The organism is Methylobacterium sp. CM6244 (genome assembly GCF_054817885.1).
This window is the reverse complement of sequence record NZ_CM139247.1, coordinates 428,977-484,258: the sequence shown is the minus strand read 5'-3', so window position 1 is coordinate 484,258 and position 55,282 is coordinate 428,977. Positions and strand designations below refer to the sequence as shown.

Sequence of the window (55,282 nt, the reverse complement as noted above, 5' to 3'; positions counted from 1 at the left end):
GCCCGCCTACATCGCTGTGCGAGGTCGCCTATACCGCGGTGTGAGCCCGACCGCGTCGGTACAGGACCCAGCCGGCGACGAGCATCGCCGCGCCCCATAGCAGGAAGCCGACGTCCCAATAGACCCACTGCGCCCGTGGCACGGTCTCGTTGACGTGGTGAAGGCCGAGGAGATGGTGATTGATCGTCCCCTCCACGAGATTGAAGATCCCGAAGCCCATCAGGATGCCGCCCGGAAGCAGCCAGCCAGACCATCGGAGATGGTTCTGCCGCGAGTAACGCCACAGCACGAACAGCCCGGCGAGGGTGAAGAGATAGGTGCAGGCGTGAAACAGACCGTCCCAGAGCGTGTTGATCTGCAGGTTCTCGACGCTGTCCGCGGGATATCCGGCGCTGCTGAGCATGTGATGCCATTGCAGGATCTGGTGGAGCACGATTCCATCGAAGAACCCGCCGATACCGAGGCCGAAGAGAATGGCCGCCGAGAGCGGGAAGCCGGTCGGACGCGCATCGTCGCTTGTCATGGGATGTCCGGGTGATCTGGGGGAAATCAGGCGGCGAACAGGTGAAGGCTGAAGAGGCCCGCTCGGTCGAGCCAGACCCGCTCCGGCCGCCACCCGGCGCGCTCGGCAAGTGTCCGGAACGTATCGGGCGCGTATTTGTGCGAGTTGTCGGTGTGGATGCTCTCGCCGGCCCGGAACCGGATCTCCGTCCCCGCGAGTAGGTAGCGGCCCGGCTCCTGCGCCACCAGATGCGCTTCCACCCGGAAAGGATCGGGCAGGATGCGGGGTTCGTGCCGGAAGTTGTCCAGGTCGAAATCGGCGTCGAACTCCCGGTTCAGCCTTTTGAGGAGGTTGCGGTGCAGGGCCGGCATCAGCCCGTCGGCATCGCCATAGGCGCGGCGCAGGCGGTCCGCGTCCCGGTTGGGGTCGGCCCCGATGAGAAAACGGCTCGGCCCCAGGGTGGCGCGTGCCCGCCCCAGGAACAGTTCGGCCTCGGCGGGCGTGAAATTGCCGATGCTGGTGCCGGGAAAGAACCCGAGCACCGGCCCTCCCGACAGGTCGACCGGTAGCCGGACCGGTTCGGAGTAATCGGCGCAGACCGGGATCATCTCGATCTGCGGATAATCGCGAGCGAGCCGCCGGATCGCGGCGTCGAGATAATCCCCCGAAATGTCGATGGCGATGAAGCGCGCCGGCCGGTCGAGGGCGTCGAGCAGGGTGCGGATCTTGCGGCTCGCTCCGCTGCCGAATTCGACGATGGTGGCGCCGGGTCCGATCAGGGGGGCGATTTCGGCCGATACGGACGGCAACAGCGCCATCTCGGTTCGCGTGGGATAGTAATCGCCGCTGCTGCAGATGCGGTCGAACAGGTCGGAGCCGGTCTCGTCCCACAGGAGCTTGCCGGGAAGACGCTTCTGCGGCTGCGCCAGTCCCGCCAGAACCTCCCGCAGCAGGTCGGCCTGGTTCGGGGACAGGGCGGCGTCACCATCGATCATGGAAGGGCCTTCCTCGGTTCAGGCTGGGCGCGTCGCCGTCAACACCACCAGGGCGATGCGATCGGCCTCGGCATAGGCCGGGTCCTCGAGTTCCTCTCCGTAAGCATCCGGATCGAACTCGCGATACTGCGTGCGCAGCCCGTGTCGTTCACAGGTCGCCAACGCGGCGTCGCGGAAGGGATCGGCGCCATCGACGATGACGGAGCCGGTGAACAGAACGAGGCTGCCCCCCGGTGCCAGGCGTTCGGCCGCCGCCTCGACCACGGCCTGTGACAGCCCTTCGCCGAAGGCGCCCCCACCATGGCGGTAGGTGCGGCCGCTCCGGTCGATCATGAAGGGCGGGTTGGAGACGATGAGGTCGAAATCGCCCTCGACGTCGTCGAGGAGGTTGCTCCGTCTCGGCTCGATGCCGGCGACCCCGGCGGCCCGGGCATTGATCCGGCCGGCCTGCAGGGCGGCCGGATTGATGTCGACGAGGAGTACTTCGGCGCCCGCGGCGCGCTTGGCGATGGCGATCCCGGCCGCTCCCGATCCCGAGCCGATATCGACGGCCCGGTGAACCGGTTTCTCGCGTTGGGCGAGATGAGCGATGACGGCGGAGACGAAGCGCATCGTATCGGGGCCGAAGAAGACCGCGTCCGTCGAATCGGGCGGATAGGCCGAGTGCAGGAAGAGTTCGTCGTCTAGGCTCGAGAGGCGGATCGTGGCGCGCCGGAACTCACCCTCGCTGTCGACGACGCCCGCCCGTTGCAGGGCGGCGAGAACGTCCGACGGCACGGCGTCGTCCGAGAACGGGCGGCTCCAGCCGAGGACGTCGCGCAGGTGGCGGGCGCGCGCCGCGTCCGGGCGTGCATTGACGCGGGCATGGCTCGCCGGCGTCACGGTCGTGAACGTGTAGCCCGTGTCCCGCACCGTGCGGATGAGATCGACGAGGGCGTCCTCCGTTTCAGGTCCCACACTCTGCACTCCGGTCATCTCCCATGGTCTGTTTGCCGGGTTCGGCCCATCTTTTCGCGTCGGAGCCGGATCGCGCATCCGCCCGTGTCGGGTTCCTCATTCGCTGGCCGTCGGGCTCGTCGCGCGGGTGGACGCGCTGGCCCCCTCTTGGGCGGCGTAGATCTCGGTTCACCAGCGGGCGGCGTCCGAAAGGAAAGGCGATCCGTGTTCGGCCAATGTTGCGTCGATGGGGCTTGATCCAGGCTGGATATACGCGACCACAACCGGGCTTGACTGTGGTTGTTCCTGGTTATAGCGGCGTTGCATTGGTAACCTCGGTTAAAACTAACTTCGATCAAGCATTATGCAGATGTTAATCGAGGCGCCTTGCCTGATACTGGATGGGGTTCTGACGAGGCCGATGCCCCGAAGAGCGCCATCCCGGACGTATCGCGCGCCGCCGCTTCACTCACCGATGACGAGCCCGATGGGCCGATGAGGCATGATCGATGGACGCGCGGACCGGCCGACAGCTTCACGGAGAAGAGCGGCGTTTCCGGGAATTGACCCTCCGAGGCCTGGTGCTCGGAGCGGCCATCACAATCGTGTTCATGGCCGCCAACGTCTATATGGGCCTGAAGACCGGCATGACGTTCTCGTCATCGATTCCCGCCGCGATGCTGTCGATGGGCCTGCTGCGGTTGTTCGGCGAGACCTCGATTCTCGAGAACAACATCGTGCAGACGCAGGCCTCGGCCGCCGGCACGCTCTGCAACGTCATCCTGGTCCTGCCCGGCCTCGTGCTGATCGGCCATTGGCAGGGATTTCCCTTCTGGCAAACCGGAGGGGTCTGCCTCGTTGGCGGCTTGCTCGGCGTCGCCTTTTCGATCCCGCTGCGGCGGGCGCTCGTGGCCGAGGCCGGGCTGCCGTTTCCCGAAGGCGTGGCCGCCGCCGAGGTGCTGAAGGCCGGTGCCGGAACCGAGGACGGAGACGGCAGCCGGCACGGTCTGCGCGATCTGCTCCGCGCCGGAGGGGCGGCGGCTCTGATCGCAGTCGCGACGAGCGGCTTGCGCGTCCTCGGCGAGGGCCTCCACACCACCCTGCAGGCCGGTGGGGCCGTGTTCCGGCTCGGGACCGGCTTTTCCCTTGCCCTCGTCGGCGTCGGCTACCTCGTCGGCATCGGTGCCTGCCTCGCGTTGCTGACCGGCGTGATCATCGCCTGGGGTGTGGCGGTCCCGGTCCTGACGGCCCTCGGGCAGGGGGAGGGGATGGACCCGGGCGCGGCCGCCGAGGCGGTGTGGTCGGGCCGCGTCCGCCTGATCGGAGCCGGGATCATCGCGGTCGGCGGGGCCTGGACCGTGGCGACGCTGGCGCGGCCGCTCCTGGCGAGCATCCGCGCCGCCCTGACATCGGCTCGCGGCAGCCATGGGGGCCTGCGCGACCTGCCGCGCCAGGAGCGGGACATTCCGATCACCTGGGTCGGCGGAGCGGCCGTGACCCTCATGCTGCCGATGGCGCTCCTGCTCGGCCAGTTTTCGGCCGGGGCCGAACTCGGCGCGCTCTATCCCGTGCTGATCGTGGTGGCGACGCTGTTCGCCGCGGGGTTCGGCTTCCTCATGGCTGCGGCCTGCGGCTATCTCGCGGGCCTCCTCGGCTCGTCGTCGAGCCCGATCTCGGGGATCGGCATTCTCACCACCATGCTGGTGGCTCTCCTGCTGCCCCTCCTCATCGGACGGAGCGCGGGACCCGAAGGCGACCGTTTCGTCATCGGCCTGGCACTTCTGGTCGCCTCGGTCATCGTCACCATGGCGTCGATCGCCAACGACAACCTGCAGGATCTGAAGACCGGCCAACTCGTGGACGCCACGCCCTGGCGGCAGGAGGCGGTGCTGGTCGCGGGCGTCGGCGTCGGCTCCCTGGTGATCGGTCCCCTGCTGGCGCTCCTCTACAACGCTTACGGGTTCGTCGGCGCCCTGCCGCGAGACGGCATGGATGCGAGCATGGCCCTGCCGGCGCCTCAGGCGGCGCTGATGACGCAGATCGCCAGCGGCATCGTTCACGGCGAGCTGCCCTGGAACATGGTGCTGACGGGTATGGGGCTTGGCGCCGCCCTCGTCGCCGTGGAGGCGCGGCTGCGCCGAAGCGGGCGCGTGTTCCCGGCCCTCACGGTGGGAATCGGCATCTATCTTCCGCTGAACGTGGTGGTGACGATTGCGATCGGAGGCGTGATCGCGTGGCTGAGCGAGCGGTCGTTCCGGAAGCGCTTCGAGGGGGAGGGGGCCGAGCCCGCCTATGAGGCCGTGCGTCGCCGTGGAATCCTGCTCGCATCGGGCTTTCTCGTGGGCGAGAGTTTCGTCGGCGTCCTGCTCGCCGCCGCCGATACCGTCACCGGACGCAGCGCCTCCCTGACGATCGCCGGTCCCGAGTTGTCCACCGTCACCGAAACGGCGGGCCTCGCCGTGTTTCTGATCGCGATCGGGATCTTCTACGGGGTCGTATCCCGCTCTCCGCGCTGACCGGCGCGCTCTCGTCATCGGGCTCCCGTGCCGCACCGGGCCCCTTTTCGAAACCTCGCCGCCGGACTTGCGGATCGACCATTATCCGGGGCGGTGCGGCGCAGTTTTACTTGAGTGTCATGTTTTCCACTTCACCGCGCGATCAAGGCTATCATTTCAATCGCATTGTAATTCAATATGCATTCTGGCGATTTGCTTTTGTGTCGTGAGAGAATTGAAAAATGTGGAAAAGTCTTTTCCGGTAAAAGTCAGTATTATGCGATAGGCACTGATTATATGAGGCGAAAATAAGACATTCGTTAATAAATGTTTGTGTGCGATGACTGAAAAACAGCGTTCTGTCCGGTTTTATACCAACGGTTCCTGCCCAAGGAATTATAGCTCTTGAAAGATTGTCATTCTCGCCGAAGTCAATCTATAGCCGTTGATGGATTGGCAGGAGTACCTACCACATGAGCGATGATGCCCAAGAATTTCAGGCCGATTATATCGAACTCACGGCCGACCTCGTATCCGCCTACGTCTCCAACAACTCGATACCTGCAAGCGCGCTGCCTGATCTGCTAAACAACGTTCACGCCGCGATCAGTGGTCTGGCTTCCGGAGGATCGGAGGCAACCGAGACCGACAAGATCGAAAAGGCGACACCGGCGCAGATCAAGAAATCGATTTCCCCGGACGCTCTGATCAGCTTCGAAGACGGCAAGCCCTACAAGACGCTGCGCCGCCATCTGACCCTCCGTGGTCTCAGCCCCGAAGCCTACCGGGCGAAATACGGCCTGCCGCCGGATTACCCGATGACCTCCGCGAGCTACTCGGCGCAACGCTCGGAACTCGCCCGGTCGCTCGGCCTCGGGCAGCCGCGCCGGGCCCCTGCGCCCGAACCGGAGGAGACGGTCGTTCAGGACGACGCTCCGGTATCCGAGAAGCCGAAGCGGGCGGGCCGTCCGCGCAAGGCCGCGACCGCCTGAGGGACACGTTCGGCCTGAGCCGAGGCCCGGTCGAAGCCGATCCGCACGCGACAGGCCCGAGCCGGTTGCGCGATCGGCTTCGAGTGACGCCGATCCGAAGGTGAGCGCGCTCGCCTTCGGCAGGCCTTGCGCACGGGGAAAATCAAAGGCCCAGGAAAATCAAAGGCCCGGGAAGATCAGAGGCGCGGAATGCCCGTTCGGGATCATGGAGACACCTTGATCGGTGCCGGCCTGGCCTTCACCGCGGGGTTCGTGGACGCCGCCGCCTTCATCGCCCTCACCGGCCTCTTCACGGCGCATGTCACCGGCAATTTCGTGCTCATCGGTGCGGAGCTGATGTCCACATCGAGCGGCGTCATCGCCAAACTGCTGGCGCTGCCGGTTTTCATCCTGGCCGTCGCCCTGACACGACTGGTCACCCTGGTCCTGGAGCGGAGAGGGGTGGCGCCGCTTCGGCCTTTGCTGGCCCTCGAGGCTGCCGTTCTCATCGCCTTCGCGGTTGCGGGCATCGCCCTGTCGCCCCTCGGATCGCCGGACGGCATCGCGGCGATCACCGTGGGCATGCTGGGCGTCGCCGCCATGGGCATTCAGAACGGGATCGGCCGTCTCGTCATCGGTCATCTGGCGGCGACGACCGTGATGACCGTGAATGTCACGCACGCCGTGATCGATCTGACCGATCGCTTTTGCGGCGCGCGGGCCACTGCTCAGACCAATACCCGCCTGAAGCGGACGCTCTCGGCCGTGCTGGCTTTCGCCGTGGGGGCGTTGGCCGGGGCTTTCGGCGTGGCGGCCCTGTCTTTCTGGTCGATCTTCGTGCCGGCCCTCATCCTGACCGGATTGATGATGATCCCCGTGCGAAGCCCGAACGCGTGACGGGACGCGGCGGCTGCGTGGTCAGGGGCGAGGTCGACGGTCGTTTTATCCTGAAGCAGCCCCGCCGCCCCGATCTGCTCACGGGGTCGGCGGGGTGCATCGTGTCGTGTCCACACGACGGGAGCCGATACGCAACTTGGCTCGACATCAGGATGCACCGCTTCGGTTAGCAGAAGGCAAACTCCCCGTCGGGCGACTGGCCCGGATCGGGAATGCGGGATCGTCTCCTCTCGAACCCCCTCGGGTCCGGCCTTCGCGACTTTTCGCAATCCCGAATCCTCGCGGAAACAATCCAGGCGACGGCGCAAGCATGCCGTGCCTGCCCGTGGAAACCGTCTGTCCGCCACCATGCATCCCCGCGGCGTCTGAAGAGTTTGATGGAGGCACGACCGCGTGAATCGAGGGCGCTCGACGAGTCACATCTCGTGAGATCACACTGGGATCGCAGGGAAAGCCTTGGCTGTTTGAGGCCGCGGCCCTGCTGGGAAGAAAGCCGGACATGACGGCAGATCGATCGACGCCTCCGGGGGTGCCCATGGAGCAGGGAGGCGGGGCCGCGGAGCAGCTGGCCTACCGGCTTCGCCAGCAGGAACTCACCGCCGAGTTCGGGTTGTTCGCGCTCAGGACGCGATTCATCGATACGCTCCTGCAGGAGGCGACGCGGGTCTGCGCGCAGGGGCTCCGGAGCCGGTATTGCAAGATCATGGAATACTTGCCCGCCGAGCATCAATTCGTGGTGCAGGCGGGGATCGGCTGGAAGCCCGGAATCGTCGGTATCGCAAGGACGGGGGCCGATGCGGCGAGCCCATCCGGTTACGCCTTTCAGACCGGGCAACCGGTCATCTCGAACCATCTCGCGGTCGAAGAGCCTCGGCATGACGGTGATCACCGGGCTCGGTCGCCAACTCGGCGGTCAACCGGAATGGCAGGATCTGCAGCCCGGCACGCGGTTCGTGCTCGCATTTCCGTACCGGGAGGCCAATTTACGAGAGGAGGCCGAGGATCCGGACACCCTCTCTTCCTGAAGCCTCACAATCCTCAGAGATCAGGGATGAGGAGCCAAGATCTTTTGGTCGGCAAGGTCTCTTGGTCGGTATGTCCCGATCCCGCATCGCGTCATGCTGCCGATCGTCGGGTGACGGTCCGACACGCCATGCTCTGGCTGGGTCGCTGCGTGACGTCCACTCGGGTGGACGATCCTTCTTCCGGGGTCGCTCCGGTCATCAGACTTTTCTATCCCACCCGGGGCATCTCAGGTGGACCCGTGACACCCGAATGCGCAGGTCGTACCCGCAGCTAGGGCAAGGTCATCGATCGTAGAGCCGGATCCCGTGGCCAAGCCGCTATCCCCCCAGCGTGCGCGCCAGATCCCCGACCCGTTTCAGGTCGGCCACGAAGGCCGCGTAGGCGTCTTCCTTGGCTTCGTCGGGGAGGCGCAGGAGGTAGGAGGGGTGCACGGTGATGAAGCCCTCATAGGGCTTGCCGAAGGAGGCCGGGCCGCGGGCGCGGGTGATGGGGATCGCCTTGCCCGTCAGTGCCAGAACGGCGGTGGCGCCCAGGGCCACGACGAGTCTGGGGGCCACGAAATCCAGCTCCCGGTCGAGCCACCAGCGGTAATGGCTCACCTCGCCGGCGGTGGGCTTCTGGTGGATGCGGCGCTTGCCGCGCTCCTCGAACTTGAAATGCTTGACCGCATTGGTGAGGTAGGCCGCGTTCCGCTGGATGCCCGCATCCGCCATGGCGCGGGACAGGAGCTGCCCGGCCGGTCCCACGAAGGGGCGGCCCTGCCGATCCTCCTGGTCGCCCGGCTGCTCGCCGACGAAGGCGATGGCGGCATGGGCAGGGCCTTCGCCGAGGACGGCCTGGGTCGCGCCCGGCACCAGGGGCTCCGAGCGCCGGATGATGGCGTTGAGCTCCTCCAGGGAGGTGGGATCCTGGTCGGACATGGCGGCGACGGCCTTGGCGGGGTTACGCTTGGTCGGCATCTGCGGCTCCCGTTCGATCATGGCTTCCGTGCGGGCTGAGGCGGCGCGGACGAGGCCGGGGATCGCCGCTGTTTCCGGCATGTTGCGCCAATACTTCTTCGGCATCTCCGCCCGCATGGCGGCGAGGTTGGTACGGGCGGGGTTGAACGTGCTCTCATAATAATCGCGCCAGCCGGCCTCGAATCCATCCGCCTCGGGCGCATCCTCGCGTCGTCCCGGCGGGCCGAAGGTCAGGGTCTCCCCATCCCAATGGGCGGAGCCGTCCGGCGTGAGGATCGTCCAGTGCAACGACCGGAAACGCGAGACGAAGAACGTAGTTGCTGCCTCCAGGATGTGATGGTCCGGCTCGAACCAGGCGACGAAGCGCTCGACACCGTCGGCCTCAATCCGCCGGAACCGCAGGAAGGCGTGCATCTTGTGCAGGTCGCGGGCGATGGCCTTGCGCATCCGGTCGAGCCGATGGACCAGCGGGTCGCTTCCCACCTCCAGCAGGCCGCGTTCGCCGTGCGTGATGCGCCAGATCAGGGTGTAGAGCAGGGCGTAGCGCTCGGGGTCGCGGTGCGGGACGACCATGCGGATCAGGTCGGCCACCGCGCGCGGCAGGCTTAGTGGCGCATCGGAGCCGAATTCTGGCTGGGAGACCTGTCCGAACAGGCCGGGGGCCTGCCCGATGGACCAGACTACTCTATCGGGCGGGACCGATGCAGCGGCGAGCCGGCGCGCTGCGGTGCGGAACCCGTCGAGATCGGCGCCCTCGCGGAGGGTGATCGTTTGGAGTGATCCACCCGACCCTCCCCCCTCTACGGGGGAGGGTGGCCCTCGCGTGAGCGAGGGTCGGGAGAGGGGAGCGCCACGTCCGGAGAGGTCGTCCCCTCTCCCGCCTGCTCCGCAGGCACCCTCCCCCGCAGAGGGGGGAGGGTGGTGCTCACCATCGCGGTCCATCAGAACAGGCTCAGCTGCCGCGCCGGCTCGACGAGCTTGGCGCGCAGGTCCAGCCGGTCGGTACCGCCGGGGCCCGGGTGATAATCGGCGGCGATCAGGAACGGGCGGGCCCGTTTCAGGCCGGAGGTGAGACGGGCGACGTCGTCCAGGCGCAGCCGTGTATGACGGCGCGCCTTCACGATCTTGTCGACGGCACGCGCACCGAGGCCCGGCACCCGCAGCAGCATCTCGCGGTCGGCGGCGTTCACGTCCACGGGGAAACGCCCCCGGTGCTTCAGGGCCCAGGCCAGTTTCGGGTCGATGTCGAGAGAAAACATCCCGTCTTCGGCGGCATCCGCCACGTCGTCGGCGGAGAAATCGTAATACCGGATCAGCCAATCGGCTTGGTAAAGCCGGTGCTCGCGCTGAAGCGGCGGGGATTTCAGCGGCAGGATGGCGGAGCCGTCGGGGATCGGGCTGAAGGCCGAGTAATAGACCCGCTTCAGGTTGAACGAACCGTAGAGAAGGGCGCTCTTGCGGATCAGCGCCTCGTCGGTGGTGGTGTCCGCGCCGACGATGACCTGCGTCGACTGGCCGGCGGGCGAGAACCGGCGCTTCTCCGCCTTCGCCTCGGTGATCCGCGCGCCGATCTGCTTCATCGCGTTCTGGATGACCGGGCCGTTCTTCTCCGGCGCCAGCCGGTGCAGGCTGGCATCGGTGGGGAGTTCGAGGTTGATCGAGAGCCGGTCGGCATAGAGCCCCGCCTCCTCCACCAGCCACGGGCTCGCCTCCGGGATCGATTTCAGGTGGATATAGCCGCGAAAGCCGTGGTCGCGCCTAAGGGACTTGGCCACCCGCGTCAGCAATTCCATCGTGTGGTCGGGCGACTTGATGATGCCCGAGGAGAGGAACAGACCCTCGATATAGTTGCGCTTGTAGAACTCCACCGTGAGGGTCACGACCTCCTCGACGGTGAATTTGGCGCGAGCGACGTTAGAGGAGCGCCGGTTCACGCAATACGCGCAATCGAACAGGCAGTAATTGGTCAGCAGGATCTTCAGGAGCGAGATGCAGCGTCCGTCCGGCGTGTAGGCGTGGCAGATGCCGGCCCCGGTGGTCGAGCCGAGTTCGCCCTTGCCCGCCACCCGTTTGGGTGCCCCCGACGAGGAGCAGGACGCATCGTATTTCGCGGCATCGGCCAGGATGCGCAGCTTCTTGGCGAGGGTCTCGTCCATGACAGGGACATGCGCGTCGTTCGTGTTTCGTTCAAGTTTTTGTCGGGCTGGGTCGGAAATGCCGCAGGGTGCTGTCCCCTCTCCCCGCCGGGCGGGGAGAGGGCCGCATGGACCTTGTCGTCCATGCGGCGAGCGGAGGCGAAAGCCGAAGCGGGGGTGAGGGGGTGAATCCGGATGAGGCTTGTACGGCTCGGCCCCTCACCTTCGGCTGCCGCCTCGCTTCATGCCCCGACGAGGGGGCATGAAGCCCTCTCCCCGCACGCGAGGAGAGGGGAAGAACGGCTCGGCTGACGGAGATACCTCCATCACCGGTCGAGCCCGTCCTCCGCATTCACCTCCTCGTCGACGATCGTCTTCGCCAATCCGTACGAGAACCCGGCCCGCGCCATCGAGGCGAGATCCTTGTCGCGGTGGGCGGCACGGAGGTCGGGGCGGCGGAACGGGCCGAGGCGGCGGCGCTTGGCATAGGCGCGGGCCGCCACCTCTTCCGCATTGGTGCCTTCCTCCTCGCCCCGGTCGCGCTCGGTCTCCAGGGTTTCGGCGATCAGCGTCCGGTCGACCCCCTTGGCGGCGAGCTTGGCCGCGAGGCCGCGGGCGGAGGTCCCGCGCCGGCGCAGGGTCGCGGCCCGCGCGGCGGTGAACCGGGCATCGTCCACGAGGCCGGAGGAACGGGCGCGCTCCACGATGGCGGCAATGGTTTCGGCGAAGGCGGCCGGGTCTTCGTCCCGGAGCCGGCACCTCTTGGCGACCCGGCGCTCCAAGGTCTGGCGCAGCATCGCCACGGAGGCGCTGTAGCGCTCCAGATAGTGCAGGGCGACGCGCTCCAGATACGCCGCCGTGACCGGCGGCGTAGGTTTTGCCCCGCGGGGCGTAGCTTTTGCCTCACGAGAGGGCCCAGGCCGTCCCGCTGCAACGTTTCGAGCGTTCATCGGTTCATCACGCTTCGGACAGGTTTCAGGATCATGTCGCGCATCGTCTCGACCGTGAACCGGTTTCCTGTCTTACCCCGAGAGGACGCATGCATGTCATGCCGGCATTCCTCCTGAAGCGCGAGTGGCTCCTGGTCGCGCTCGGCCTCGGCTTCGCCGTCCTGGCGGCCGCCGTGGTCTACCTGTCGCGCCCGACCGTTCTCACGGTGGCGGTCGGTCCTCGCGATGGGGCCGAGGCGCAATTGCTCGAAACCTACGCCCAGGCCTTGAGCCGGGCACGGGAGGACGTGCGCCTCAACGTGCGGACCTATGACGACGTGCGCGACAGCGCCGCGGCGCTCCAGGCGGGTCGCGCCGACCTCGCCGTGGTCCGACCCGACGTGTTCCTGCCCGATAACGGCCTGACCTTGGCCCTCCTGCATGAGGAGACGCTGCTCATCGCCACGCCAGAAGCGAGCGAGATCGAGAGCTTCCCCGACCTTGCGAAGAAGCGCCTCGGCATCGTCGAGCGCCACGCCGCCGACCGGCCCTTCGTCACCAATCTCCTCGCCTTCTACGATTTCACGGCCGTGCCGGCGCCCGAACCCGGTCAGACGCTCGCCGCCAGCCATATCGCCCTCGTGCCGCTCAAGCCCGGCGAGGTCACGGCCGCTCTGCAGGCCGGCACCGTGGACGCCGTCGCCGTCATCGCGGCCCCGACCTCGAAGGCCGCGATTTCCACGGTGCGGGCGGTGGAGATGGCCTCCCACGAGAAGAAGATCACCATCGTCTCCGTGCCCGATGGCGACGCGATCGTGCAGCGCATGCCGGAACTGCAATCGGCGACGATCCCAGCGGGTACGTTCGGCGGCCGGCCCAAGCGCCCGGATGAGGACGTGAAGACGGTGGGCGCCTCCTACCGGCTGATGGCGCGGGGCGCGGTGAGCCGCTACTCGGTGGCGTCCGTGACCCAGCACCTGTTCGAATGGCGCTCGAAACTCGCGCCCAACGCCCCCATCGCCAACCTGATGAAGGCTCCGGATTTCGAGACGTCGGTGGCCGCCACCAGCGCCCGCCTGCCCAACCATCCGGGGGCGGTCGATTATTTCGAGCGTGAGCAGCAGACCCTGTTCGAACGCTACGAGGATTACGTCTACCTCCTCGCCTTCTTCGGCGGCACGATCGGCTCCGGCATCGCCTGGCTCGGCCAGCGCCTCGCCCGCCAGCGCCGCGAGCGGGTGGACGTGGTCCTCGACCGGCTGCTCGACATCCTCAGGGACATCCGCTCGGCGACCACGAGGGAGCAGCTCGACGGCCTCGTTCGCGAGACCGACGATCTCGTCACCGACGTCGTTCAGCATGCCCGCGAGCGCAATGTCGACACCCGCGCGATGAACGCCCTGATCCTGGCCATCGATGCGGTGCACGGCGCCATCGCGGATGCCCGCCGTTCCCTCGTCACCGGCGCCGAGCCCGAGCGCCGGCCCCTGCGGACGCGGTCCGCGCGTCTCCTCAGGCTGGATCGGCCGGCGGCGGAATAGCGGCGGTGACGATGTGGTTGCTCCGCTGCCGGCGGAACACGGGGAACGAGCGCTAGCGGCTGCCGTTCGTGAGCAATCTTCGTTTTAATCCATCCAATGCGTAGAATTCATCTCATTCTCTCGTGGGAGTAAACTGCCACGCTTAACAAGAGATAAGATCAGGGGTCGCCGGATATTATTTTCGAATTCTGAAACCTTCGTGGTTAGCCATCCGTACCAGCCCGACCGCAAGCCTGCGAGCCGCACACGCATCTCAGGCAGCGCGTAAGGGAGACGACGCAATGGCTACGATCAATGGCGATAACGGCGACAACGTCCTGAACGGCACCGAAGACGAAGACACCATCAATGGCCTCGGCGGCAACGATACGATCGACTCGGTCGATCGCCCCGCAAACATCTTCGCAGGTTCGATCAATCCTGTGCGTGATGTCGTTCGCGCCGGATCGGGCGACGACACGGTGACCGGCGGCAAGCTCGATCGGTTGGTCGGCGGCGAGGGCAATGATTCCCTGTCGGTGAATTTCAATTTCAACGGACCGGTCGTCGGCTCGGGAACCCCGATCAGCTTGACGCTCGATGAGAATGGCACGGGCAGGGCATCCGACGGTACCGTGATCTATGGCTTCGAGTCGGTGAACTTCAACCTGTCCGACACCGGCGACAATGTCGTCGATACCGGCAATGTCCGGGCGCAGCTGACGGGTGGAAACGGAAACGACACGCTCACCACCGGATCGGCCGACGATGTCGTCTATGGCGGCGGCGGCGACAACGTCATCTCGACGGGCGGCGGCAACGACACGATCGGTGGCGGCTCCGGGATCGACACCGTCTTCGGCGGCGACGGCGACGATACTTTCGGCGTCAGCATCGCCACCGACGGCAGTGACCAGGTGAATCTCGGCGACGGCAACGACACCGTCCGGTTCGATCGCGCCGACGGCGGTGCCGGCAACGTGCGCCTGACCTTCACCTCGGCCGAGGTGGGCAACGGCAACACCAACGATGCCGGCAGCCTGACCAACCAGGATGGCGGGCTCGCGGTCCGCGTCCAGGCGGAGGATGCCGACGGCAATCTGACGGGGCCCATCTCCCGCTACGACGATGAGGGCATCACCTTCGTCGGCGGAACGCAGGGCATCACCTTCGACGTCCGCGACCTCGTTTCGGGCACACAGCGCGGTAACACGTTCGAGGGCGTCGTGCTCGGGACCAACGGTGACGACGCGCTGACGTTCTTCCCGCCCTTCCGCGCCGGGCAGGACTTCTATTACAACGCAGGCCAGGGCAACGACACGATCACGGCCGGCACCGGTAACGACTTCCTCGTCGGCGGTGCCGGTAACGACACCATGATCGGCGGTCTCGGCAACGACAGCTACATCGTCGATTCCCTCGGCGACACGGTGGTCGAAGGCGCCGATGAAGGAACCGACACCGTTCTGTCCTCCATCACCTACACCCTGCCCGACACGATCGAAAACCTCGTCCTCACCGGGATGGGCGCCGTCGACGGCACCGGTAACGCGCTGGACAACAGCATCACCGGCAATATCGCCGACAACCGGCTGGATGGGGGAGCCGGGAACGATCGTCTCACCGGTGGCGCTGGCAACGATCTTCTCATCGGTGGCGCAGGCGGCGACGTCATGGACGGTGGCGTTGGTGATGACATGTTCCTCGTGGACGACACGGGCGATCAGGTCATCGAGCTGGCGGGCGGTGGTAACGACACGGTTCGCTCTTCTCTGAGCTATACTTTGTCCGCTGATGTCGAAAACCTCGTCCTAAAAGAGAATGGCGAGCTGAGCGGCAGCGGCAACGATCTGAACAATCGTCTCACCGGCAACGACGCAGACAACCGTTTGAGCGGCGGCGGCGGGGACGATACCCTCGTGGGTCGTGATGGCGACGATACGCTGCTGGGCGGTACCGGAGCCGATACGATGCTGGGCGGCATCGGGAACGACACGTACGTGATCGACAGCGAGGGCGATCGCGTCATCGAGGAGTCGTTCGAAGGCTTCGACACGATCCGCTCGTCTGTCAGCAAGACGATGGACGCCAATACCGAAAAGCTCGTGCTCACCGGGACCGACGATCTGACTGCCAACGGAAACGAGATCCGGAATCAGATCTTCGGCAACTCCGGCGACAACGTGATCGACGGCGACGATGGCCGTGATCTCCTCTACGGCCGTGACGGCGCCGATACCTTCGTGTTCAATGCCATCACCGACAGTGACGTCGCGGTTTCCGGACGCGACATCATCAAGGACTTCGATTTCGCCGAAGGCGATCGTATCGACCTCAGCGGGATCGATGCGGACTTCGGACAGGCAGGAGATCAGGGCTTCCAGTTCGTCGGAACGGATGCCTTCTCGGGTCAGGCAGGCGAACTGCGCACGAAGTTCGGTGGCGGCAACACCCTCATCCAGGGTGACACGAACGGAGATGGAGCGGCGGACTTCGCCGTTCTGCTGCAGGGCCAGCAGACCCTGGACAACGGATCGTTCGTGGTCTGATCCGCTCTCGATCCAGGCTACTGGATTCACCCATCCGCTTTTTCGGGCGGACCGCGTCCCTCTCCCCCTTGTGGGGAGAGGTTAGGAGTGGGGGTGGCTCCGCCAGCCTCGGCGGCAGAAGGGGCACCCAACTACACCCACCTCCAGTCTCCTCTCACAAGCTCGACGGATTTCGGGCAGGCCCGAGATCCGCCGGGGAGGAGGGCACAGCTGTGCAGCCCGCGAAATGTGTGAATGCCGTAGCTCGATCCAAGGAAGGGGCTGCTGTCGAGGCAGCCCCTTCTCATGTCCGAAGGCTACTTTGTCGGCACTGGTGCCGGCGGCTTGCCACCCGATCCGGGCGCTCGGGGCGGGTGCCCGACGATGGAGTCCCGCCACGACGACCGTGCGGCCAATACCGGGCTGGTTCTCAATAATGCGGCGGGGGCGGTTCCGGGGCGCCGGTGCCGGTGCGGGCGCCGGCCTCCTCGACCTGCTCCACGAGCTTGGCCAGATGCCGCGTCAGGGCATCGATCTGGCGCCATTGCGCGGTGATCGTCGCGTTGAGGTCGTCGATGACCACGTCCTGCTCGGTCAGCCGCATCTCCAGGGCGTCGATGCGGGCGGAGAGCGTGTCGTCGTCGGTCATGGCTGGCCCCGCCTCATCGCAATGTCTCGGGATCGTGGTCGGGCCGCTCGACGAGGCCGGGTCCGAGCGCGATGCGGTGGTCGAAGACGAAGCAGTCGCCGCGCCAGCGGCTCTCGGCCTCCGGGATCGTCTCGAGATAGCGCAGGATGCCGCCCTCGAGATGGTGGACGGTGCAGAACCCCTTCGCGCGCATATAGGCCCCGGCCTTCTCGCAGCGGATGCCGCCGGTGCAGAACATCGCCACCGCCGGATGCTCGGCAGGGTCGAGGCCGTCGACATAGGCCCGGAAATCCGAGAACCGCGACAGATGCGGGTCGGTGGCGCCTTCGAACGTGCCGAGATTGACCTCGAAGGCGTTGCGGGTGTCGAGGAGGAGGAGGCCCGGCGTATCGAGCAGCGCGTTCCACGCCTCGGGCGGCACGGGAATCCCGGCCTCGCCCGCATCGGTGGCGCCGTCGTCGAAGGTCACGATCTCCCGCTTCACCCGCACCTTGAGATGAGCGAAAGGCGCGGCCTCCGCGCGCGAAAGCTTTACGTCCAGATCCCTCAGGCGCTCGCCGAAGAGCGGGCCGTCGCGTAGCTCCGACAGGAGCGTGGCCATGCCGGCCGCGCTTCCCGCGATGGTGCCGTTGATCCCCTCGCGCGCCAGGAGGAGCGTGCCGAGGATGCCGAGTTCCACGCAGCGCCTCTCCAACGCGTCACGCAGGTTTGCGGCGTCGGGCAGGGGAACGAAGCGGTAGAGGGCGGCGACGGTGTAGGGCATCGGCGGCAGGGTCTATCAGGCGTGGTCGTCAGGGGGAACCGCTCGGCGCGGCGCTCTCGATCCGGCGCAGGATGAAGGTGGTGCCGACTTCCGGCTCGCGCCGCCAATGGTTCTCCCCCGCCGGCACCAGCCCCACCACATGGCCGCGCCGTGCCACCAGGGTGAGCCGGCCGGGAGCCGCCAGCCACGCGGCCGGATCGAAGGTCGTCAGCCCGCTATCGCGGCAGCCCTCGAGCAGGCGGACCGTGGCGGTCCCGCCTCCCTCCGCGGGTTTCAGTTCGAGGCGGCAGACGTCCTGCTCGCGGTAGCGGTCGAGGGCGTAGATGCCGGCCGTCGGCCGCGGGCCGGCAGGCGTCGCTGCGCTCGTCTGCGCCCCAATATTCTGGCCGCCTGCCGCAGTCGGATCGTCCCGCTCGAGCTTGTACCCGGAGCCGCCATCCGGCGCCGGCGCGGGAGGCGGCGACATCGCCACGATCTGGAGAGGAACGAGGCTGTAGACCTCGCCTCCCTCGGTCTTGGCCATGAGGCTGCGCCGGTCGTCCCGCGCATTGAAGATCAGGACCGGCCGGACGTTCTTGTCCACGAGGCGGACGACGCCGTCCACGAACAGCCAAGCGGCGACCTCGTTCAGGATCGGCAGGGCACGGCGGCACCCGGCGGGAAACGATAGGCGCCGCCCGCTCTCGAAGCTCTGCGACGCGAGGGTCATGACGCAGCGCCGCGTGCTGCCGTCCCGCGACAGGTCCCAGGTGCCGGGAACGCCTTCGATGGTGGGCGGCAGGGTCTCCACGAAGCCGGTTGGTGGGCTCACCGCGGCGGGCGTCTCCGAGGGGCCGGAGGCGGCGGGGGGCTCCGCCGGTGTCGGGGCGGGCGTCACGGCCGGGGGCGCGGTCGGCGTCGAGGGCGCGGTCGGTGTCGAGGGCGCCTGGGGAGCGCCCTGAACCATCCCCTGGCCCCCATTCTGGGTCATAGTCTGGGCCTGCGCCGGACCGGCCAGGGCCGCTGCCGTCAACAGACCGGCGAGGGAGCGCGCGAGACGGATCATCGGGCCGCTCCGGTGCGGGGCGCGTTCGCCGGCGTTTCCGGCACCGGCGTCAGCGGGCCCTTGCCGGAGAACCAGGAGAGCAGGTTGTCGACCACGAGCCGGCCCATGACCTCCCGGGTCTGGACGGAGCCGGAGCCCACATGCGGCAGCAGGACCACCCGTTCCAGGCCGAGGAAGGCCTCCGGCACCTCGGGCTCGGCGGCGAAGACATCGAGCCCCGCGCCGTGGATCGCGCCCGATCGCAGGGCCTCGATCAGCGCCGGCTCGTCGATGAGGCTGCCGCGGGCGACGTTGACGACGATCCCGTCGGGGCCGAGGGCTCCCAGGATCTCGGCATTGACGATCCCGTTCGTCTCCGGGCCGCCGGGCGCCACGATCATGAGGACATCCACGGCCCGCGCCATCTCCAGCAGGGTCGGGTGGAAGGCATAGGCCACGTCGTCCTGCCGGCGGCGGCCGTGATAGGAGAGGGCCACGCCGAACCCTTCGAGGCGGCGCGCGATGGCCCGCCCGATCCGGCCGAGGCCGAGGATGCCCACATGCCGGCCGCGCAGGGTCGCGGTGAGGGGGTAGGTCCGCGTCGGCCAGTGCCCGGCGCGCAGGTAGCGGTCCGCCTGCGGGATCTCGCGCACGGTCGCCAGGAGCAGCCCGAGGGCGAGGTCGGCCACCTCGTCGGAGAGCACGTCGGGCGTGTTCGTGACCACCACACCCCGCTCCGCCGCGGCGCCGACATCGATCGTATCGTAGCCGACGCCGAAACTCGCCACGATCTCGAGTTGGGGCAGTTTCTCGATGAGGGTGCGGTCGACGGGGGCCTGCGCCCCGGTCGCCATGGCACGGATGCGCGGTCCGATCTCGCGATAGAACGCGTCGGGATCGGGCGCGGTGTCGGCGCGGTGGAGGGTGAAGGCGCCAGCCAGCGCCTCCATCACGCTCGGCTGCATCGGCTTCAGGAGCAACAGGTCGGCAGGCTGCATGTCGCGCTCGTCATCCGTCCCCGGAACCGGCCATGGAAGGAGAGGCCATGAGAGGATACGGCTGTAATCCGCCGTCCGGGCAGGGTCCAGCCGTCGCGGCGGGTCCGCATCGGCCAAGGTCGCCATGCGGCGCGCGGGCGGCAGTCATGACCGCGATGCGCCGTGTGCGCCGGCCTACTTCCAAGCGGGCCTTTCGAACATTACTAAAGAGGGCGAGAGTCACATATCCGCCCGTGATCCGATCAACGACGAAAACCGAAACAGCCACGCCATGACTGCCCCGCGCACGCTCTACGACAAGATCTGGGACGACCACGTGGTCGATGTCGAGCCGGACGGCACCAGCCTCCTCTACATCGACCGCCACCTCGTCCACGAGGTGACGAGCCCACAGGCCTTCGAGGGGCTGCGCGTGGCCGGACGGCGCGTGCGCCACCCGGAGAAGACCCTGGCCGTGGTGGACCACAACGTCCAGACCTCGGACCGCCGCTTCGGCATCGAGGATCCGGAGAGCCGCCTCCAGCTGGAGACGCTGGCCGAGAACGTGCGCGACTTCGGCATCGAGTTCTACGATGCCCTCGACCGCCGCCAGGGCATCGTCCACGTCATCGGCCCCGAACAGGGCTTCACCCTGCCGGGCCAGACCATCGTCTGCGGCGACAGCCACACCTCGACCCACGGCGCGTTCGGCGCGCTGGCGCATGGCATCGGCACCTCGGAGGTGGAGCACGTGCTCGCCACCCAGACGCTGCTGCAGCGCAAGGCCAAGAACATGCGCGTGACCGTGGACGGCACCCTGCCGCCGGGCGTCACCGCCAAGGACATCATCCTCGCCATCATCGGCGAGATCGGCACCGCCGGCGGCACCGGCTACGTCATCGAATATGCTGGCGAGGCGATCCGCGCCCTCTCGATGGAGGGGCGCATGACGATCTGCAACATGTCGATCGAGGGCGGCGCCCGCGCCGGCCTGGTGGCGCCGGACGCCATCACCTACGCCTACGTCAAGGATCGCCCCAAGGCTCCCAAGGGCGAGGCGTTCGAGCGGGCCCGCGCCTATTGGGACAGCCTCGCCACCGACGAGGGCGCCTTCTTCGACCGCGAAGTCCGCCTCGACGCGGCGAGCCTGCCGCCCCTGGTGAGCTGGGGCACCAGCCCCGAGGACGTGGTCTCGATCTCCGGTCTCGTGCCCGACCCGGCCGCCATCGCCGACGAGAACAAGCGCCAATCGAAGGCCAAGGCCCTCGATTACATGGGCCTCACGCCCGGCACCAAGATCACGGACATCACCCTCGACCGGGTCTTCATCGGCTCCTGCACCAACGGCCGCATCGAGGACCTGCGCGCCGTGGCCAAGATGGTGGAGGGCCGCAAGGTTCACCCGTCGGTCTCGGCCATGGTGGTGCCGGGCTCCGGCGTGGTGAAGGCCCAGGCGGAAGCGGAGGGCATCGACCTCATCCTCAAGGAGGCCGGGTTCGATTGGCGCGAGCCGGGCTGCTCCATGTGCCTCGGCATGAATGCCGACCGCCTCAGCCCCAACGAGCGCTGCGCCTCCACCTCGAACCGCAATTTCGAGGGCCGCCAGGGCCATCGCGGGCGCACCCACCTCGTCTCCCCCGCCATGGCCGCCGCGGCCGCCGTGGCCGGCCGCTTCGTCGACATCCGCGAGTGGCGCGGCGAGGCCTAAGCGCCGAGCTCGAGCGGAATCCGCGAAACGGGCCGGAATCGCGATTGACGCGGCCGGCCCGTCCGCCTAAACGAACCTCCGCGTCGGCAAACATCTGCCGACCGGCCCAGGTGGCGGAATTGGTAGACGCGCTGGTTTCAGGTACCAGTCTTGCAAGAGGTGAAGGTTCGAGTCCTTTCCTGGGCACCAATCAAAAACTAAGTGACTGATGTTGACTTAGTTTTTGGCCCCGCTTTCCGCACTTCGTCGATCGGTGCGGGATAAATCGGAGCCTCGCGGGCCAGTCGGGCATTATCCGCGGTTCTGGTATAGGTCGCATTCTCCCGGCTTCCCGGCGCCTATCCATAGAGGGCATTAAGCGGTCGACCGCCCAGCCGAAGAGGCCGCGCATCGCTTTGAGGAAGTTGTTCGCGGCGTGCGGTCGATCTCGGCGCCGGTCTCGGCCGGCAAGGATGGCCCTTGGTTCAATTCCCTTCAGGGGCGTTTCGCCGGCCGTTGCTTCCACGGTGAGATAAACTGTGTGCCTTTGCTTGCGTGTGGCCGGGCTGATATCGGACCATGCTGCGCTCGCGAGATACTTTCCAATGAGCCACGAAAGTGAGCCTGTGGCCGGCCCCTTCGCCTCGACGGGCGCTCCGTCTAGCGCGAGTCTGTAGTCTCGCCAGAAGGCTTCTGAACCATACGGCTCAGTCAGGCGGATTCGCTTGCCCTGCTCTTTCCTCGCGTACCAGACGACGCGAACGTGGTGGGGTTCTTTGCGAACGAGGTGGGGCGGGCGGGGAGCGAGGCATGTTGAGGGTCATAGGAGCGGCACCCGCTCATCGTTTGCAACCTCAGTGGCATCATTCGCCTGGCATGCCTGCTCCGCCGAAGGGATTGTCTCCACGGCGACGCCATCGGGGCGCACGACGCTGCGATGCACAGACAGGCCAGCCGCCTGCACAATCTGAATCGCGCGTGCGATATTAGCCTGTGTAACCATGGTGGCCCTACGCGGCACGCAGATGTTCCTCATCAATTTTCAGAACGCGGGGGAATAGGGCGCTATTCCCGAATAGGGCGCAGCGCAGATGTTTTACAGGGGGCACAACCGGCCGTAGAATGGGCGGGCAACAGCTTGGTACACAGGAGGGGCTTTTTGTCCGCGTTTGGCGCTCTACTAAGACGGATCTTTTATGCAGAGCCGCCAAGCGAGAACCATCAGCACAGACTGCTCGATAGCATTGGACAAGACGCTCCTTCCAATCGTCGCTTCGCCGCCCTTCGTATGTGGAACTATTTCTTGGCTGCGTTAAATGTGGCATTTATAATTATTCTATTCGTTATAGTTTTACGAAGCGATTGGCTGGCCCCAGCGCCGCCCCCAAAGCGACCGTTAGAGTTATTGATGGGTATTCTCAACCACAGCCATCAACCCGCGCCACAATCTACATCAATAGAGTACAAAGACTTCGTAGCGATCCTTTTGAGCGCCCTTAGTGTTATGATCGCAATTCTTGGTCTGCTACTTGCGGGTGGTGCGATTTTGGGGCTATCAGGAACTAAAGGGGGCGGCATTGAGGGTTGCCCTGGAACATTTGGACAGAACCGTTCCTTCGATTGCGTCGCGTGCCGCTGAGAATGTCGCACGACAGCAGTTGGCGGGCGGGGGAGCAGACTCTACCTCAGACTACGGTGAAGCAGCAGGAAGGGAGGATGGCCATGAGAAACAGACAGACCGACAGCCGCCTTCCAACGGAGATCATAGAGCCGTTCCTGAGGACGGTACCAGTTGACGTTTATGGGATGGCTCGAGCTCTGGGAGTCGCTGTAAGCAAAACCCCCATGGCGAGCGACGTCTCAGGAAAGATCGAATGTGAAATAAATGGTCCTTGCAGGATCACTATAAATTCCACTCATTCTGAGACCCGGCAACGCTTTACCCTCGCTCATGAGATAGCGCATTTCGTGTTGCAGCGCGATTTGATTGGTGACGGGATTGTCGATAACGGTCTTTATCGTAGCTTGCAGCCTCTCCTGATCGAGAGTCAGGCTAATCGATACGCCGCGTCCTTGTTGATGCCTGTACCGTTGGTGAGGCAGGCTTGGGAGAACGGGGCACACGACGAGTACGCTTTGGCATCAGTTTTTGATGTATCCCCGGCGGTTGCAAAGATCAGGATGAAAGAGCTCGGGTGTGTGCTCTGGCCTCTCAACGGCCCAGTTGGTTTTGGGCGTAAGGCTTTCGCTTAAGGTCAGATCAGTCGCCCGCTGCACTTAAACGACTAAATTCTGACTGATCTCTACCAGCTTTTTGCCGTCGCACCACGCCTTCCGCGATCAGGGCAAGCCCTATCAACGTGTAAGAGCCCGCTTCCGCCGAATTTGCTGAATTTGATGAGGCAGGCGGCGACGTCGTTCCCTTTCACGGAACAGCTTTTGCTGCGGGTCTGCAGCCACGATCTTTGTCCCTCCAGCAAAGCTTTGGCGCTCACGCTATCGAAGGTATGCCGGAGGTCATTGTAGGCTTTCACCATTTCGTCATCGGCTGACCTTGCCGATGCGCTGGTGCAGATGGCCTTGTCGATGGCGTCTTTCGCCGTGTCGCAATGTCTTACCGGTTCCGCGCTTCCGAATGTCGGTAACGTCAGGGCTATTGTCATCATCCCGGCTGAGGACGCGATGATGAAGATGTTCGTTGCCATGATGTCTCGACCGGGTAATGAAAAAAGCAATGCGACGACTGACGTCCCGTTCGTTCTGGCTGGCATACGATTGTTTGAGATGCCGTTACGACTTCAGCACACTTCGACACGACGGCTGTGATGCCTTCTGAAAGGTGAATCGCTGACGGGGAGCAGGGCCGATACTCGCGGGGCGCGTCTCCGCGCCGGGAACGGGGAGGGGCCGGTCCAACCGAGATTGCTCTGGAATGGGCGTTGGCGGGTTGACGCCCCGAGCCTTCGACAGCCAAGCTGCCGGCAACCGAGATACCGCACAGGCCGAACCAGGCAGCACGGCAAGCTCCGCCGACGCCGATGTCCCACTCTCGAGAGACCCTTCCGGAATGCGTCTTCCCCGTTTCCGCCGCGCCACCGGCCGGCTGCTGGCCCTCCTCGGCCTTGTCGTGTCCTTGCTCGTCTCGACTCCGCTCCTGCCGGCCCGTGCCGCCGAGGCGGTCTTTCCGCCTGCCGGCGGGATCGGTCTGGTGCCGCCCGCCGGCATGACGCCCGCCAAGAGCTTCGCCGGTTTCGAGCATCCCTCCGGCGCCTCCATCGTCATCGTCGCGATGCCGGCCGAGGCCTATGGGCAGCTCGCCGAGAAATTCACCCCCGATTCCCTGCGTTCGACGGGCTTTGCCGCCGTGGGAGCGGCCGAGCCGCTGTCCGTCGCCGGCGGCGAGGGGCGGGTCCTGCGCGGCAGCCAGTCGGCCAGGGGGATCGCCTATACCAAGTGGGTCGCGGTGGTGCGGGGCGGGGATGGCACCGGCCTCGTCACCGTGCAGGTTCCGGAAGCGGCCCGTGGGCAGGTGCCGAACCAGGCGGTGGAGGCGGCGCTGGGCACGATCGCCTTCCGCTCGCCCGGCAGCGTCGCCGACCAGATCGCGGCCATGCCCTATTCGGTGGGGGACCTGGCCGGGTTCCGCCCGGTGCGGACGCTGATGGGAAACACCCTCCTGCTCACCGATGGCCCCAATGACGTCGATCCCGAAGGCACCCAGCCGCTCGTCATCGTGGCGCCCTCCCTGGGGAAGGCTCCGGTCGCGACCGACCAGCAGAGCGCCTTCGCCCGCAAGGCGCTGGGCACCATCCGCGAGGTGAAGGACATCGCGGTCACCGACGAGAGCCGCACCACCGAGGGCGGCGCGGTCGTCATCCGCCTGCGGGCCACCGGCAAGGACGTCCGGTCCGGCCGTAAGGTCGGGGTGACCCAGACGATCCGCTTCGAGGGCAAGACCTACCTGCGGGTCATCGGTCTCGCCGGCGCGGACCAGCCGGACGCCCTCGCGCGGGCCGAGCGCGTCGCCGCCTCGGTGGTTCCGCGCTGATCAGGCGGGGCGGTATGGGGGACGCGCCCATCACGGTCCGCCCCGGCCCGCCAGGGTTGCCCCCGCGATCGCGGGGAGGCTAGACATCCCTGCGACCGGAACGCCGCACGTCACCGGGCCGGTCGCCGCCTCTTCCCCGTCTCGCGAGGAGCCACGATGCAGAGACCCAAGGATCGCAGTGTCGCCCTCTCCGGGTCCGCTGCATGAGGGTCGTCCGCGCGGCACGCCTCCACCTGAAGGAGGGGGCCTCCGACAAGGTCTACGAGGTGGACCTCGTGGAGAACGACGCGGTCGCCGCGCCTGAGCGGTTCCTCGTCAACATCCGCTACGGACGACGCGGCGCGATCCTGCGTGAGGGATCGAAGACGGCGCAGCCGATCTCGGCCGATGCCGCCGCGAAAGTGTTCGACAGTGTCGTCGTCGCGAAGATCAACGGCGGCTACCGCCGGATGGACCAGCCCGTAGCGTCATCCGTGACAGGCACGGCCGGAGCCCCGGCCGAGGGCCGCGACGGCATCCTTCTCGCGCGGCTGGCATCCTGCCGGCGCGGGCCGTGGCCGGAGAAGGATCGCGAGCGCCTGCTCTGGCGCATCGGCCAGCTTCGGATCGCGCAAGCGGAGCCGGCCCTCGTGGCCATGGTGCGGGACGTCGGGCCGGCGGGGGCGAGCTACGCCCTGGTCTGGGCGCTGGCCCGCGCCGTGGGGGGCAAGGCGGCACCGATCCTCGAGGCCGTGGCGGCCGAGACGAGCAGCGTCGTGATTCGCGACCTCGCCCGCTTCGCCCTGGTCTCGCCGCTGATGGGCGCGCAACGACGCCCCTCGGGCGAGGAGGCGGACCTGCCGCAGGCGGTCGCCCGCCCGGCCTGCGCCGGCGACGCGGACGGCCTCGTCGCCGCGCTGACTGCCCTCGCCAGGGCCAAGCCCCTCGCCGTCGGGCCGGCGCTGGTGGCGCTCGGCCGCCGCGCGCAGGACGATGCCGTGCTGCATGCCTGCCTCTGCGCCGCGCTCCCGCGCTTGGCCCCCCGGCCGCCCTACCTCATCGGCCTGCGCCGCCTCTTCAAACATGCCGAGATGGCCGACGATGCCGGCCTCTTCGGCGCCACCGCGCTGCGGCTCGAGACCGCGAAGGCGATGTACAAATCCGGCGACCCCATGGTCTACTCGGCCGAGTTGCGGCGGCAATTCGTGGTGCGCGATGAACGGGGCGGCCCGGACGCGCGGATCGGCCTGTCCTCGGCCACCTCGCTCTACCTCAAGCGCCGGATCTGGCGGGCCCTGCGCAAGCGCGGCGAGGTCGGCGATCCGGCCTTCGCCGAGATGGCCGCCGGGCTGCTGCTGAGGGTGCGGCCGGAGGATCTGGGTCCGCGCACGGTCTCGACCCTGTGGCGGCGTCAGGCGAACGGCACCTGGGGCCGCGAGCCCCGCCTGCGCGGCCCCCTCGCGACCCAATGGGCGGCGAGCCATCTCCTGTTCCGCCATGCCCCGCAGGCACGGCCGCGCTCGGGCTCGGCCACGTTCTTCCTCGATGCCGATACCGACCTCGACTCGCGGGACGAGGCCTTCCCCGACCTCTGGAGCGCCCGGCCCGACCTTGCCCTCCGTCTCGCCACGGAGGGGCGGATCGACCCCGTGGCGATGCTGGGACTGCGCGTCCTGAGGGCCGACGCCGCCGCCTGCGCCGCCCTCGATGCCGCCGCGATCGGCCGCCTGCTCGGCCCGACTCTGCCCGCCGTCGCCGCCTTCGGCCTGGAGATCGCGCGGGAGCGTCTCGCCCGCGGCGGGGCCGATCCCGAACTCCTCGCCGTCCTCGTCCAGGCCCGGTTTCCAGAGGCGCGGATGCTCGCCCTGCGGCGGATCGAGGCCGAGGCGGATTTGCCCTGGTCGAACGTGGCGCTGGCCTTCGCGCTGCTCACGAGTGCCGCGCCGGAGGTCGAGGCGGCGCTCCTCCCCCTCGCCCGCGAGCGCGGGCTTTCGGCCGGCGTCGCCGGGCCTTTGGCCGAGCGGCTGGTGGCATGGCTGCGGGCGATGCCGCCGGTCCTCGACGCGGAGGCGGCGGCATCGATCCGGGCCATGCGCGCGGGCCTGCCGCTGCTCTGGCCGGACCACGACATGCCGGTGGACGGGCAGGACATCGCCGCGCTGATGGCGCATCCGGCCCCGGAGATGATGGCTGCGGGCGTCGCGCTGCTGGCCTTGTCCGGCACCGATGCCGATGGCCTGCCCGCCGAGCAATGGTACGCCCTGATCGGCTCGGACTCCCTGGACGTGCGGGACGCCGCCATCGGCCTCCTGTCGCGCCTCGACGATGAGCGGCTCCGCCGGCACGCCGACCCCATCCTCGCCTTCGCCTCCGGTCCTTCGCCCGTCCTGCGAAAGGCGGCGCGGCCCCTGGTGAGGCGCCTGGTCGATGCCGATCCGGCCAGCGCCGGCCCGCTGGCGCAAGCCCTCATCGCAAGCCTGTTCCGCACCGCGCCGGACGACCGGTTCGTCGCCGACATCGTCGCGCTCCTGGGCGAGGCGATGCCGGGGGAACTCGCCGCTCTCGACGCCGGCACCCTGTGGCGCCTCCTGCAGGCGCAGGCCAAGGGCGCGCAGCGCCTCGGGGCCATCGTGCTGGCCGAGCGGGAGCCCGGCCTCTTCAGCGTGCGCCAGATCGCGCGGCTCGGGGGCCATTCGCACCTCTCCGTGCGGCAATGGGCGATGGCCGCTTATCTCGCCGAGCCTTCCCGCTTCCAGGCCGAGGCGGCCGAGGCCGTCCTTCTCGTCGAAAGCGACTGGCCGGAGACCTTCGCCTTCGCGGAGAGCCATTTCGCGACCTGGCCGGAGGAGGCCTGGACGCCGGAGGCGCTTTCCGTCGTCACCGACAGCGTCAAGCCGGAGGTCCTGGCCTTCGCCCGCAGGCTCCTGCGCAGCCATCTGCGGCCGGGGGAGGCGGATGCCCAGATCCTGCGCCTCCTCGAACATCCCTCGCCCTCCATGCACCTCTTGGTGACGGAACTCCTGACGGCGCAGGCGGTGGAAAGCGAGGAGGCCTTCGCCCGTCTCGTGCCGCTCGCCCGCATCGTCATGCTGCAGGTGCTGACGGGGCGGACCGCCAAGGACAGGATGGCCGCCTTCCTGAAGGGGGAGGCCCTGCGCAGCCGCGAGCGGGCGCAAGGTTTGCTGCTTTTCTTCGCCGACCTGTCGCTCAGCGGCACGGCGCGCGACCGGAACGCCGCGATCCTGGCGCTCCGCGACATCGCCGACGCCTATCCGGACCTCGAGACGCCCCTCGTCCGGCGCCCCTCCGTGGTACGGCCCTCCCCCGGATCCCTGTCGGAGGGTGCCCGATGAACGTCGTCCACCGCTATCTCGGCGAGAGCCGCGCCGTCACGGAAGGGGGTACGACGCGGCTCGGCTTCGCGCCTGATACCTTGCGCGCGCCGACCTTCTTCAACGGAAGGGTCGCCCGCCACCTGCCGTTCCGCGAGGCGATCTCGGCCCTGCACCACGTCGTGGTGTCGGACCTGCGCTTCAAGCCGAAGGACCGCAGCGCCTATTTCGCCTGGCTGCAGGCCAACGAGCAGCAGCTTCTCGCCGAGGCGCTGGCTGGGCGGGACGAGCTGGAGGCCGAGATCGAGTCCCTGCGCCGCGAACTCACGGACATCGGCATCCAGTCACAGACGGTGATGCGGCCGTTCTACAAGGCGCGGCAGCTTTATTTTGACCGCCTCTACAAGGAGGATCTCGACGCCTGGATCGTCCTCGACCCGGTCATCACCGTGCATCCGGACGAGATTTTCTTCGAGTGTTTCAGCCTCGACGAATCCACCTACGGGCGCCTCTCCTGCGACCACGACGTGTTCGAACGCATGGGCGAGATGGCCTTCGGCACCACCAACATCGATTACAGCCACGCTCTGTACGACGAGTTCCAGAAGATCCGCAGCGACCGGGACACCGAACTCGCCATCGACCCCTCCGGCTTCTCGGTGCAGACCAGCGGCACGGAGGAGTATCGCGAGGACAAGATCGAGCTGCCCGATTCCTGGATGCGGGGCTTCCTGCAGGTCTCGAGCGCCATGACGCAGCCCGCCTGCGTGGTCGATCTGCACCCCGTCGACATGCACGCGATCCTCACCCGGCTCGCCGCCCGCCGGGAGCGGCACGGCCCGCGCTCCCTGCGCTTCCTGCTCGAACCGGACCGGCCGGTGAGCGTGCTGATCGAACCCTGGAACGAGCGCCTGACCTTCCGGCGCTCGATCTACCGGGGGCCGGCGAGCGCCGAGCTCCGGCTCTGGGGCCGTCGCCGGCTGGCGATTCTCGCCCGCGCCCTGCCGCTCGCCAGATCGGTGCGCCTCCATCTCCTCGGCACCGGTCTGCCCTCCTTCGCGGTGGTCGATTACGGCGGCCTGCGCTTCACCCTCGGCCTGTCCGGCTGGACCGCCAACGACTGGTCCCGCGCCGGCCAGTTCGACCTTCTCACCCCGCGTACGGATGTCGATGCGGGCACCGCCGCGCGGGTCTTCGCGGCGCTCGGCCGCCATCTCTTCGCCGATGCCGGGACCCTCGCAGCCGAGACCGGCCTCGACCGGGCGACGGTGGAGGCCGCGCTCGGCGGCTACGTCCAGGCCGGCCGCGTCATGTTCGATCTCGACAAGCGGGTGTTTCGCCTGCGCGAACTCACCCGCGAACCCCTCGACGCGGGCGCCCTGCGCTTCGCCTCGGAGCAGGAGGCCAAGGCCGACCGTTTCGTCGCCGCCGGGCTGGTGACCCTCGGCCCCATCACCCGCGCCGAGGGCCGGCGCAGCCTCACCGGCTCCGTGTTGGACGACGGCCGGGCCATGGCGACCGCCGTCGAGATCGACGCGGATGACCGCATGGTCGGAGGCCACTGCACCTGCGGCTTCTACATCCGCAACAAACTGATGCGCGGCCCCTGCGAGCACATGCTGGCCCTGCGCCGCATCGTCCACGCGCAGGTCGAGGGCAAGCCGATGAGGAGTCAGGCGTGAGGAACCGCGTCGGCAAGCGATTGATGCCCTCCCCGGCATGCTTTAAGCTTCTTCCCCTGAGGGACGTCGGGCGGAGCGGACCTTGCATTCTGGGCGGCGTTTCGCCGTCCCTGCACCCTGCCCGGCAAAGCGTCACTGGCCCGCTCTTCACTGGGCCGGCACAGACCCCTACCGCGCGCTTTCTGTTTGGGTTCCTTGAACCCAAACGCGCGGTAGGGGTCGTGCCGGCATCGAGTGGACCGGACCAGTCCCGAGACTTGACGAAGGCTTTCCGCCCGGCGTCCCTCACTCGTCCTCCCGTCCGGGCGCGCCGCCCATGAGCGTCCAGCCCGGCTCGCTCACCCGGCAGCAACTCTACGACCGCATCCGCGAGAGCTCGAAGGACGAGGTCGTCCTCGAAGAGATGATCCGGCTCGGCTACTGGCCGGCCGGGACGGATCAGCCGAACCTCCCCGAGGACGTCATCCGCCGAAGGGGCGAGCTCACCCGCGAACTGACGGACCTGCATCGGAGCGGGGCGCTTTGGAAGAATCCAGACGCCGCCCTCAAGGCGATGCACAAGCGCCGGAAGAAGGCGGCCCTGGAACGGCGGCGCGAAACCAAGCTCAACGGCGCGCGCGGGCGGCACGAACGCGCGCTCGCCTGGCACGGGCGCCGGAACCGGGAGATCCTCTATCTCGGCGAGGGCGTCTCGGCGGGTCTCTCGGCGCGGGCAGACGCCGGAGCGTCGCGAGCCGACGGCCTGCCGGAACTGGCGAGTCCTGGCGCGGTGGCCGAGGCCATGGGGATCGGCCTCGGCGAGCTGCGCTTCCTCGCCTATGACCGGGCGCTCGCCACGGTGAGCCATTACCAGCGTTTCACCATCCCGAAGAAGATCGGTGGGCTGCGTGCCATCTCGGCGCCGATGCCCCGGCTCAAGCGGGCGCAATACTGGATTCTCGATGCCGTGCTGGCTCATGCGGGCATCCACGACGCGGCCCACGGCTTCGTTCCGGGCCGCTCGATCCTGACGAACGCCGCCCTTCATGTGGGGCGGGACGTGGTGGTCAATCTCGATCTCAAGGACTTCTTCCCGACGCTGGATTACCGCCGGATCAAGGGCAAGTTCCGGGGCCTCGGCTATGCCGAGCCGGTGGCTACGGTGCTCGCCCTGCTCTGCACCGAGCCGGATGTGGACGAGGTCGAGATCGACGGGCAGCGTCTCTACGCGGCGCGCGGACCGCGCCGCCTGCCCCAGGGGGCGCCCACGAGCCCGGCGCTCACCAACCTCGTCTGCACCCGCCTCGATGCGCGGCTCACCGGCCTCGCCGCGTCGCTCGGCTTCACCTACTCGCGCTACGCCGACGACATGACCTTCTCCGCTTCGGGCGAGGCCGCGGGCAAGACCGGCGCGCTCCTGAAATACGTGCACGAGATCGTCGCCGGGGAAGGCTTCACAATCCATCCCGACAAGACGCGGGTGATGCGGCGGGGGCGGCACCAGGAGGTCACCGGGCTCACGGTGAACGAGCGGGTCGCGGTGCCGCGCGAGACCCTGCGGCGGTTCCGCGCCCTGCTGCACGGCATCGAGGGGCACGGACCCGCCGGCCGCCGCTGGGGCCGGAGCGAGGGGCAGGCGGTGCTCGCGGCGGCTTTGGGCTTTGCCCGCTTCGTCCGGATGGTCACGCCCGAAGCCGGTGCTCCCCTGGTCGCGCAGGCGCGGCGGCTCGCCGAGAAACACGGGGCGCCGCAGCAATCGGCCCAGCCCCGGATCACCCCCTTCCGCGCGCAATCCGCCCGGGGTGTGCCGCCGCGCGAGGGCTGGTGGAGCCCGGCCGAACGCCCGCCGCCGCAGCCCGATCCCATCCTGCTCGAGGCCGAGCGGCCCGCCAGAAGCGTTCCCGGACGAAGCGGCCTGCCCTCCATCGGCCGTCGCCCCGAGCCGGCCTCCGATCAGCCGCGTCCCGGATCGCCGCCCGGCGGCGATGTCGAAGAGGAGACTCCGCTGAAGCCCTGGATGGTGGTGCTCGGCGTGTTCGTTCTGTTCCAGGCCGGCGCCATCGTGCACCCGGTCCTGGGATTGCTGGTGCTCGCCGCTTCACTGGTGATCGCAATCCGGCGCTGGCTCCGCCGCCGACGCCGGAGATAGGGATCTCGGAAGCGGTCCGGCTTCCGGCCGCATTCCGGCGGCTTCTCACACCGGGTCTTGATGGCCCTGATCCATGGGGCGGGGTCATCGAGGTCCGGTTGCCCCCTCCGCCCCCGGTGACGTTCCGGCGGCCTGCCAGCGGCTTGCTCCTACGGATGGACATCCGACGCTCGATGCCGACCCCTAAACCTCCGAGATGGGTGGAAAGCAGACTCTGGCGTAGAGCCAGGAGACGCTCCTATTCAGCTAAGTCGGGCTCGGTGAGCTCGGATTTCACTGGTCCCTGCTCCAACGCCCAATTGACCAAGGCTTTAATCGAGGGGCCGAGCGCGTATCCTTTGTCAGTCAGCGTATACTCCACCTTCGGTGGAACCTGGGGATAGACAGTCCGCGTCAAGATGCCTTCCTTCTCCAATTCCTTAAGCTGTTGGATCAGCATCTTTTGATTCACGCCCTCGATGCGCCGCTCTAGCTCTGAGAAACGCACTGGTGCTCTCGCCGCGAAGAGTTGGACGATGATTGCGATCTTCCACTTCCCTTCAAGCACCCGGAGCGTCTCTCTCGTTGCCGCTGCCCAGACGAGCTGCTGCTTAGGGTCCTGATTCTGGCAGTCACGGTCCATGAGCTTACCTTTCGGTGGGTACCAAACTTTTTGGTGGGTTCTTGCGATCCATCCAGCAATCGATATTTCTGACGGCGAGGCAACCCTCATGATCGGAGTATCTAATGAAAATCGGCATCATCGGCGCAGGAAATATCGGCGCAACGCTGGCTCAGATCTTGGACAAGGCCGGCCATGACGTGAAGCTCGCCAACTCGAAGGGACCTGAAACACTAAAGGAGATCGTTGACGGTACGACGATCGCTGCGGTCACCCGAGACAATGCCGTCAAAGATGTCGATGTAATCATTCTGTCCGTGCCGTTTGCTCGAAATCCAGAACTCGCGCCGGTGCTCGCTGATGTTCCGGCGAGCGTTGTCATCGTCGACACGTCCAACTACTACCCGATGCGCGACGGAATGATTGAAGAGGTGGACGAAGGAAAGCTGGAAACCGTCTGGAGCAGCGAGCAAGTCGGGCGGCCTCTTGTAAAAGCCTGGAACGCACTTCTGTCCTTTACTCTCGCCGAAGCTGGATCGGAAAGTGGCTCAGTTTCCAGACTAGCCATACCGATCGCTGGAGATCATGCGGCTGCCAAATCCGTCGTATCGCGCCTTGTCGATGAAACGGGCTTCGATGTGGTGGACGCAGGCCCTATATCCGAATCCTGGCGTTTCCAGCCAGGAACACCCGCCTATTGCACGGAACTCGATGCTGCTGGCGTGAAGAGCGCACTTTCTACTGCCGATAAGGCTCGTTCGTCCCATAACCTTGAGCTCATAACGCAGGCGTTCATTGATGGGAGCTTGAAGCTCGAACGTGAAGCGATGGTCGCCTTCAATCGCAAAATATCAGTCTGAATATAAACCACGGAGATTCGGCCCGAGTATCAGCAATGCGTAAGAGCATTCGACAGAGCTTTCGCTTGCTCTTACGCATGGTTTATTCGGCCTTTAAAATCTAGAAAGTCCCACGAAGCATCTCGGCTTCGAATTGGACGACCTGTTGGAGGTTTCAGAGAGGATCCACCGCTGATCCGACTTGTCGGAAATCCGCCGGAGCGGACTGGCCCAATGTCTTCTAAGGGTTGCGAGCGAGCGGTACCAACCGTGAAATTTCAGCCCCTTGCCTGCCGGCGACTTGGGCGGAGGCCACTCGAAGTCGACGCACGCCATCGCGGATGGGCCGGCTCCCCCGACACGTCTTGCAATTATAGATTATGATAATAATCTATAAGCCGAAGCGGCCCCCCAAGGGGGGCGCATCGTGGGAGAGCGTCGTGGGCAAGACGGACATCAAGACGGCCATCGTCACCGGAGCGGCATCCGGCATCGGACTGGCAACGGCCAAGGCCCTGAAAGCGGCCGGCTACCGCGTCTACGGTACGAGCCGCAGACCCGCGCAGGGGCGGGACGGGGACATCACCATGCTGGCCTGCGACGTGACCGACGACGCCTCCGTCGAGGCCCTGGTGCGGACGGTCCACGGCGAGACCGGGCGGATCGATCTGCTGGTCAACAATGCCGGTTTCGGCATCAGCGGCGCGGCCGAGGAATCCACGGTCGCGCAGGCGCAGGCACTCTTCGACGTCAACCTGTTCGGCGTCATCCGCACGACCCGGGCGGTGCTGCCGCTGATGCGGGCGCAGGCGGGCGGCCGCATCGTCAACATCAGCTCCATCCTGGGGCTCGTCCCGGCGCCCTACATGGCTGTCTATTCGGCCAGCAAGCACGCGCTGGAAGGCTATTCGGAATCCCTCGACCACGAGGTCCGCGGCCAGGGCATCCGCGTCGTGCTGGTCGAGCCCGCCTATACGCGCACGGCCTTCGACGCGAACCTGGTCTCCCCCGATGCCCCGTTGAGCCTCTACGATTCCGATCGCGCGGGCCGGGAGCGTTTCACGCGGGAGGTCATGGCCACGGCCGACGCGCCCGAGATCGTCGCCAAGGTCGTGGTGAAGGCCGCCACCGCGGCGGCGCCCCATCTGCGCTACACCGCCGGATCGATGGCGCGGCAAGCCAGCCTCCTGCGCCGTTTCGTGCCGGCAAAGCAGTTCGACAAGAGCTACCGCAAGCAGATGCGCCTTCCCCCGGTCTCCTGAGCCTCCGCCCTTCGGGGGACGTGGGAAACATGGTCCGCCCGTCTCTCAGCCACGATCGGGATTGACCATCGGGTCGGCCTGGAGCCTCGCCGCGGCCAGACCGATGAAGGCGCGCACCTTGGCCGGCGCGCGCCTCCCCTCCAGGGTCACGATATGGACCGGGAGCGGCACCGCGTCCGGATCGTCGAGGACCAGCCTGAGCCGGCCTTCGGCGACCGACGGCGCCACCTGATAGGACAGCAGAGATGCGATCCCCTGGCCGGCGAGGGCGGCCGCCAGGACCGCGTCGATCGTGTTGCAGATCAACCGGCATCGCGTGGCGCCACGCGTCGGCCCTTCGGCCGGGGAATGGCGCTCGAAGGGCAGTCCCATGGCGGTCGAACCGATGGTCGCGTGGTGGTGCAAATCCCCCATCGATTGCGGTGTTCCGTGCCGGTCGAGATAGTCCGGCGCGGCGCAGAGAACCCGTCGGACGGTGCCGACCCGAACCGCGACGAGCCCGGAATCGGCCAGATGACCGATGCGGATTCCCACATCGGCGCCCTCCTCGATCAGGTTGACCACCCTGTCGAGGAACAGCGCGCGCACGCCGACGGCCGGGTAACGCGCAAGAAAATCCGTGATGGCGGGTAAGACATAAAGCCGGCCGAACTGCACCGGAGCGGTGATCGTCAAGGTTCCGGAAGGTGTCGCATAGGCGCCGGCCGCGAGTGCTTCCGCTTCTTCCATGTCCGCGAGGATGCGGCGGCAATCCTCCAGATAGCGTCCGCCCGCCTCGGTGAGCATCAGCGAGCGCGTGGTCCGCGTCAGCAGCCGGGTGCCAATCCGGTTCTCCAGGGCGGCCACCGCACGGGTCACTGCGGGTGGGCTCATGTTGAGTTGGCGCGCCGCAGCGGCGAACCCCCCGCTCTCCGCCACCCGCACGAAGACCCGCATCGCCTGCCACCGATCCATGCCGGCTTCCTCCTCACCCGCAGATTATTCCAGAAACTGGAATAGTCGATTGCGAGGAATGCCGGTTCACGCGTTCCACGCAAGGGTCTCTGATGTGTCCGTGGCCGGCGCCCTCGTCCGGCCGTGGCGGAGATCCATCATGAAACTGTTCCACATGGCCCTGTCCGGGCATGCGCACCGGGCGCGTCTGTTCCTGTCCCTGGTGGGCGCGGATTGCGAAATCGTCGAGGTCGACCTCGCCGCCGGCGCGCACAGGACGCCGGAATTCCTCGCCCTGAACCCGTTCGGACAGGTGCCGGTGCTCGTCGATGGCGACGTGGTGGTTCCGGATTCGAACGCCATCCTGGTCTACGTGGCCAAGACACTCGGGCGGACGGATTGGCTGCCGGAGGATGCCCTCGCGGCGGCGCGGGTGCAGCGCTGGCTCTCGGTGGCGGCCGGGCCCATCGCCTTCGGCCCCGCCGCGGCCCGGCTGATCACTGTCTTCGGCGCTCGCTTCGACACGGCCGAAGTGATTGCCCGTGCACATCAAATCCTCGGCCGCCTCGAGGCGGAACTCACCGGTCGCGACTGGATCGCCGCCGACCATCCGACCATCGCGGATGTGGCCCTCTACAGCTACGTCGCCGCAGCCCCCGAGGGGAATGTCGGTCTCGGCCCTTATTCCGAGATCCGTGCCTGGCTCGGCCGCATCGAGGCGCTACCCGGCTTCGTGCCCTTTCCGACGACGGCGGCCGGCCTGCGCGTGGGCTGACACCACACCCTGTCACGAAACCCTTTCAGTGGGAGATTCCCATATCATCCGACCATCACCCCGCCTCGCCCTGGCATCCGGGCGAGATCGCGATTCAGAATCATGCCGGCGTCACCGAACGCATGGCCGAGATCGGTCCCCGCGTCATCCGCGACCGGATGATCGACCAGCATCGAGACTTCTTCCGGAACTTACCTTTCGTGGTGCTGGGGGCTGTGGACCCGGAGGGTGAGGTCTGGGCGACGATCCGGGCCGGCGAGCCGGGATTTCTCGACGCGCCGGACCCCTTCCGCCTCCGCGTTCGGAGCGCCGCCGATCCCCACGATCCCGCCGAGGCTGGCCTGGCAGACGGATCGGCGGTCGGTCTTCTCGGAATCGATCTGGCGACGCGACGCCGCAATCGCCTGAACGGGATCGTCCGGCGCGAGGGGGGCGACGAATTCGATGTCGGGGTGCAGCAAAGCTTCGGCAATTGCCCGCAATACATCCGGGTCCGGCAGCAGCCTGAGCGTTTACTTGATCCCGTTGCGGCTGCCCCCGAGATCGCCCGCGGCCTCGACGACCGCGCCCGGGCGCTCATCGCAGGCGCCGATACGTTCTTCGTCGCGACCTATGCGGACGGGGGGGAGGGGAACCGCCAAGTCGATGTCTCGCATCGCGGCGGTGCGCAAGGCTTCGTGCGGATCGGCGAAGACGAAGTGCTGACGGTCCCGGATTATTCCGGCAACCGATTCTTCAATACACTTGGAAACATCCGCGCGAATCCTCGCGCCGGGCTCGTCTTCATCGACTTTACCAGCGGTGACCTGCTGCAGATGTCGGGGCGGGCGGAGGTGCTCCTCGATACTCCCGAGATCGCGAGTTTCCCGGGAGCCGAGCGGCTCTGGCGCTTCGCGCCCCGCACCCTCGTCCGGCGCGTGGGGGCCGTGCCGCTCCGGTTCGAGGCCGCTTCACCCCCCGGGGGTGCCTGATCCCCTGGGCGGGACGGACTTCGCCCCGGGGTTCGCCTCAGCGACGGCGGACCTGGCTCTGTTTCGTGTGGAGCACCTTGCGTGCCCGCGCCTCGTGGATCGCGGCCACCTTCATCAGAAGGCGGCGTTCGACGTCCGAGGGAGCGCTCGCGGCACAGTCCCGCAGGGCGATCGCCGCTCGCACATGCATCAGCGCCCGATCCAGCATCCGGTCCTCGCTCTTCGCCTCATTCCCTTCCTGCCTAGCGCCGCTGTGCTTAAGGCATCATCAAGCCGGATGCCGGGGCGGAGCGGTCGCGCGCGCCCAACGACGCGTCCATTCTTCGTCCGCCTTCACGAAGGTCCGGCCCGGCGCCGAGCAGGCCGTCCGGGCGCCGCCGATTGGCTGCGAGAGTTGACGCCGGCCGTCGGGACTGCCAACCCGGCCGCATTGCGGGCGCGGCCGCTCCCTCGGTCCGCAGGAGTACCGAATCTTCATGTCCGATCTGCTTGAGACGATCCGCAGAACCCTCGTGCCGATCCACAAGGAGGGCTACCCCTTCATCCTGATCGGCATCGTGCTGACCGTGCTGTTCGGCTATTTTGCCCAGTTCGCCGGCTGGATCTTCCTGATCCTCACCCTGTGGGTCTGCTATTTCTTCCGCGATCCCGAGCGGGTGACCCCGGTGGCGGATGGCCTGGTGGTCTCGCCGGCCGACGGCCGGGTGAACCTGATCTCCACCGTGCTGCCGCCGCCCGAACTCGACCTGCCGCAGGAGCCGATGACCCGGATCTCGGTCTTCATGAACGTGTTCGATTGCCACGTGAACCGCGTTCCCGTGACCGGCAAGATCGGCCAGATCGTCTACACGCCCGGCCTGTTCCTCAATGCGGAACTCGACAAGGCCAGCGACGACAACGAGCGTAACGGCCTCGTCATCGAGACCACGCATCGCGGCAGCCCCCTGCGCGTCGGCGTCGTGCAGATCGCCGGATTGGTGGCCCGTCGCATCGTCGGCTGGGTGCAGGCGAACGATACTTTGAACGTGGGCGAGCGCTTCGGCCTCATCCGCTTCGGCTCCCGCGTCGACGTCTACCTGCCGGTGGGGACTCGGGTGCTGGTCGGCCTCGGCCAGAAGGCGGTGGCGGGCGAGACCGTTCTCGCCGATCTCGGCGGCGGCCCCGAGCGCAGCTTCCGCCGCATCTGATCCCGCCCGGCCCCGCCCTGGCGGGGTCGCGATCCTTCGCGGACGGTGCCCTTGAGGCCCGTTCGCCCGTCTTTCTGAAAAGGCGCGTCATGGACGATCTCTTTCCGCCCTTCGAGCCGGATGCCAACGAGCCGAAGCCGCGCCGCTTCAAGGCGGTGCCTTTCCGGATGATCGCGCCCAACATGATCACCCTGATGGCGGTGTGCCTCGGGCTGACCGCGATCCGACTGGCATTCGAGGGCAAGTTCGAGCCGGCCGTGATCGCCATCGTCGCGGCCGCCTTCCTCGACGGGATCGACGGGCGCGTCGCCCGCATGCTCAAGGGAACGTCACGTTTCGGGGCCGAGCTCGATTCCCTCGCCGATTTCGTCAATTTCGGCTGCGCGCCGGCGCTCATCCTCTACGGCTTTGCCCTGAAGGAGCTGCGCTCGCTAGGCTGGATCGTCGCCCTGATCTTCGCCATCGCCATGGCCCTGCGTCTCGCCCGCTTCAACGCGATGCTCGACGATCCCAACCGGCCCGCCTGGAAGAAGGACTTCTTCGTCGGCATGCCGGCGCCGGCCGGGGCCCTGACGGCGCTGCTGCCGCTCTATCTCCACTTCCTCGGCCTGCCGATCGAGCGTTGGGCCGCGCCGGTGGTGCTCGGCTACACGCTCTGCATCGCGCTCCTGGTGGTCTCCACCGTGCCGACCTTCTCCGGCAAGACCATGGGCAAGCGCGTTCCCCGCGAATGGGTGCTGCCGATCTTCCTCGTGGTGGTCGCGGCCTTCGGCCTCTTCATCAGCTACCCGTTCGAGGCCATGGTGGTGATGGCGGCCGGCTACCTCATCACCCTGCCGATCGGGGCGGCGCAGTATCGGCGCCGGGCGAAACACGAGGAGCGCCTCGACGCAACCGACCGTGGACAGATCGGTACGGCGCCTGTCGAAACCTGATCGCCTCGCCTAACGTCCCGGCGGGAATGCGGGCGGCGCAAGTTTTGGAGGCGACGGTGCTGGAAGAATTCAAGAAATTCGCGTTGCGCGGCAACGTCGTCGATCTGGCGGTGGGCGTGATCATCGGCGCCGCTTTCGGCTCCATTGTCACCTCCGCCGTCCAAGACGTGTTCATGCCGATCATCGGCGCGATCACGGGCGGGCTCGACTTCTCGAACTACTACATCGCGCTCTCGTCGAGCGTGCAGAAGGGGGCGGCCTACGCGGACGCCAAGAAACAGGGCGCAGTGATCGGCTACGGCCAGTTCATCACCGTGGCGCTCAACTTCATGATCGTCGCCTTCGTGCTGTTTCTCGTCATCCGGGCGATGAATAAGCTCCAGACCCAGGAGGAGGCGAAGCCTGTTCCCGAAACCCCGGCGGACGTGAAGCTGCTGGGCGAGATCCGCGATATCCTCGCGGCCAGACCCAAGGTCTGAGATCAGATCGTCGTCGCGGGTGGTGTCTTCAGGTCGTCGAGGAGGCCATCAAGGGCCTGCTCCACCGCCCCGGTGCCTTCCTCATGGGTCTTCAGACGGATCTCGAGACGGCGCAATTGCGGCTCGAACTCTTCCGGCACAGCTGGATCACCGAGGAATTTCGGCGCATCGTCCTGCGTGGTGAAGACGGAGCGCAGCTGCTGGCCGAGATGATCCCGCACCGGCTCGGGCAGGGCCGGATCGACATCCGCGCCGCCGGCCTGACCGGGGGGCGATTTATCAATGCGGAAGATCGGATCGTTCGCCATATCGGGTCTCTCCTCAATCAAGAGCAATAACCAGCCGGGGCGGAGAGTGTTGCGTGCCTCGACTCACAAATGTTGATGGTACCCGATCCAGCGCCGGTATTTCTGGTATTTCTCGTGCGAACCCCGACCATCTTCCGATCCACGAAAAAGCCCCCGGTGCCGTGGCACCGGGGGCTCTTGCCGAATGGTCAGCTGCGATCGACGATGATTAGTCGATGACTTCGACGATGCGGCGGCTGCGATCCACCAGGACCGGACGGTCGTTGACGATGGTGTAGCGCGCGCCGCGGGCATTGTACTCGGACGGCACGTCGTAATAGGTCACGCCGGTGCCGGGCAGGGTCGCGCCGACGCGGACGTCGCCGTCGTAATTGTAGGAGCTGTGACGCTCGCGGGTGACGTACTGGCGGAAGCGGGGACGGTCGTCGACACCGAGGATGCCACCGACGGTTCCGGTCGCAGCGCCGACGGCACCACCGACGATGGCACCTACGGGACCAGCTGCATCGGCACCTTCCTGGGCGCCACGCTCAGCGCCGCGCACGAGGCCCTGGGCCTGGGCGGCGAGGGGGAGGGACAGAGCGATCGCCGAAGCGGCGAGAAGGGTCTTGATGTTCATGATCGAGATCTCCGTATCCGATGACCCGCGAACGGTGACGCTCAGCGGGGTTCGGGGCAGTAACGCCCCATCTCGGGAAAGGGATGCCTCGAAAATCGATTTTGCCGGAATGTCCCGATCATGCCCCCGATGAGAGAACGATATTCCCCGTCCGCAAGGCGTCGCGGAAGGGGTAGCCCGGTGAGCATGGTGGGGAGCCGATCCCGACCACCCACCGGGCGGAGTCAGGCGTCCTTCGGCATGGCCGACTGGATCAGCCGGTCCGAGCTGAGGTCTTCTTCGTCGTAGCCGAGCAATTCGGCGAGCCGCCCGCGGGCACGGCTCACGCGGCTTTTCACCGTGCCGACCTTGCAGCCCATGATCGTGGCGGCCTCTTCGTAGGACACACCCTCGGCGCCCACGAGGACGAGGGCCTCGCGCTGATCGGGCGGAAGCTTGGCGAGCGCCGTCTGCAGATCCTCGACATCGAGGCGGTCGCCCTGGTGCGGTGCCGTCGCGAGACGCGCCGCGTAGGAGCCGTCCTGGTCTTCCACCTCGCGCACGCGCTTGCGGTGGTCCGAGTAGAAGATGTTGCGCAGGATCGTGAAGAGCCAGGCATTCAGGTTCGTGCCCGGCTGGAACCGTGCGCGATGCTGCCAGCCCTTGAGCAGGGTGTCCTGCACGAGATCGTCCGAGCGGGCCGGATTGCTGGTGAGCGAGAGCGCGAAGGCTCGCAGCGACGGCACCGCCGCCAGCAAACCGTTGCGGAACTCGGGTTCCACCTGCTCGCCACGGGCCTTCAGGGCGGCTTCCAGCTTCTCGATGAGTTCGGCGAAGCGCGTTGCCGGCTCGTCCGCGCCAAGGCGGTCGTAGACGGTGCGGAGCTGGTCGCCGAGATGTGAGCGGATGGTCGCGGTCAGGCCCGGCCGCCCATCGTCGTTCGTGTCGCTCAGGAGGTCGTCGCTGGTTTCAAGGACGTCGCGTGTCATGGCTCGTCGTATTCTGGTCGTTGGGCAGGAAATCGTCCGGTTCGGGCCGGCCGTATCGGATCGGTCCGCCTGACATCGACGGCGAGGCCGTAGCGTGTCTCGGGTTGTAGCGCATCATACCCGGTCACGCACCCCGCCAAGCCACGCAAATGGCGACCTGCGCCGTTCGCGTCCACATGCGGCGGATGGCATCGGCGGCGGCGACATCTTCCCGATATCGAGGAAGGAGGGCCGCCTCTGCTTGCGCCCCATATCCGGCCATTGTCTCACCTGTCTCTCTGCCATCGCGAAAGGGATCGTCCATGCATCGTCGCGCCTTCACGGCGAGTCTCACGGCGGCCGTCCTGGCCGGGCCGGGCGATGCGGTTCGCGCGTCGGCTCTTAGCAGGCCACCCGTCAGCATTGCCATGCTGATGTTTCCCGGCATGACGGCCCTCGACCTCGTCGGGCCGCAGGCGATCCTGGCGGGTCTGGCCGGCGGCCGGCTCCACCTCGTGGCTCGCCAGACAGGCCCGATCCCCAGCGATACGGGCCTGACAATGGTAGCCGATACGTCCTTCGAGACCTGTCCGGGCGAGATCGACGTACTCTTCGTGCCCGGCGGCGACGCGACCCCCGGCCAGATGCGCGAGGAGGCGACCCTCGCCTTCCTGCGCGACCGGGCGGCACGAGCGTCCTGGGTCACCAGCGTCTGCACCGGTTCACTCATCCTCGGCGCGGCGGGACTGCTCGACGGCTACCGCGCTACCTCGCACTGGTGCGTGCGCGAGACCGTGCTGCCGCGCCTCGGCGCCATTCCGGTGAACCGGCGCGTGGTGGTCGATCGCAACCGGATCACGGCGGCGGGTATTTCCGCCGGCCTCGACTTCGCTCTCGTCCTGGCGGCCCTTCTGCACGGCGACGATGCTGCGAGGACGAGCCAGCTTGTCGCCGAATATGCGCCGGAACCGCCCTTCTCCGCCGGCACGCCCGAGACTGCCGGGCCGGATATCGCCGCTGGCGCCGGAGCGATTCTCAAGGATCTGGTGGATGGGTCTCTCGCGGCGGCAGCGAGCTACGCGCCGCGATGAGGTCCGGGGCTCAGGGCCTCCGGCCGCACATGGTCTCCGTCCCCCGCGAGGGCGCGTCATTTTGCCGGAACTCTGTTGAATGGCCAAGGTTTAGCCCCTGGCGAGAAAGCTGCATGGTCGCGATGCGCTGGCCGCCGGACTTCCGCGCTCCAACCATGAAGGGCATCGATCCATGGCATCAGGCCTCGCTGGCGATCTCACCCGGACGAAATCCCTCGAGCGACTGAATGCCGATGCCGAAGGGGGAGAGCACAAGCTCGAGCGCACCCTCGGCCCCTGGAGCCTCGTCGCCCTCGGCATCGGCGCGGTGATCGGAGCCGGCCTGTTCTCCCTCACCGGCATCGCGGCGGCCGAGCATGCCGGTCCCGCCGTAGTGATCTCCTTCGCCATCGCGTCGATCGCCTGCGCCTTCGCCGGGATGTGCTACAGCGAGCTCGCGGGCATGATCCCCGTGGCGGGTTCGGCCTATACCTACGCCTATGCCACGATGGGCGAGTTCGTGGCCTGGATCATCGGCTGGGACCTCGTGCTCGAATACGCTGTCGGCGCGGCCACCGTTTCGGTGAGCTGGTCGAGCTATGTCACCCGGTTCCTGCGGGACACCCTCGGCATCAACCTGCCGCCCAGCCTCGTCAATTCCCCCTTCGAGACCTACACGGTCGACGGGGTGACGGCGCATGGCATCGTCAACCTGCCGGCGATCCTCATCATCGTCGCCGTCTCGGCCCTGCTGATGATCGGTATCCGTGAATCCGCCCGGGTCAACGCCGTCGTCGTGGCGATCAAGCTCGCGGTGGTGGCGGTCGTGGTGGGCGTCGGCCTGTTCTACATCAAGGCGCAGAACTACGTGCCGTTCATCCCCGAGAACACCGGGACCTTCGGCGAGTACGGTTGGAGCGGCATCATGCGCGGCGCCGGCGTGGTGTTCTTTGCCTATATCGGGTTCGACGCGGTCTCGACGGCGGCGCAGGAGGCCAAGAACCCCCAGCGCAACATGATGATCGGCATCCTCGGCTCGCTGGCCATCTGCACGGTGATCTACATCGCCTTCGCCGGTGTGCTCACCGGCCTCGTGCATTACGACGCCATGAAGGGCGATGCTGCGCCTGTGAACACGGCGATCGCCCAGACACCGTTCCCCTGGCTGAAGAGCCTCGTGACGCTCGGCGTCATCGCCGGCTTCTCCACCGTGATCCTGGTCCTGCTGCTCGGCCAGAGCCGGGTGTTCTACTCCATGAGCCAGGACCGACTGCTGCCGGGCTTCTTTTCCAAGATTCATCCGACCTGGAAGACGCCCTATCGCTCGAACCTGTTCTTCATGGTGTTCACGAGTGCTCTGGGCGGCTTCCTGCCGATCAGCCAGCTCGGCCACATGACCAGCATCGGCACCCTGCTCGCCTTCATCCTGGTCTGTGCGGGAGTCATCATCCTGCGCCGGACCCAGCCCGATGCGCGACGGGACTACCGGACGCCGCTGGTGCCGCTGGTGCCGATCCTCGGCATCGTCAGCTGCCTCGCCATGATGGTGTCCCTCGACGGCCAGACCTGGCTGCGACTGATTGCCTGGCTCGCGGTAGGACTTGTGATCTACTTCGCCTGGAGCCGACGCAACAGCCGTCTCGGCCGGGCGGAGGCGGCCTGACCGTAGCAGTCTCGGCTGTCCCCAGGGAACGGGATCCGGTGCTCGGGACGGCGGCCTGATCCGTCAGGCTGTCTTGATCAGCGACAAGAGAGGGCTTTTGGAATCCTTCTCCACCATCACCTCGCCCACATGGACGATCTGCCGCTCGCGCGCGACGAACGCTGTCGGCATTTCGGACTGCATCTCGGCTTCCACGGCACGCAGCATGGCGTCGCTATGGGCGGGATGGAGATGGATGATCGCGAGCGCCTTGGCACCGGCGGCCTTCGCCAGTTCGACGCCCTTCTGCCATGTGGAATGACCCCAGCCGCAGCAGCGCGGATATTCCGACTCGGTGAACATGCCGTCGTAGACGAGGAGGTCCGAGCCTTCCACGAACCGGCGCAGGGACTCGTCCGGCCACGGGTCGGAATGCTCGATGTCGCTGATGATGCAGAGGCGTTTTCCGCCATGGTCGAAGCGGTACCCCACCGATCCTTGCGGGTGGTTGAGGAGGATCGTGTCCACACGCGACCCATCGGGGAAATCGAGCGCCTCGCCGGCCTTGAAACCGTGATGGGCGAGGGTGCAGGGAAGGATGTCCAAGGTCACCGGGAAGAGTGGCGGCGAGAACAGGCGGTCCAGGGTCTCCTTCGCGCTCGCTCCGTCGAGATTGCCGCAATACGTGTTGATCGTCCGTTCCGGGTTGAAGATCACCGGCTTGAAGAACGGCAGGCCCGCCGTGTGGTCGAGATGCAGATGGCTCAACAGGAGGTCGATCTCTTTCGGCATCTCCTCGCGGTGATGCAGCCCGCAGGCATTCAGGCCCGAGCCGGCATCGACGATGAACAGGCGCGAGCCGCAGCGGATCTCCAGGCACGGGGTGTTGCCGCCGAACTCGACATAATCCGGCCCGCTAACGGGCGTGGAACCGCGGACGCCCCAGAAGCGTAGGGAGAGGCCGTCTTCGGTCGAGGGCGTGTGCGTCATACTCATGGTTCGACTACCGATTGCCCGATCCGCCTGAGACCCGGTGCCTTTCGGCGCACCGATGCGATCCATTCCTCGCGAGAACGGTCACAAACAGGTTGCCAGGATCGAAGTGGGGTTGACCATGAGGTAGTCAGCCCCCTCCGACATCGATGTGCGGCCACGCACACAGCTTGGAGACGCTCGTCCTCGGCAAAACCGCGCTCACCGGCCAGCTTTCAATCGGAGCGAGCCCAATATTCGCCTGCGTGAAACGTCCGACGCTCCGGGCGGCCGTTGCCTCGGGCAGAGCCAATGTGGCGTTGCCGAGACGGCGAATCCGGCCCTCGTGTCGAGTTCGTGCCCGATCCTGACGACAGCATCTCCGTCGCGATTCCAGAGAAAATCGGGGAATGTCTTTGCTGAAGTCTATCGTCCGGGAGACGATGAGGGCCGAGGCTGCGCCTGGATTCCGGCCGATGGGGGAAGGACCGGCTGACGGCATGGGCTGTCACTGCCATCGCTGGCGCTGGATGCGGATACAAGGAACCGGAAGTGGAGCAGCTTGGCGCTCTCCCGTGCTACCGCTGATGGACAGCTATGGCTCACGAATTCGAATATTTCTAAATCAAGACTGCGGAATATTTCCGCTGCTCGCGTTTTATAGTCTTTCCAATATTTCAGCTTACTCTTGATTGATTGGGGTGATTGCCTCTTTATGTCGGTTATCGGGGCAATGCGCGATGAGAAGGCCCTCCAAAATGGAACGGATGCTGGAACTGGTCCGCGGCTATGCACGGCTGGCGTGGTGGGATGGCTGTGCCGTCGACATGCGCCTTCACCGCCTTGCCGACTTCATCGATTTCCTGGCTGCCGCGAGGGAGCCGGTGCTTAGGCACGAGCCGATTCCGATTGTAAAAGGAGAGATTGCGTGAGCGCCTTCCGATCGACCCGGCCATGTATCGAGCCGCCCAAAGAGGGAAGCGAACTGGACGAGGCCTTGCGCCGCGCCTTCTGGACCAGCCTGAACCGCCATCCCCTTCCGGCGCTCCAGGCGCTGGCCACGGCGGCACGGACCATCGGGACCCTGTATCGACAGATTGCCCAGGCACATGAAGGCCCCGGCGGCTGTGGTTGCGGTTGGGAGCCCGATCCGGACAGCGATCTCATCGTGCTCGAAGCCAATCTGGCCGCTTCCCTGCTGAAGCCGCCCGAACCAGACCTCGCCCACATGGTGACGCTCGGACGAGCGTGACGTCTCATCGGGGTCACTGGCGCGCCGGGGCGTCGATCCACCATCCCACCTATCGAGACGCAACATCGCGGAAGGGATTGGTTAACCCACCAGCCCGCATGATCGGCTCGATCCTGCAGGGTAGAGGTGGGAATGGACGTAATCTACCGCGGTCTCGAAACGTCGCTCCTCGGCCTCACCCTGGTCCTTGGCATCGCGGCCTTGGCCCTTCCTTCGCTGGCGCCCCGGATACTCGGCGCCCCGGAACTCGCCGTGACCCTGCCCTTGCTCAGTGTCACCGCCGCACATTGAGGGTTTCGCGCCGGATTTGCGACCCGGCAGACGATGCCTGAAGTGATCGCCTCAGGCGACGAGCTTGGCGCTGGCTGTGCGGTTCGACACAATCGACCCATGCTGACGACTTTCACAGTGCGTTGCGTCATCGCACTGCAACTGTTTCGCCCTCACGCGACTTTATAGACCAAGCGCTGCGGTGAGCGCACTGGCTTGGGTCTTTAAGGCGCTCCGGACAACGGCGCGCGGGCAAGGTTGCGATGGCGAAACGATTCGGTCTTTCCGCTGCGTTGGGCGTTGCGCTCATCGTCGGCGCCACCTCTATCCCGGCCTCCGCGATGCCGGGAACCGAGGGAGTCTCGTCCACGAGTGTTCAGCGGGACGCGGAAGTCGGCAAAGTCGCATTGACGGTAGAGGCCGAGGACGATGCCCTGGCCTGCACGAAATCGCGCAAGCGGTTGTTCGTCGATGGCGAGGGCTGGATCGTTCGCCGGGTCACCACCTGCCGCTGAGGTGATCGCCGCTGCGGTCGTGCGGGACCGGTTCATCCATAGGGTCTCGTCCATTTCGTTCATTCCGGCTATCCGACCACCGTATGGCTCGGTCGTCAGTCGAGCCATCGTTCCCGGCTCAGGCCTACGCGCTACGAGGTTCGCATGTTGGCGATGAGGAGATGGTCAGCGCATTCAGCAATGCTGGTGCTCACCCTCCTCGTTGTGCCCGTTGCCCATGCTCAGACCGCGGTGACTTCCGGCTACGGTCATTCGGATCTCCGGTTCGATGATCGCTACGCCGGACCGTATCCGGCTGCGGCGTATGGTGTTGCTCCGCTGGTACGGTTCCCGCGTCCGACCGAACTCGTTCCGAGCGCTTGGGGCTATGGAACTTACGGCATTCCCACCGCGACCGGCATCCGTCCCGCCTCCGTGGGGACACCCGTTGTATACGTGATCGACACGCCCGCCCGACGGTTCATGCGCCAGACCCGAAATCCCGGGCCGCGCATTGTGTCTCGCAAGGCGCGAAAGCCGGATCCGGCATCTCTTGCCACACACTATCAGGCCGGCGCGGAGGTCGTGACCCTGCGCATGGAGCGCACCAGCTCGCGCTGAAGACAGAGCCTTGTCAGTATTGCGCGCGCAGGACCGATTCGGAGACGAGCTTGATCGGCTTTCCCCTGCCCATCATGATCGCCGCCCGCGACTGTTCCGGGTCGGCCTCGAACCGCGTCCGCAACCAGGCGACGAGGAACTTCAGGTATTCGGAACCGATGAGCTTCGCCGTTCCCGGATGACGCCACCAGCGATCGGCGTCGAAACCTTCCGCGATCACCGGATGGGGGAGGACGCGGTCCTTGCCCATCAATGCGTGGTCGAGCTCCACCAGGGTTCGGGGCATATGATAATTCGACGTCACCACGGCCACGGTGTTGAACCGGTGCTGGCGCATCCAGCGACGGGTCTCGATGGCGTTGCCGATCGTGTTGCGGGCCCGGTAATCGAGATCGACGCAGCACTCGATCCAGTGGCGCTGGCTCGGATTGAGCCGGGCGATCTCGTCGCGGCTGGTCCGCTCGTTCACGCCGGTAATGAGAAGACGTCGGCCATAGCCACCGGCCAGAAGGTCGATCGCGTCGCCGATGCGCTGGGCACCCCCGGTCAAGGCCACGATCCCGTCCGCACGGCCGTCGAGAGTGCGCTCGTCACGGGCGATCGATTCCGCGAACACCAGGAAGCCGGCGACCAGGGCCAGGGTAGCGACGGCACCGAGGCCGAGAGCGATTTGACCGAGACGGCGGAGGGTTGAAGACATCACCATGGCGATCCGCGCGGGAGGCACCGACGATTCCGCCCGACCCCGTGGCCAGACCCAACCGAACGCCTCTGGAGGGCGAGTGGTGCCGTGTCCTGACATCCGCGTGGCCATTCTCCAAAGGTAGCGCGGAATGCGTCATCCGCGAGGCGACATTTCCGCCCCGATGGGTTTACGAATGGTTAACGCGGATCCGGCGCGGATGTCTGTAGTCCTATGATGTCATACGGAACCGCTGATCTGGCGGGTCCGGCGACCGGAAAACCGGCTTCAGCGCAGGAAACGCCGGACGGTCAGCCGCGAGACGATGCCGGTGACCACCGATGCGATGACGCCGATGAGGAGGACAGCGGCATAGCCGCGCCAACCGATATGGAACGCACCGAATAAGGCCTCGATCTCGTCCCCGGCGGGTCCCGAGCGCCAGACCTGGGCGAGCAGTCCGGCGAGCGCGAACACGGCCAGAGCCAAGCACGAGCCGATGATCCCGCCACGCAGGCCGAGGCGGAAGAACCGACGCTGGAACGCGCGGGCGATGAAGTCGTCGTTCGCGCCGACGAAATGCAGTACCTCCACGACCTCGCGATTGCCGGCCATGGCTCCTCGTGTGGCGAACACGACGGCGAGGCCGGTGGCGATCAGGACGAGGGTCACGATACCGACTCCGACGCCGACGAAGGTATTGGCCATGGTCGAGAGCCGCTGAAGCCACAGGGCATGGTCGTCGAGGCTCGCGACCCCCGGCATCGCCTCGCTGAGCGACCCCCGCAATCCCTTCAAATCCGGGGGAGGGGATTCCGCGAGCTTCAGGGTGACGAGACGCGGTACCGGAAGGTCCGAGAGGTCGAGGCCGCTCCCGAGCCAGGGTTCGAGCAGGCGCTCCGCCTCCGTCTTCGAGAAGATCCGCGTGCTGGCGATGCCGGGCGTGGCCTTGGCCAGCGACTCGGCCCTCGCCACGTCGGCATCGATGTCACGGCCGACGCTGGGCCTCACCTGGATCGTCACTTCCTGCGCGACGCTGCCCTGCCACTGGTTGGCACTGGACGCGACGATCTCGGCCGCCCCGGCGCACAGGGCGGCCAGGAAGGTCAGGATCGCGATCACCGCGGCGAGCGCCCGGCTCGCCGCCGAATCGGTGGGGACGAGGGGCGCGTTGCGTCGCAGGGTCGCCGGCAGGCCGGCCTCCTGATCGGGTGTGACGGGCATCGCGGGACGCGGGTCTAGGCTAGCCTCACCCATCAGCGTTCGATCTGAAGCCGGCCCTGGCCCAGAACGAGCCGGGGGGCGTCGACGAGGTCCATCAAGGCGAAATCGTGGGTCGCGATCAGGACCGAGGTGCCGAGGCGGTTGAGTTCGATGAACAGCCGCAACAGACGGCGGCCGAGGCCGGGATCGACATTGCCGGTGGGTTCGTCGGCAAGGAGCAGGTCGGGCCGGGCGATCAGCGCGCGGGCGATCGCCGCGCGCTGTTTCTCGCCGCCCGACAGAAGCGGCGGCAGGACATGCATGCGCTCGCCGAGGCCGACCCAGCGCAGGAGTTCCACCACCTCGGCGCGGTAGCTCGTTTCCGCCCGACCCTGGACGCGCAGGGGGAGGGCGACGTTCTCGTAGGTGGTCAGGTGGTCGAGCAGGCGGAAATCCTGAAACACGATGCCCATCCGCCGGCGGAGGCCGGTGAGCGCCTCGTTGGAAATATCGCTGACCTCTTCCCCGAACACCGAGACCAATCCGCGCGTCGGCCGCACCGAAAGCAGGATCAGGCGCAGCAGGGTAGTCTTTCCCGCGCCCGAAGGGCCGGTGAGGAACTGGAACGAGCGCGGGGCGATCTGGAAGCTCACGTCGCTCAGCACTTCCGGCCCGAGGCCGTAGCGCATGCCGACATTCTCGAACTGAACCACGGGCTCCTCGACGCCCGACAGGAGGCTGTCACGGCTCACGCTAGGGTCCCGGATCCGTCGATGCGCGATGCTGCTGACAAGCCTGCCCTCCCATATCCGCCGCTTCACGGAGGATTAACCGCTTCCGGCGATGACGGTGTGAGTCTTTTTCACCGAGCCGGCAACTGCCGATCGAGATATTCGAGGCGGCGATTCGCCATGCTGATCGTATGCCCCTCCTGCGCAAGCGAATACGACATCGCCACCGACAGGGTCGGCGTCGAGGGTCGCTCCGTGCGCTGCGCCGCCTGTCGCGAGACCTGGTTCATCTCACCCGACGAGGTCGCCGCCGCTCTTGCCGAGGAGATGGCCGAGATTCAGGCGGCGATGGGCTCTGTGGAGGGGCGCGGCGAAGCGCAGGCCGATCTCGATGCATGGGAAGCGGCGCTGGCCGAGGAGGCCCAGTCCGCGACGGCGGAGCCGGTGTCCGAAGATAAGCCGGTTCGCAAGGCCAGGGGGCGGACGCCGCCAAAGAAGCGCTGGAGCGCCCCGTCGCCCGCCGCCGCCTTCGGGCTCGCCCTGCTGGCCGGCATTCCCCTGGCGCTCCTCGCGCGCAGCACCGTTGTGCGGGCCATGCCCCAGAGCGCCTCGCTCTATGCCCGGATCGGTATGCCGGTGAACCTTCGCGGCATCGAGATCCGCGATCTCGCGGCCTACCAGACCCAGGGCGAGGGGGCGGCGTCTCAACTCGTCATAGAGGGCGACGTGGTCGGTGTGGCGGGCACCACCGTCCCGGTACCGCCGATCGAAATCCAGGTGCGCGACGCGCAGGACCAGACCATCTACCGCTGGACCGTGACGCCGCCGCGTTCCAGCCTCGAGGATCGCGAGACGGCCCGGTTCAGGGCGAGCCTGTCGTCTCCTCCGGCACAGGGGCGTACGATCAAGGTTGGGTTCGCGCCGGAACGTGGAGCGCCGGAAGCGGATGTCGCTCACTGACCCCTGACATTGCCGCTGGTTGAGGGCGAAAATCGATGCCAGCCGGCTCTGCTCGTGGTAGGGAGAATGTATGACCAGCCCGACCCGACGCGTCCGCGTCCTCTTCGACGAAGCCGCCATCGCGAACCGCAACGAGGAGCTAGCCGCAGCCATCGTCGCGGCCAAGCCCGAGAACCTCCTTGTCGTGGCGGTTCTCAAAGGCAGCTTCATGTTCGCCGCCGACCTGCTGCGGGCCTTACACCGCTCGGGCCTGTCGCCACAGGTCGAGTTCGTGCACCTGTCGAGCTACCGTAGCGGGACGGTATCCTCGGGGCAGGTCGCGATCCTGCGGGACGTGGAGAGCGAGGTTCGCGGACGCGACGTGCTGCTCGTGGACGATATCCTGGAATCGGGACGCACCGTCGTCTTCGCCAAGGATCTGCTCATGGCGCGTGGGGCCAAGCGGGTGCTGACCGCCGTTCTGCTGGAGAAGCCGGGCAAGCGGGCCGTGACCATCGATGCCGATTTCGTCGGCTTCACCTGCCCCGATGTGTTCGTGGTGGGCTACGGCATGGATGTCGCGCACGAATATCGGCAACTTCCCTTCGTCGGTCTCGTGGACCATGTGAGCAGCGAGCCGGATCTCTTCGGCGGAACCTGAGCCCCCCTCTTCAGGGAGGCGAGGCACGCGATGAATCGGGTTCGCGAGGATTCACCCGTGGGTTTATGGCGACAATTGCGCGCGGCCACATATTGCGCAACATTTACGTATTATTTGATGCAAAGCAGCCCTTGACATAGGGGCTGAGTAGAAGCGCAGTCTGGGCGGTCCAGCAGAGACAAAGAGTTGATGGCGCGAATTCTCCTTGTTGATGACGAAGAGCCGGTACGTGGTTTCCTGAAGCGGGGCCTGGAAATTGACGGTCATTCCGTCGTGACGGCGTCGGATGGCAGTGACGGACTGGATCGGCTGACGGAGGCGGACGGGGCGTTCGATTTGATGCTCACCGATATCCGCATGCCGCTCATGGACGGCATCGCCCTCGCCCTCGCGGCAAAGCGTGATTTTCCCAACTTGACCATCCTCCTGATGACGGGGTTCGCCGACCAGCGCGAGCGTGCCCGCGGTCTCGACGCCATCGTCACCGACGTGCTGACGAAGCCGTTCTCGCTGGCGGACCTGCGTTCCACCGTGAGGCGCGCGCTCGCCGCCTGAAGACGCGTCATCCTTGAAAATTTGATTGAAGCTTGGCCGCCGGTCGTTGCGTTGCCGGAGGGAGCAGTACCTCTCTCTCCCCGCCACGAGTGCCCCATGATGTCATCGACGACCACCCGCGCCGCACTGGCCGCGGTGCTTCTCTCCGGCACGATCGTCGCGGGCCCAGCATGGGCCGAAGCCCAGACCGGTTCGGCACCCACCGGCGGCCTCGCCAAGGTCGCCAGCTTCGAGCACCAAGTGACCGGCGTCACCGTGACGAAGGACGGACGCGTCTTCGTCAATTTCCCCCGTTGGACCGAGGACAGCGCCGTCTCCGTTGCCGAGGTAAAGGACGGTCGGATCACGCCCTTCCCCGATGCCGAGTGGAACGCCTGGCGCAACGCGCGCAAGGACGAGGTTTCGGCGGGCGACCATTGGATCTGTGTCCAGAGTGTCGTGGCGAGCCCCGACGGCAATCTCTGGGTTCTCGATCCGGCCGCTCCCGCTATGGCCGCATTGGTGAAGAACGGGCCGAAGCTCGTGGAGATCGACCTCAAGACGAACAAGCCCGCTCGCATCATCGCCTTCGACGAGGCGGTGGCCCCGCAGGGCTCCTACCTCAACGACGTCCGCTTCTCGCCGGATGGGAAGACCGCCTACATCACCGATTCGGGTGCGAGCGGTGCCCTCGTCGTGGTCGATCTCGCCAGCGGCAAGGCCTGTCGCCTCCTCGACGGCGATCCGACGACCCAACCCGACAAGAGCGTGACGGTGACCTATGAGGGCAAGCCGCTAAGGCGACCCGATGGGCGCGGCGTGGAATTCGCCGCCGATGGTATCGCCCTCTCGCCCGATGGCGGCACCCTCTACTGGCAGGCGATCAAGGGGCGAACCCTCTACAGCCTGCCGACATCCGCGCTCACCGGATGGCTGACTTCGTCGCTCGTGCCGGAGGCGCTTAGCGACCGGAGCCTGTCGGCCATGGTCGAGACGGTGGGCGACAACGGTCCCGCTGACGGCCTCATTATCTCGCGCAAGGATGGGCGGATGTACGTCACCTCGCCTCAGGACGATTCGATCAAGGTTCGGGACCTATCCGCCAAGGGCTCCGCCCTCACGACTCTGATTCAGGACAAGCGCCTGCGCTGGCCCGATACTTTCGCCGAGGGACCGGACGGGACCCTCTACGTGACGACCTCTCGTATCCAGGATTCGGCCTTCTACAAGGCCGACGCCCCGGCGGCTCTGCCAACCGACCTGTGGAGCATCAAGCCGACGAGCGACGCCGCCGGCTCGACGACGAGCCCATCGGCCCGCTGAGACCGAAGGCCCGGCCTGTCGACGAGACCGGCCTGGGTCTCGCCGTTGCCCCCCTTGCGAGCTTTTCCATGCGCCGACGCGATATCCTCTGCGGCCTCGCCGCATCTTCCCTCTGGAGCCTGCCCGCCTCGGCGGCCCCGATCCTTCGTTCGGACGATCCCCGGTTCGCCGAACTGGTCGATCCCTCCGCCCGGCCGGTGACCCTCTACCGCGAGGGTCGGTGGTGCGAAGGCGTGTGCTGGGCGCCGCACCTTGGGGGCCTCATCGTCAGTGACGTGCGATCGAACCGCATGCTGGTGATCGGCGAGGATGGCGGAGTGATGCCGTTCCGCGATCCGTCCAACAATGCCAATGGAAACGTCCTCGATGGTCAGGGACGTCTCGTCACCTGCGAGCACCGCACCCGTCGCGTCGTTCGCCGGGAATCCGATGGATCGATGAAGGTATTGGCCGACATGTATGGCGGCCAGCCATTGAATTCCCCCAACGACGCGGCGCTCGCGCCGGACGGTGCGATCTGGTTCACCGACCCCGTCTTCGGCATCACCGTGCCGGATGAAGGCATTCAGACGACGCCTTCCCAGTCCGCGAGGCGGGTCTACCGGATCGATCCGGCCGGTGAGATCCGGGGCATGACCGACGCGGTCGGCCAACCGAACGGCATCGCCTTTTCGCCGGATGGGCGAACGCTCTACGTCACCGAGACCAGTGCCGCCCTCGACAATGCGGAAGGGGCCCGCGCTATCCTCGCCTTTCCGGTGGAAGAGAGGCGCCTCGGTGATCCACGGGTCGTCGCCTCGCTCGAGACGGGCGCTCCGGACGGGCTCGCCATCGACGAAGCCGGGCGGATCTACGCGGCCTGTGCCGACG

Annotated in this window: 52 protein-coding genes and 1 tRNA gene (1 of these 53 cut by a window edge); 32 read left to right on the top strand and 21 right to left on the bottom strand. The window is 66.7% G+C overall.

What is annotated here, in order from left to right; genetic code table 11:
* Positions 1 to 28 precede the first annotated feature (28 nt).
* From ACYQML_RS02245 to ACYQML_RS02235, 3 genes are read right to left on the bottom strand one after another with little or no spacing between them, the layout of a single operon-like run.
* On the bottom strand, positions 29 to 523 hold the full coding sequence (locus tag ACYQML_RS02245; protein WP_461234566.1) for a DUF2243 domain-containing protein: 495 nt from the start codon (positions 521 to 523) through the stop codon (positions 29 to 31).
* Between the two features lie 26 nt (positions 524 to 549).
* Positions 550 to 1,497 carry an L-histidine N(alpha)-methyltransferase gene (egtD, locus tag ACYQML_RS02240; protein WP_461234565.1) on the bottom strand — a complete coding sequence of 316 codons (948 nt, stop codon included), beginning with the start codon at positions 1,495 to 1,497 and terminating at the stop codon, positions 550 to 552.
* Positions 1,498 to 1,515: 18 nt separating this feature from the next.
* Positions 1,516 to 2,472: a methyltransferase gene (locus tag ACYQML_RS02235; protein ID WP_461234564.1), complete on the bottom strand. Its 957-nt coding sequence runs from the start codon at positions 2,470 to 2,472 to the stop codon at positions 1,516 to 1,518.
* A 470-nt stretch (positions 2,473 to 2,942) separates the two neighbouring features.
* Between ACYQML_RS02235 and ACYQML_RS02230 the strand changes: the two genes are divergently transcribed.
* The 4 genes from ACYQML_RS02230 to ACYQML_RS02215 all read left to right on the top strand — a co-directional run bounded on the left by ACYQML_RS02230 (position 2,943) and on the right by ACYQML_RS02215 (position 7,821).
* The gene (locus ACYQML_RS02230) at positions 2,943 to 4,949 is read left to right on the top strand and encodes an OPT family oligopeptide transporter (RefSeq protein ID WP_461234563.1); all 2,007 of its coding nucleotides are present in this window, start codon (positions 2,943 to 2,945) and stop codon (positions 4,947 to 4,949) included.
* A 452-nt stretch (positions 4,950 to 5,401) separates the two neighbouring features.
* Positions 5,402 to 5,920, top strand: a complete 519-nt coding sequence (locus ACYQML_RS02225; protein WP_461234562.1) for a Ros/MucR family transcriptional regulator — start codon at positions 5,402 to 5,404, stop codon at positions 5,918 to 5,920.
* Positions 5,921 to 6,109: 189 nt separating this feature from the next.
* Positions 6,110 to 6,796, top strand: coding sequence for a YoaK family protein (locus tag ACYQML_RS02220; RefSeq protein WP_461234561.1), 687 nt, complete (start codon positions 6,110 to 6,112; stop codon positions 6,794 to 6,796).
* Between the two features lie 875 nt (positions 6,797 to 7,671).
* A complete protein-coding gene (locus tag ACYQML_RS02215) occupies positions 7,672 to 7,821 on the top strand; it encodes a hypothetical protein (RefSeq protein WP_461234560.1) in 150 nt (49 codons plus the stop codon).
* Positions 7,822 to 8,139: 318 nt separating this feature from the next.
* On the opposite strand, the gene ACYQML_RS02210 is transcribed toward ACYQML_RS02215, so the two are convergent.
* The 3 genes from ACYQML_RS02210 to ACYQML_RS02200 form a co-directional block, all read right to left on the bottom strand.
* Positions 8,140 to 9,723: a UdgX family uracil-DNA binding protein gene (locus ACYQML_RS02210; RefSeq protein WP_461234559.1), complete on the bottom strand. Its 1,584-nt coding sequence runs from the start codon at positions 9,721 to 9,723 to the stop codon at positions 8,140 to 8,142.
* Positions 9,723 to 10,937, bottom strand: a complete 1,215-nt coding sequence (locus tag ACYQML_RS02205) for a putative DNA modification/repair radical SAM protein (RefSeq protein WP_056422010.1) — start codon at positions 10,935 to 10,937, stop codon at positions 9,723 to 9,725. The genes ACYQML_RS02210 and ACYQML_RS02205 overlap by 1 nt, the downstream gene beginning before the upstream one ends.
* A 305-nt stretch (positions 10,938 to 11,242) precedes the next feature.
* Entirely contained in the window at positions 11,243 to 11,866 is a 624-nt protein-coding gene (locus tag ACYQML_RS02200; protein ID WP_461234558.1) for a RecX family transcriptional regulator, read from the bottom strand.
* An 89-nt stretch (positions 11,867 to 11,955) separates the two neighbouring features.
* Here ACYQML_RS02200 and ACYQML_RS02195 point away from each other — a divergent pair, with 89 nt between their 5' ends.
* Entirely contained in the window at positions 11,956 to 13,386 is a 1,431-nt protein-coding gene (locus ACYQML_RS02195) for a TAXI family TRAP transporter solute-binding subunit (RefSeq protein ID WP_056422006.1), read from the top strand.
* A 281-nt stretch (positions 13,387 to 13,667) separates the two neighbouring features.
* On the top strand, positions 13,668 to 15,914 hold the full coding sequence (locus tag ACYQML_RS02190) for a beta strand repeat-containing protein (protein WP_461234557.1): 2,247 nt from the start codon (positions 13,668 to 13,670) through the stop codon (positions 15,912 to 15,914).
* 409 nt (positions 15,915 to 16,323) lie between these two features.
* On the opposite strand, the gene ACYQML_RS02185 is transcribed toward ACYQML_RS02190, so the two are convergent.
* The 4 genes from ACYQML_RS02185 to ACYQML_RS02170 are packed head-to-tail and all read right to left on the bottom strand — an operon-like array spanning position 16,324 to position 19,327.
* Positions 16,324 to 16,542 carry a SlyX family protein gene (locus tag ACYQML_RS02185; RefSeq protein WP_018045441.1) on the bottom strand — a complete coding sequence of 73 codons (219 nt, stop codon included), beginning with the start codon at positions 16,540 to 16,542 and terminating at the stop codon, positions 16,324 to 16,326.
* Between the two features lie 13 nt (positions 16,543 to 16,555).
* Positions 16,556 to 17,305, bottom strand: coding sequence for an oxygen-dependent tRNA uridine(34) hydroxylase TrhO (trhO, locus tag ACYQML_RS02180; RefSeq protein WP_461234556.1), 750 nt, complete (start codon positions 17,303 to 17,305; stop codon positions 16,556 to 16,558).
* A gap of 28 nt (positions 17,306 to 17,333) precedes the next feature.
* On the bottom strand, positions 17,334 to 18,350 hold the full coding sequence (locus ACYQML_RS02175; RefSeq protein ID WP_461234555.1) for an AprI/Inh family metalloprotease inhibitor: 1,017 nt from the start codon (positions 18,348 to 18,350) through the stop codon (positions 17,334 to 17,336).
* A complete protein-coding gene (locus tag ACYQML_RS02170; RefSeq protein WP_461235641.1) occupies positions 18,347 to 19,327 on the bottom strand; it encodes a 2-hydroxyacid dehydrogenase in 981 nt (326 codons plus the stop codon). Before ACYQML_RS02170 ends, ACYQML_RS02175 begins: the two co-directional genes overlap by 4 nt.
* Positions 19,328 to 19,598: 271 nt before the next feature.
* Here ACYQML_RS02170 and leuC point away from each other — a divergent pair, with 271 nt between their 5' ends.
* The 3 genes from leuC (at position 19,599) to ACYQML_RS02155 (ending at position 23,246) form a co-directional block, all read left to right on the top strand.
* Positions 19,599 to 21,014, top strand: coding sequence for a 3-isopropylmalate dehydratase large subunit (leuC, locus tag ACYQML_RS02165; RefSeq protein ID WP_056421992.1), 1,416 nt, complete (start codon positions 19,599 to 19,601; stop codon positions 21,012 to 21,014).
* 104 nt (positions 21,015 to 21,118) lie between these two features.
* Positions 21,119 to 21,203, top strand: a tRNA-Leu gene (locus ACYQML_RS02160).
* A gap of 1,431 nt (positions 21,204 to 22,634) precedes the next feature.
* Positions 22,635 to 23,246 (top strand): ImmA/IrrE family metallo-endopeptidase, encoded by a 612-nt coding sequence (locus tag ACYQML_RS02155; RefSeq protein WP_461234554.1) that lies wholly within the window; start codon positions 22,635 to 22,637, stop codon positions 23,244 to 23,246.
* 50 nt (positions 23,247 to 23,296) lie between these two features.
* On the opposite strand, the gene ACYQML_RS02150 is transcribed toward ACYQML_RS02155, so the two are convergent.
* Positions 23,297 to 23,698 carry a lysozyme inhibitor LprI family protein gene (locus tag ACYQML_RS02150; protein WP_461234553.1) on the bottom strand — a complete coding sequence of 134 codons (402 nt, stop codon included), beginning with the start codon at positions 23,696 to 23,698 and terminating at the stop codon, positions 23,297 to 23,299.
* A gap of 362 nt (positions 23,699 to 24,060) precedes the next feature.
* Between ACYQML_RS02150 and ACYQML_RS02145 the strand changes: the two genes are divergently transcribed.
* From ACYQML_RS02145 to ACYQML_RS02130, 4 genes are all read left to right on the top strand, one after another.
* On the top strand, positions 24,061 to 25,041 hold the full coding sequence (locus ACYQML_RS02145) for a hypothetical protein (RefSeq protein WP_461234552.1): 981 nt from the start codon (positions 24,061 to 24,063) through the stop codon (positions 25,039 to 25,041).
* A gap of 203 nt (positions 25,042 to 25,244) precedes the next feature.
* On the top strand, positions 25,245 to 28,373 hold the full coding sequence (locus tag ACYQML_RS02140; protein ID WP_461234551.1) for a hypothetical protein: 3,129 nt from the start codon (positions 25,245 to 25,247) through the stop codon (positions 28,371 to 28,373).
* Positions 28,370 to 30,034, top strand: coding sequence for an SWIM zinc finger family protein (locus tag ACYQML_RS02135; RefSeq protein ID WP_461234550.1), 1,665 nt, complete (start codon positions 28,370 to 28,372; stop codon positions 30,032 to 30,034). Before ACYQML_RS02140 ends, ACYQML_RS02135 begins: the two co-directional genes overlap by 4 nt.
* A gap of 316 nt (positions 30,035 to 30,350) precedes the next feature.
* A complete protein-coding gene (locus ACYQML_RS02130) occupies positions 30,351 to 32,162 on the top strand; it encodes a reverse transcriptase family protein (RefSeq protein WP_461234549.1) in 1,812 nt (603 codons plus the stop codon).
* Positions 32,163 to 32,400: 238 nt separating this feature from the next.
* On the opposite strand, the gene ACYQML_RS02125 is transcribed toward ACYQML_RS02130, so the two are convergent.
* A complete protein-coding gene (locus tag ACYQML_RS02125) occupies positions 32,401 to 32,784 on the bottom strand; it encodes a winged helix-turn-helix transcriptional regulator (protein WP_056454766.1) in 384 nt (127 codons plus the stop codon).
* Between the two features lie 104 nt (positions 32,785 to 32,888).
* Between ACYQML_RS02125 and ACYQML_RS02120 the strand changes: the two genes are divergently transcribed.
* Together ACYQML_RS02120 and ACYQML_RS02115 are read left to right on the top strand one after the other, a co-directional pair.
* Positions 32,889 to 33,623, top strand: coding sequence for an NADPH-dependent F420 reductase (locus ACYQML_RS02120; RefSeq protein WP_461234548.1), 735 nt, complete (start codon positions 32,889 to 32,891; stop codon positions 33,621 to 33,623).
* A 419-nt stretch (positions 33,624 to 34,042) separates the two neighbouring features.
* Positions 34,043 to 34,864: an oxidoreductase gene (locus tag ACYQML_RS02115; protein ID WP_461234547.1), complete on the top strand. Its 822-nt coding sequence runs from the start codon at positions 34,043 to 34,045 to the stop codon at positions 34,862 to 34,864.
* 45 nt (positions 34,865 to 34,909) lie between these two features.
* On the opposite strand, the gene ACYQML_RS02110 is transcribed toward ACYQML_RS02115, so the two are convergent.
* Positions 34,910 to 35,818: a LysR family transcriptional regulator gene (locus ACYQML_RS02110; RefSeq protein ID WP_461234546.1), complete on the bottom strand. Its 909-nt coding sequence runs from the start codon at positions 35,816 to 35,818 to the stop codon at positions 34,910 to 34,912.
* A 139-nt stretch (positions 35,819 to 35,957) separates the two neighbouring features.
* On the opposite strand from ACYQML_RS02110, the gene ACYQML_RS02105 reads away from it, so the two are divergent.
* Positions 35,958 to 36,572, top strand: coding sequence for a glutathione S-transferase family protein (locus ACYQML_RS02105; protein WP_461234545.1), 615 nt, complete (start codon positions 35,958 to 35,960; stop codon positions 36,570 to 36,572).
* 122 nt (positions 36,573 to 36,694) lie between these two features.
* On the top strand, positions 36,695 to 37,543 hold the full coding sequence (locus ACYQML_RS02100) for a pyridoxamine 5'-phosphate oxidase family protein (RefSeq protein ID WP_461234544.1): 849 nt from the start codon (positions 36,695 to 36,697) through the stop codon (positions 37,541 to 37,543).
* Between the two features lie 37 nt (positions 37,544 to 37,580).
* Here ACYQML_RS02100 and ACYQML_RS02095 read toward each other — a convergent pair whose 3' ends face one another.
* The gene (locus ACYQML_RS02095) at positions 37,581 to 37,751 is read right to left on the bottom strand and encodes a hypothetical protein (RefSeq protein ID WP_200919005.1); all 171 of its coding nucleotides are present in this window, start codon (positions 37,749 to 37,751) and stop codon (positions 37,581 to 37,583) included.
* 268 nt (positions 37,752 to 38,019) lie between these two features.
* Here ACYQML_RS02095 and ACYQML_RS02090 point away from each other — a divergent pair, with 268 nt between their 5' ends.
* The 3 genes from ACYQML_RS02090 (at position 38,020) to mscL (ending at position 40,144) form a co-directional block, all read left to right on the top strand.
* Complete coding sequence (locus ACYQML_RS02090) at positions 38,020 to 38,730, top strand: phosphatidylserine decarboxylase (protein ID WP_018045459.1); 711 nt, start codon at positions 38,020 to 38,022, stop codon at positions 38,728 to 38,730.
* Positions 38,731 to 38,819: 89 nt separating this feature from the next.
* Complete coding sequence (locus ACYQML_RS02085; RefSeq protein ID WP_056421958.1) at positions 38,820 to 39,665, top strand: CDP-alcohol phosphatidyltransferase family protein; 846 nt, start codon at positions 38,820 to 38,822, stop codon at positions 39,663 to 39,665.
* A 56-nt stretch (positions 39,666 to 39,721) separates the two neighbouring features.
* Complete coding sequence (gene mscL / locus ACYQML_RS02080; protein ID WP_419951317.1) at positions 39,722 to 40,144, top strand: large conductance mechanosensitive channel protein MscL; 423 nt, start codon at positions 39,722 to 39,724, stop codon at positions 40,142 to 40,144.
* Between the two features lie 2 nt (positions 40,145 to 40,146).
* Here the strand turns inward: mscL and ACYQML_RS02075 are convergent, their stop codons facing one another.
* The 3 genes from ACYQML_RS02075 to ACYQML_RS02065 all read right to left on the bottom strand — a co-directional run bounded on the left by ACYQML_RS02075 (position 40,147) and on the right by ACYQML_RS02065 (position 42,039).
* Positions 40,147 to 40,452, bottom strand: coding sequence for a hypothetical protein (locus ACYQML_RS02075; protein ID WP_461234543.1), 306 nt, complete (start codon positions 40,450 to 40,452; stop codon positions 40,147 to 40,149).
* Between the two features lie 208 nt (positions 40,453 to 40,660).
* Entirely contained in the window at positions 40,661 to 41,071 is a 411-nt protein-coding gene (locus tag ACYQML_RS02070) for a DUF1236 domain-containing protein (RefSeq protein ID WP_056421956.1), read from the bottom strand.
* Between the two features lie 224 nt (positions 41,072 to 41,295).
* Positions 41,296 to 42,039 (bottom strand): sigma-70 family RNA polymerase sigma factor, encoded by a 744-nt coding sequence (locus ACYQML_RS02065; protein ID WP_056421955.1) that lies wholly within the window; start codon positions 42,037 to 42,039, stop codon positions 41,296 to 41,298.
* A gap of 302 nt (positions 42,040 to 42,341) precedes the next feature.
* Here ACYQML_RS02065 and ACYQML_RS02060 point away from each other — a divergent pair, with 302 nt between their 5' ends.
* Positions 42,342 to 43,109 carry a DJ-1/PfpI family protein gene (locus ACYQML_RS02060; protein WP_461234542.1) on the top strand — a complete coding sequence of 256 codons (768 nt, stop codon included), beginning with the start codon at positions 42,342 to 42,344 and terminating at the stop codon, positions 43,107 to 43,109.
* A 172-nt stretch (positions 43,110 to 43,281) separates the two neighbouring features.
* Positions 43,282 to 44,751 carry an amino acid permease gene (locus tag ACYQML_RS02055; RefSeq protein ID WP_056421954.1) on the top strand — a complete coding sequence of 490 codons (1,470 nt, stop codon included), beginning with the start codon at positions 43,282 to 43,284 and terminating at the stop codon, positions 44,749 to 44,751.
* A gap of 63 nt (positions 44,752 to 44,814) precedes the next feature.
* On the opposite strand, the gene ACYQML_RS02050 is transcribed toward ACYQML_RS02055, so the two are convergent.
* Positions 44,815 to 45,726 carry an MBL fold metallo-hydrolase gene (locus ACYQML_RS02050; RefSeq protein ID WP_056421952.1) on the bottom strand — a complete coding sequence of 304 codons (912 nt, stop codon included), beginning with the start codon at positions 45,724 to 45,726 and terminating at the stop codon, positions 44,815 to 44,817.
* 734 nt (positions 45,727 to 46,460) lie between these two features.
* Here ACYQML_RS02050 and ACYQML_RS02045 point away from each other — a divergent pair.
* The 5 genes from ACYQML_RS02045 (at position 46,461) to ACYQML_RS02025 (ending at position 48,339) form a co-directional block, all read left to right on the top strand.
* Positions 46,461 to 46,634: a hypothetical protein gene (locus tag ACYQML_RS02045; RefSeq protein ID WP_207412307.1), complete on the top strand. Its 174-nt coding sequence runs from the start codon at positions 46,461 to 46,463 to the stop codon at positions 46,632 to 46,634.
* Positions 46,631 to 46,954, top strand: coding sequence for a hypothetical protein (locus ACYQML_RS02040; protein WP_056421950.1), 324 nt, complete (start codon positions 46,631 to 46,633; stop codon positions 46,952 to 46,954). Before ACYQML_RS02045 ends, ACYQML_RS02040 begins: the two co-directional genes overlap by 4 nt.
* A 132-nt stretch (positions 46,955 to 47,086) precedes the next feature.
* Entirely contained in the window at positions 47,087 to 47,245 is a 159-nt protein-coding gene (locus ACYQML_RS02035) for a hypothetical protein (protein ID WP_200919001.1), read from the top strand.
* Positions 47,246 to 47,487: 242 nt separating this feature from the next.
* Complete coding sequence (locus ACYQML_RS02030) at positions 47,488 to 47,739, top strand: hypothetical protein (RefSeq protein WP_461234541.1); 252 nt, start codon at positions 47,488 to 47,490, stop codon at positions 47,737 to 47,739.
* A gap of 180 nt (positions 47,740 to 47,919) precedes the next feature.
* Positions 47,920 to 48,339 carry a hypothetical protein gene (locus tag ACYQML_RS02025; protein ID WP_461234540.1) on the top strand — a complete coding sequence of 140 codons (420 nt, stop codon included), beginning with the start codon at positions 47,920 to 47,922 and terminating at the stop codon, positions 48,337 to 48,339.
* A gap of 13 nt (positions 48,340 to 48,352) precedes the next feature.
* Here the strand turns inward: ACYQML_RS02025 and ACYQML_RS02020 are convergent, their stop codons facing one another.
* From ACYQML_RS02020 to ftsE, 3 genes are all read right to left on the bottom strand, one after another.
* Positions 48,353 to 49,045 (bottom strand): YdcF family protein, encoded by a 693-nt coding sequence (locus ACYQML_RS02020; protein WP_461234539.1) that lies wholly within the window; start codon positions 49,043 to 49,045, stop codon positions 48,353 to 48,355.
* Between the two features lie 264 nt (positions 49,046 to 49,309).
* Complete coding sequence (locus ACYQML_RS02015) at positions 49,310 to 50,245, bottom strand: cell division protein FtsX (protein ID WP_244478210.1); 936 nt, start codon at positions 50,243 to 50,245, stop codon at positions 49,310 to 49,312.
* Between the two features lie 32 nt (positions 50,246 to 50,277).
* Positions 50,278 to 50,976, bottom strand: coding sequence for a cell division ATP-binding protein FtsE (ftsE, locus tag ACYQML_RS02010; protein WP_056421937.1), 699 nt, complete (start codon positions 50,974 to 50,976; stop codon positions 50,278 to 50,280).
* A gap of 159 nt (positions 50,977 to 51,135) precedes the next feature.
* Here ftsE and ACYQML_RS02005 point away from each other — a divergent pair, with 159 nt between their 5' ends.
* The 5 genes from ACYQML_RS02005 to ACYQML_RS01985 form a co-directional block, all read left to right on the top strand.
* Positions 51,136 to 51,915 carry a zinc-ribbon domain-containing protein gene (locus ACYQML_RS02005; RefSeq protein ID WP_056421936.1) on the top strand — a complete coding sequence of 260 codons (780 nt, stop codon included), beginning with the start codon at positions 51,136 to 51,138 and terminating at the stop codon, positions 51,913 to 51,915.
* Between the two features lie 70 nt (positions 51,916 to 51,985).
* Complete coding sequence (gene hpt, locus ACYQML_RS02000; protein ID WP_056421935.1) at positions 51,986 to 52,555, top strand: hypoxanthine phosphoribosyltransferase; 570 nt, start codon at positions 51,986 to 51,988, stop codon at positions 52,553 to 52,555.
* A 189-nt stretch (positions 52,556 to 52,744) separates the two neighbouring features.
* Positions 52,745 to 53,110, top strand: coding sequence for a response regulator (locus ACYQML_RS01995; RefSeq protein ID WP_056421932.1), 366 nt, complete (start codon positions 52,745 to 52,747; stop codon positions 53,108 to 53,110).
* Positions 53,111 to 53,206: 96 nt separating this feature from the next.
* The gene (locus ACYQML_RS01990) at positions 53,207 to 54,412 is read left to right on the top strand and encodes an SMP-30/gluconolactonase/LRE family protein (RefSeq protein ID WP_461234538.1); all 1,206 of its coding nucleotides are present in this window, start codon (positions 53,207 to 53,209) and stop codon (positions 54,410 to 54,412) included.
* A gap of 68 nt (positions 54,413 to 54,480) precedes the next feature.
* A protein-coding gene (locus ACYQML_RS01985) for an SMP-30/gluconolactonase/LRE family protein (RefSeq protein ID WP_461234537.1) crosses the window boundary here: on the top strand, positions 54,481 to 55,282 show its 5' portion. Its footprint extends 170 nt past the window's final position; only the first 802 of its 972 coding nucleotides appear in the window; it begins with the start codon at positions 54,481 to 54,483; its stop codon lies off the right edge, out of view.

Excerpts from the sequence above, each read along its gene's own strand:
- ACYQML_RS02245 (WP_461234566.1), bottom strand. The coding sequence starts at position 523 with ATGACAAGCGACGATGCGCGTCCGACCGGCTTCCCGCTCTCGGCGGCC.
- egtD (WP_461234565.1), bottom strand. The coding sequence starts at position 1,497 with ATGATCGATGGTGACGCCGCCCTGTCCCCGAACCAGGCCGACCTGCTG.
- ACYQML_RS02235 (WP_461234564.1), bottom strand. The coding sequence starts at position 2,472 with ATGACCGGAGTGCAGAGTGTGGGACCTGAAACGGAGGACGCCCTCGTC.
- ACYQML_RS02230 (WP_461234563.1), top strand. The coding sequence starts at position 2,943 with ATGGACGCGCGGACCGGCCGACAGCTTCACGGAGAAGAGCGGCGTTTC.
- ACYQML_RS02225 (WP_461234562.1), top strand. The coding sequence starts at position 5,402 with ATGAGCGATGATGCCCAAGAATTTCAGGCCGATTATATCGAACTCACG.
- ACYQML_RS02220 (WP_461234561.1), top strand. The coding sequence starts at position 6,110 with ATGCCCGTTCGGGATCATGGAGACACCTTGATCGGTGCCGGCCTGGCC.
- ACYQML_RS02215 (WP_461234560.1), top strand. The coding sequence starts at position 7,672 with ATGACGGTGATCACCGGGCTCGGTCGCCAACTCGGCGGTCAACCGGAA.
- ACYQML_RS02210 (WP_461234559.1), bottom strand. The coding sequence starts at position 9,723 with ATGGACCGCGATGGTGAGCACCACCCTCCCCCCTCTGCGGGGGAGGGT.
- ACYQML_RS02205 (WP_056422010.1), bottom strand. The coding sequence starts at position 10,937 with ATGGACGAGACCCTCGCCAAGAAGCTGCGCATCCTGGCCGATGCCGCG.
- ACYQML_RS02200 (WP_461234558.1), bottom strand. The coding sequence starts at position 11,866 with ATGAACGCTCGAAACGTTGCAGCGGGACGGCCTGGGCCCTCTCGTGAG.
- ACYQML_RS02195 (WP_056422006.1), top strand. The coding sequence starts at position 11,956 with ATGCATGTCATGCCGGCATTCCTCCTGAAGCGCGAGTGGCTCCTGGTC.
- ACYQML_RS02190 (WP_461234557.1), top strand. The coding sequence starts at position 13,668 with ATGGCTACGATCAATGGCGATAACGGCGACAACGTCCTGAACGGCACC.
- ACYQML_RS02185 (WP_018045441.1), bottom strand. The coding sequence starts at position 16,542 with ATGACCGACGACGACACGCTCTCCGCCCGCATCGACGCCCTGGAGATG.
- trhO (WP_461234556.1), bottom strand. The coding sequence starts at position 17,305 with ATGCCCTACACCGTCGCCGCCCTCTACCGCTTCGTTCCCCTGCCCGAC.
- ACYQML_RS02175 (WP_461234555.1), bottom strand. The coding sequence starts at position 18,350 with ATGATCCGTCTCGCGCGCTCCCTCGCCGGTCTGTTGACGGCAGCGGCC.
- ACYQML_RS02170 (WP_461235641.1), bottom strand. The coding sequence starts at position 19,327 with ATGCAGCCTGCCGACCTGTTGCTCCTGAAGCCGATGCAGCCGAGCGTG.
- leuC (WP_056421992.1), top strand. The coding sequence starts at position 19,599 with ATGACTGCCCCGCGCACGCTCTACGACAAGATCTGGGACGACCACGTG.
- ACYQML_RS02155 (WP_461234554.1), top strand. The coding sequence starts at position 22,635 with ATGTCGCACGACAGCAGTTGGCGGGCGGGGGAGCAGACTCTACCTCAG.
- ACYQML_RS02150 (WP_461234553.1), bottom strand. The coding sequence starts at position 23,698 with ATGGCAACGAACATCTTCATCATCGCGTCCTCAGCCGGGATGATGACA.
- ACYQML_RS02145 (WP_461234552.1), top strand. The coding sequence starts at position 24,061 with ATGCGTCTTCCCCGTTTCCGCCGCGCCACCGGCCGGCTGCTGGCCCTC.
- ACYQML_RS02140 (WP_461234551.1), top strand. The coding sequence starts at position 25,245 with ATGAGGGTCGTCCGCGCGGCACGCCTCCACCTGAAGGAGGGGGCCTCC.
- ACYQML_RS02135 (WP_461234550.1), top strand. The coding sequence starts at position 28,370 with ATGAACGTCGTCCACCGCTATCTCGGCGAGAGCCGCGCCGTCACGGAA.
- ACYQML_RS02130 (WP_461234549.1), top strand. The coding sequence starts at position 30,351 with ATGAGCGTCCAGCCCGGCTCGCTCACCCGGCAGCAACTCTACGACCGC.
- ACYQML_RS02125 (WP_056454766.1), bottom strand. The coding sequence starts at position 32,784 with ATGGACCGTGACTGCCAGAATCAGGACCCTAAGCAGCAGCTCGTCTGG.
- ACYQML_RS02120 (WP_461234548.1), top strand. The coding sequence starts at position 32,889 with ATGAAAATCGGCATCATCGGCGCAGGAAATATCGGCGCAACGCTGGCT.
- ACYQML_RS02110 (WP_461234546.1), bottom strand. The coding sequence starts at position 35,818 with ATGGATCGGTGGCAGGCGATGCGGGTCTTCGTGCGGGTGGCGGAGAGC.
- ACYQML_RS02105 (WP_461234545.1), top strand. The coding sequence starts at position 35,958 with ATGAAACTGTTCCACATGGCCCTGTCCGGGCATGCGCACCGGGCGCGT.
- ACYQML_RS02100 (WP_461234544.1), top strand. The coding sequence starts at position 36,695 with ATGGCCGAGATCGGTCCCCGCGTCATCCGCGACCGGATGATCGACCAG.
- ACYQML_RS02095 (WP_200919005.1), bottom strand. The coding sequence starts at position 37,751 with ATGCTGGATCGGGCGCTGATGCATGTGCGAGCGGCGATCGCCCTGCGG.
- ACYQML_RS02090 (WP_018045459.1), top strand. The coding sequence starts at position 38,020 with ATGTCCGATCTGCTTGAGACGATCCGCAGAACCCTCGTGCCGATCCAC.
- ACYQML_RS02085 (WP_056421958.1), top strand. The coding sequence starts at position 38,820 with ATGGACGATCTCTTTCCGCCCTTCGAGCCGGATGCCAACGAGCCGAAG.
- ACYQML_RS02075 (WP_461234543.1), bottom strand. The coding sequence starts at position 40,452 with ATGGCGAACGATCCGATCTTCCGCATTGATAAATCGCCCCCCGGTCAG.
- ACYQML_RS02070 (WP_056421956.1), bottom strand. The coding sequence starts at position 41,071 with ATGAACATCAAGACCCTTCTCGCCGCTTCGGCGATCGCTCTGTCCCTC.
- ACYQML_RS02065 (WP_056421955.1), bottom strand. The coding sequence starts at position 42,039 with ATGACACGCGACGTCCTTGAAACCAGCGACGACCTCCTGAGCGACACG.
- ACYQML_RS02060 (WP_461234542.1), top strand. The coding sequence starts at position 42,342 with ATGCATCGTCGCGCCTTCACGGCGAGTCTCACGGCGGCCGTCCTGGCC.
- ACYQML_RS02055 (WP_056421954.1), top strand. The coding sequence starts at position 43,282 with ATGGCATCAGGCCTCGCTGGCGATCTCACCCGGACGAAATCCCTCGAG.
- ACYQML_RS02050 (WP_056421952.1), bottom strand. The coding sequence starts at position 45,726 with ATGAGTATGACGCACACGCCCTCGACCGAAGACGGCCTCTCCCTACGC.
- ACYQML_RS02045 (WP_207412307.1), top strand. The coding sequence starts at position 46,461 with ATGGAACGGATGCTGGAACTGGTCCGCGGCTATGCACGGCTGGCGTGG.
- ACYQML_RS02035 (WP_200919001.1), top strand. The coding sequence starts at position 47,087 with ATGGACGTAATCTACCGCGGTCTCGAAACGTCGCTCCTCGGCCTCACC.
- ACYQML_RS02030 (WP_461234541.1), top strand. The coding sequence starts at position 47,488 with ATGGCGAAACGATTCGGTCTTTCCGCTGCGTTGGGCGTTGCGCTCATC.
- ACYQML_RS02025 (WP_461234540.1), top strand. The coding sequence starts at position 47,920 with ATGCTGGTGCTCACCCTCCTCGTTGTGCCCGTTGCCCATGCTCAGACC.
- ACYQML_RS02020 (WP_461234539.1), bottom strand. The coding sequence starts at position 49,045 with ATGGTGATGTCTTCAACCCTCCGCCGTCTCGGTCAAATCGCTCTCGGC.
- ACYQML_RS02015 (WP_244478210.1), bottom strand. The coding sequence starts at position 50,245 with ATGCCCGTCACACCCGATCAGGAGGCCGGCCTGCCGGCGACCCTGCGA.
- ACYQML_RS02005 (WP_056421936.1), top strand. The coding sequence starts at position 51,136 with ATGCTGATCGTATGCCCCTCCTGCGCAAGCGAATACGACATCGCCACC.
- hpt (WP_056421935.1), top strand. The coding sequence starts at position 51,986 with ATGACCAGCCCGACCCGACGCGTCCGCGTCCTCTTCGACGAAGCCGCC.
- ACYQML_RS01995 (WP_056421932.1), top strand. The coding sequence starts at position 52,745 with ATGGCGCGAATTCTCCTTGTTGATGACGAAGAGCCGGTACGTGGTTTC.
- ACYQML_RS01990 (WP_461234538.1), top strand. The coding sequence starts at position 53,207 with ATGATGTCATCGACGACCACCCGCGCCGCACTGGCCGCGGTGCTTCTC.